Origin of the sequence: Paramagnetospirillum caucaseum (assembly GCF_000342045.1) — a bacterium.
In the GTDB taxonomy this organism is placed as follows: Bacteria; Pseudomonadota; Alphaproteobacteria; order Rhodospirillales; family Magnetospirillaceae; genus Phaeospirillum; species Phaeospirillum caucaseum.
The window spans coordinates 1-46,314 of sequence record NZ_AONQ01000036.1; the positions used below are offsets into that span (position 1 = coordinate 1).

At 68.2% G+C, this 46,314-nt stretch carries 32 protein-coding genes and 1 tRNA gene; 10 read left to right on the forward strand and 23 right to left on the reverse strand.

Features of this window, described 5'->3' with window-relative positions:
• Both H261_RS13555 and H261_RS13560 read left to right on the forward strand, forming a co-directional pair.
• A partial coding sequence (locus H261_RS13555; RefSeq protein WP_008618482.1) for an ABC transporter permease occupies positions 1-954 on the forward strand: 954 nt, incomplete at its 5' end.
• Complete coding sequence (locus tag H261_RS13560) at positions 951-1,784, forward strand: ABC transporter permease (protein WP_008618483.1); 834 nt, start codon at positions 951-953, stop codon at positions 1,782-1,784. The genes H261_RS13555 and H261_RS13560, both read left to right, overlap by 4 nt.
• On the opposite strand, the gene H261_RS13565 is transcribed toward H261_RS13560, so the two are convergent.
• Positions 1,774-2,598, reverse strand: coding sequence for a universal stress protein (locus H261_RS13565; RefSeq protein ID WP_008618486.1), 825 nt, complete (start codon positions 2,596-2,598; stop codon positions 1,774-1,776). The genes H261_RS13560 and H261_RS13565 overlap by 11 nt on opposite strands.
• An 88-nt stretch (positions 2,599-2,686) precedes the next feature.
• Positions 2,687-4,051 (reverse strand): SPOR domain-containing protein, encoded by a 1,365-nt coding sequence (locus H261_RS13570; RefSeq protein WP_152426870.1) that lies wholly within the window; start codon positions 4,049-4,051, stop codon positions 2,687-2,689.
• A gap of 181 nt (positions 4,052-4,232) precedes the next feature.
• On the opposite strand from H261_RS13570, the gene H261_RS13575 reads away from it, so the two are divergent.
• A complete protein-coding gene (locus H261_RS13575) occupies positions 4,233-5,768 on the forward strand; it encodes a CYTH and CHAD domain-containing protein (RefSeq protein ID WP_008618492.1) in 1,536 nt (511 codons plus the stop codon).
• A gap of 64 nt (positions 5,769-5,832) precedes the next feature.
• Here H261_RS13575 and H261_RS13580 read toward each other — a convergent pair whose 3' ends face one another.
• Both H261_RS13580 and H261_RS23930 read right to left on the reverse strand, forming a co-directional pair.
• On the reverse strand, positions 5,833-8,253 hold the full coding sequence (locus tag H261_RS13580; protein ID WP_081608947.1) for a sensor domain-containing protein: 2,421 nt from the start codon (positions 8,251-8,253) through the stop codon (positions 5,833-5,835).
• A gap of 151 nt (positions 8,254-8,404) precedes the next feature.
• Positions 8,405-8,581, reverse strand: a complete 177-nt coding sequence (locus tag H261_RS23930) for a DUF4169 family protein (protein ID WP_008618496.1) — start codon at positions 8,579-8,581, stop codon at positions 8,405-8,407.
• A gap of 122 nt (positions 8,582-8,703) precedes the next feature.
• Here H261_RS23930 and H261_RS13585 point away from each other — a divergent pair.
• Positions 8,704-8,780: transfer RNA gene (locus H261_RS13585), tRNA-Asp, on the forward strand.
• A 347-nt stretch (positions 8,781-9,127) separates the two neighbouring features.
• Positions 9,128-10,405 (forward strand): ammonium transporter, encoded by a 1,278-nt coding sequence (locus H261_RS13590; RefSeq protein ID WP_008618498.1) that lies wholly within the window; start codon positions 9,128-9,130, stop codon positions 10,403-10,405.
• A 51-nt stretch (positions 10,406-10,456) separates the two neighbouring features.
• Here H261_RS13590 and H261_RS13595 read toward each other — a convergent pair whose 3' ends face one another.
• From H261_RS13595 to H261_RS13650, 12 genes are all read right to left on the reverse strand, one after another.
• Positions 10,457-12,064: a hybrid sensor histidine kinase/response regulator gene (locus H261_RS13595; RefSeq protein ID WP_040476487.1), complete on the reverse strand. Its 1,608-nt coding sequence runs from the start codon at positions 12,062-12,064 to the stop codon at positions 10,457-10,459.
• Positions 12,065-12,068: 4 nt separating this feature from the next.
• Positions 12,069-13,769 (reverse strand): response regulator, encoded by a 1,701-nt coding sequence (locus H261_RS13600; protein ID WP_008618502.1) that lies wholly within the window; start codon positions 13,767-13,769, stop codon positions 12,069-12,071.
• Complete coding sequence (locus H261_RS13605) at positions 13,766-14,824, reverse strand: chemotaxis protein CheB (RefSeq protein WP_008618504.1); 1,059 nt, start codon at positions 14,822-14,824, stop codon at positions 13,766-13,768. The genes H261_RS13600 and H261_RS13605 overlap by 4 nt, the downstream gene beginning before the upstream one ends.
• Positions 14,821-17,109: a hybrid sensor histidine kinase/response regulator gene (locus H261_RS13610; RefSeq protein WP_008618506.1), complete on the reverse strand. Its 2,289-nt coding sequence runs from the start codon at positions 17,107-17,109 to the stop codon at positions 14,821-14,823. Before H261_RS13610 ends, H261_RS13605 begins: the two co-directional genes overlap by 4 nt.
• On the reverse strand, positions 17,106-18,743 hold the full coding sequence (locus tag H261_RS13615) for a methyl-accepting chemotaxis protein (protein ID WP_040476489.1): 1,638 nt from the start codon (positions 18,741-18,743) through the stop codon (positions 17,106-17,108). The genes H261_RS13610 and H261_RS13615 overlap by 4 nt, the downstream gene beginning before the upstream one ends.
• Entirely contained in the window at positions 18,740-19,342 is a 603-nt protein-coding gene (locus H261_RS13620) for a chemotaxis protein CheW (RefSeq protein ID WP_008618511.1), read from the reverse strand. The genes H261_RS13615 and H261_RS13620 overlap by 4 nt, the downstream gene beginning before the upstream one ends.
• Positions 19,342-20,817: a CheR family methyltransferase gene (locus H261_RS13625; RefSeq protein ID WP_008618514.1), complete on the reverse strand. Its 1,476-nt coding sequence runs from the start codon at positions 20,815-20,817 to the stop codon at positions 19,342-19,344. The genes H261_RS13620 and H261_RS13625 overlap by 1 nt, the downstream gene beginning before the upstream one ends.
• A gap of 13 nt (positions 20,818-20,830) precedes the next feature.
• The gene (locus H261_RS13630; RefSeq protein WP_008618515.1) at positions 20,831-21,346 is read right to left on the reverse strand and encodes a chemotaxis protein CheW; all 516 of its coding nucleotides are present in this window, start codon (positions 21,344-21,346) and stop codon (positions 20,831-20,833) included.
• Positions 21,347-21,360: 14 nt separating this feature from the next.
• Positions 21,361-22,452 carry a ParA family protein gene (locus tag H261_RS13635; protein WP_008618517.1) on the reverse strand — a complete coding sequence of 364 codons (1,092 nt, stop codon included), beginning with the start codon at positions 22,450-22,452 and terminating at the stop codon, positions 21,361-21,363.
• A 377-nt stretch (positions 22,453-22,829) separates the two neighbouring features.
• Positions 22,830-23,300 (reverse strand): cache domain-containing protein, encoded by a 471-nt coding sequence (locus tag H261_RS13640; protein ID WP_008618519.1) that lies wholly within the window; start codon positions 23,298-23,300, stop codon positions 22,830-22,832.
• A gap of 21 nt (positions 23,301-23,321) precedes the next feature.
• Complete coding sequence (locus H261_RS13645) at positions 23,322-25,022, reverse strand: methyl-accepting chemotaxis protein (RefSeq protein ID WP_235062930.1); 1,701 nt, start codon at positions 25,020-25,022, stop codon at positions 23,322-23,324.
• A gap of 193 nt (positions 25,023-25,215) precedes the next feature.
• Positions 25,216-26,337, reverse strand: coding sequence for a patatin-like phospholipase family protein (locus tag H261_RS13650; RefSeq protein ID WP_008618523.1), 1,122 nt, complete (start codon positions 26,335-26,337; stop codon positions 25,216-25,218).
• A gap of 139 nt (positions 26,338-26,476) precedes the next feature.
• Here H261_RS13650 and H261_RS13655 point away from each other — a divergent pair, with 139 nt between their 5' ends.
• Entirely contained in the window at positions 26,477-28,060 is a 1,584-nt protein-coding gene (locus tag H261_RS13655; protein ID WP_235062931.1) for a PAS-domain containing protein, read from the forward strand.
• Here the strand turns inward: H261_RS13655 and H261_RS13660 are convergent.
• Positions 28,050-28,829, reverse strand: a complete 780-nt coding sequence (locus tag H261_RS13660; RefSeq protein ID WP_008618526.1) for a GNAT family N-acetyltransferase — start codon at positions 28,827-28,829, stop codon at positions 28,050-28,052. The genes H261_RS13655 and H261_RS13660 overlap by 11 nt on opposite strands.
• Before the next feature lie 227 nt (positions 28,830-29,056).
• Here H261_RS13660 and H261_RS13665 point away from each other — a divergent pair, with 227 nt between their 5' ends.
• The 3 genes from H261_RS13665 to H261_RS13675 all read left to right on the forward strand — a co-directional run bounded on the left by H261_RS13665 (position 29,057) and on the right by H261_RS13675 (position 30,562).
• Positions 29,057-29,422, forward strand: a complete 366-nt coding sequence (locus H261_RS13665) for a hypothetical protein (RefSeq protein WP_008618528.1) — start codon at positions 29,057-29,059, stop codon at positions 29,420-29,422.
• A gap of 49 nt (positions 29,423-29,471) precedes the next feature.
• The gene (gene msrA / locus H261_RS13670; protein ID WP_040476500.1) at positions 29,472-30,107 is read left to right on the forward strand and encodes a peptide-methionine (S)-S-oxide reductase MsrA; all 636 of its coding nucleotides are present in this window, start codon (positions 29,472-29,474) and stop codon (positions 30,105-30,107) included.
• Between the two features lie 71 nt (positions 30,108-30,178).
• The gene (locus H261_RS13675) at positions 30,179-30,562 is read left to right on the forward strand and encodes a hemerythrin family protein (protein ID WP_008618532.1); all 384 of its coding nucleotides are present in this window, start codon (positions 30,179-30,181) and stop codon (positions 30,560-30,562) included.
• Positions 30,563-30,596: 34 nt separating this feature from the next.
• Here H261_RS13675 and H261_RS13680 read toward each other — a convergent pair whose 3' ends face one another.
• The 6 genes from H261_RS13680 to H261_RS13705 form a co-directional block, all read right to left on the reverse strand.
• Positions 30,597-31,184 (reverse strand): chemotaxis protein CheX, encoded by a 588-nt coding sequence (locus tag H261_RS13680; protein WP_235062932.1) that lies wholly within the window; start codon positions 31,182-31,184, stop codon positions 30,597-30,599.
• 96 nt (positions 31,185-31,280) lie between these two features.
• A complete protein-coding gene (locus H261_RS13685; protein ID WP_008618535.1) occupies positions 31,281-31,523 on the reverse strand; it encodes a biotin/lipoyl-containing protein in 243 nt (80 codons plus the stop codon).
• Positions 31,523-33,505, reverse strand: a complete 1,983-nt coding sequence (locus H261_RS13690) for an alpha-ketoacid dehydrogenase subunit alpha/beta (protein ID WP_008618537.1) — start codon at positions 33,503-33,505, stop codon at positions 31,523-31,525. Before H261_RS13690 ends, H261_RS13685 begins: the two co-directional genes overlap by 1 nt.
• A gap of 12 nt (positions 33,506-33,517) precedes the next feature.
• A complete protein-coding gene (locus tag H261_RS13695) occupies positions 33,518-34,555 on the reverse strand; it encodes a patatin-like phospholipase family protein (protein WP_040476502.1) in 1,038 nt (345 codons plus the stop codon).
• A gap of 29 nt (positions 34,556-34,584) precedes the next feature.
• Positions 34,585-40,755, reverse strand: coding sequence for a type I polyketide synthase (locus tag H261_RS13700; protein WP_008618542.1), 6,171 nt, complete (start codon positions 40,753-40,755; stop codon positions 34,585-34,587).
• 30 nt (positions 40,756-40,785) lie between these two features.
• Positions 40,786-41,016: a hypothetical protein gene (locus tag H261_RS13705; protein ID WP_152426872.1), complete on the reverse strand. Its 231-nt coding sequence runs from the start codon at positions 41,014-41,016 to the stop codon at positions 40,786-40,788.
• A 503-nt stretch (positions 41,017-41,519) separates the two neighbouring features.
• Between H261_RS13705 and H261_RS13710 the strand changes: the two genes are divergently transcribed.
• Positions 41,520-46,314, forward strand: a 4,795-nt coding sequence (locus H261_RS13710; RefSeq protein WP_008618547.1) for an AAA family ATPase, incomplete at its 3' end; no start/stop codon positions are given.

A 46,314-nucleotide genomic window follows, 5' to 3' on the forward strand; every position in this document is an offset into this window, starting at 1 on the left:
GCCCTTTCCTTGACCACCCGCCTGCTCCATTCGCTGCTGGTGCTGCTGGTCATGTCCTTCGTGGTCTACGGCCTGATGGGCCTGATGCCCGGCGATCCCATCGACCTGATGATCGCCGGCGATCCCCGCCTGACGCCCGAGGACGCGGCGCGGCTCAAGGCGCTGTACGGCCTCGACCAGCCGTGGGTGGAGCGCTGGCTGCGCTGGCTGGGGCAGTTCGCCCGGGGCGAACTGGGTTATTCCCGCCTCTACGCCCGGCCGGTGGCCGAGGCCATGGCCCCCGCCCTGCTCAACAGCGCCGTGCTGATGCTGTCGGCCATGACGCTGTCGCTGTCCATCGCCATTCCCCTGGGCATCGCCGCCTCGCTCCGGCCCGGCAGCCCGCTCGACCGGCTGGTCAACCTGCTGGCCTTCGCCTCGGTGTCGGTGCCGGTGTTCTGGCTGGGCCTGATGCTGATCGTGGTGTTCGCCGTGTCGCTGGGCTGGCTGCCGGCCGGCGGCGTCGAGACGGTGGGCGGCGGCGGCGGCCTGGCCGACCGCCTGCGCCACATGGCGTTGCCGGTCTCCGCCCTGGCCCTGGCCGGCATCGGCCAGGCGGCGCGGCACATGCGGGCCGCCATGATCAACGAGGCCGGTTCCGACTACATCCGCACGGCGCGGGCCAAGGGCTGCGGCCCGGCCCGCGTAGTGCTGGGCCACCAGCTGCGCAACGCCCTGCTGCCCATCACCACCATCGTGGCGCTGGAATTCGGCGGATTGTTCTCGGGCGCGCTGATCACCGAGACGGTGTTCGCCTGGCCGGGCATGGGCCGCCTGATCTACGAGGCGGTGATGGGCAACGACTTCAATCTCGCCTTGTCGGGGCTGCTGCTGGCCACTGCCATGACCCTGGCCGGCTCGATCCTGGCCGACATCGCCTATCAGCGCCTCGATCCGCGGATCGGCCGGCCATGAGAAGCGGCGCCATCATCCTCGCCCTGCTGCTCGCCGCCGTGCTGGCCGCCCCCTGGCTGCTTCCCGCCCCCGATTCCATGGACCTCGCCATCCGCTTCGATCCGCCGTCCCTGGAGCATCCGCTGGGTACCGACGACCTGGGCCGCGACATCGGGGCGCGGCTGGCCCAGGGCGGGCTGGTCTCGCTCAGCGTGGCGGCCATCACCGCCCTGATGGCGGCGCTGATCGGCACCCTGATCGGCCTGCTGGCCGGCTATCACGGCGGCAGGGCCGACGCCCTGCTGATGCGCCTCACCGACGGCGTGATGGCCCTGCCGCTGCTGCCGCTGCTGATCGTGCTGGCCGCCGCCGATCCGGCCAAGCTGGGGATGCCCCCCGGCATGACCGGGTCCGAGGCCTTCGCCGTGCTGCGCCCCGCCTTGATCATCGCCTGCGTCGCCTGGACCGGGGTAGCGCGGCTGGTGCGCGCCGCCGCCCTGTCGGTGCGCTCGCGCGATTACGTTCGGGCCGCCGAGGCCCTGGGCGCCAGCCCCGGGCGGATCATGCTCCGCCACATCCTGCCCAACGTCGCCTCGCCCATCGTGGTGGCCACCACGCTGTCGGTGGGCAACATCATCCTCATCGAAAGCGCCCTGTCGTTCCTCGGCCTGGGCATCCGCCCGCCGCTGGCATCGTGGGGCAACATGCTGACCGGGGCCATGGACGTGGTGTGGAGCGCGCCCCTACTGGCCTTCTGGCCCGGCGCGGCCATCTTCGCCACCGTGCTGGGCTTCAACCTGCTGGGCGACGGGCTGCAGCGGGCGCTTGACCCGAAACGCCTCAGTGGCTGAACAGCACCGGCACGGTCATGGACTCCAGCATGTGCCGGGTCGCCCCGCCCAGCACCATCTCGCGCAGGCGGGAACGGCCGTAGCCGCCCATGACCATCAGGTCCACATCCTCGTCGGCGGCGCGCGACAGCAGCATCTCGCCGACGTTGAGATCGTCCGAGGCCACATGCTCGCACACCGCGTTGACGCCATGGCGCGACAGGTGCAGGCAGATGTCGGCGCCGGGAATGTCGCCGTGGCCGGCCATGCCGTGGCCGGGATTGATGGCGATGACGTGGACGGTCTGGGCGCCCACCAGCAGCGGCATGGCGTCGTGCACGGCGCGGGTGGCCTCGCGCCCGCCGTTCCAGGCGACCATCACCCGGCGTCCCGGGGTGGGGAAGCGGCCGGCGAACGGCACCACCAGCACCGGACGGCCCACCGCCAGGATCAGCTCGTCGGCCAGACGGCGGGAGTCGGAATCCGGCTCGGCCTGGCCGATCACCGCCAGGTCGGCATAGCGGGCATGCAGCGCCACCACCTCGGCGATGGGGCCGCTGACGTCGCGCCATTCCCGCGTCACGCCCGGCCCGGCATCGAAGCCATCGGCCAGGGTCTTGACCCGCCGGGCCGCCTCGGCGTCGCCGGCGGCGCGGATCTGGTCGAGGTCGCCGCCGAACTGGGCGGTGAGATGAGACGGCAGCGGCACCTGATCGCGCACGTTGAGTGCGATCAGGTGGGCCTGGAAGCGGGCGGCGAGGCCGGCGGCGAGGTCGAGACGCACCCGGGCGCGCGGGTCGTCATCCACATGGACCAGGATATCCTTGTACGTCATGGCGCATCCCCCGGAAGCTTGGGCCAGAGGGTATTCTAGCCCCAACCGGGGGCGACAGCCAAATCACTCCGGGAAATACAGCCCCGAGCTAATAGCTGGTCGCCTCGCAGGACTGGCGGTGCAGCTTCAGCACCTTGCACAGCTTGGTGGCGTCGGCGCGGCTCTTCATGGGGCCGGCGACGATGCGCCAGCGGGTTCCCCGCTCGCCCTGCTCGATCCTGGGGAAGGTCGCCTCGATACCGCCCAGTTCCTCGGGGAACTTGGCCTTGATCCTGGCCCAGGTATCGCGGGCCTCGGCCTCGGTCTTGGCGCTGCCGAGGCCGGCGCCGGGGGTTCCGCCGCCCGAAGCCTTGGCGGCGGCGCCGTTGGCGGTTCCCTGGCGCAGGCCGGTGGCGGTGCCGGAAACCGGCTGCTTGGCCAGCTGGGTGTCGAGGACCTTTTCGACGGCGGCCTTTTCGCGCTTGGCCTCGTCGGCCGAGACCAGGTTGGCGGCGCGCAGGCGCTCGACCCGGCCGACGGCGGAGGCCGCCTCCATGACGTCCCTGGGCGGCAGCACCGGCAGGTCGACCTTGCGCGGCTCGGCCGGCAGCAGGGCGTCGAGGATGGCCAGACGTTCGGCACCGTGTTCGGCCGGCGACAGGGCGCGGCTTTCCAGCGCCACGCCCAGGGCCCGCAGGCGGTCCACTACCTGCTCCTCGGTCGGGCCGGGGCGTTCCAGCCCCTGGGCCGGCGGCAGCTTGGAGGAATAGGGCAGCAGGGCGCCGAGATTGGTGTTGCGGCGCCGGGAATGTTCGTCGGGGGTGACCAGCCCTTCGTCCAGCAGGCGGCGCAGGGCGCGGAAACGGGTGGCGACGTTGGTTTCCGCCTGGGTGGCGCCGCGGGTCGCCATCATGGAGGCGGGCGAGCCCTGGCCCGGCTCGCCCAGCGGTTCGGCGGCGACCATGCCGCGCGAGGCCCCCTGCGGCGTCATGGGCTCGTATTGCTGCGGCGTGGCGTCGGGGCCGCGCCCCGAGCGCAGCGCCGAACCGGCGACGGGACGGCCCAGCATCTTGTCCACCACCAGCAGGTTGGCCTGGGCCACGTCGACCAGCGAGCGCACCTGCGGCCCGCCCTGGGACGGAGTGGTGAGGGTGACCTGCGGCCGGTTGGCGATGATCACCTCGTAATACTGGCGCGCCAGATCGTAGCGGCCGGTGGCCTGATAGACCATGCCGGCGGTGTAGAGGGCATAGGGGTCCTTGGGGTTACGCCGCAGCGCCCCGATGGCCAGCCGCTCGGCGGTGCTGTACTCGCCCCGGGTCAGGGCGGTCATGGCCCGTTCGCTGGAATCGTCCTCGAGCAGGGGGGACTTCATCACGGCGTCGGTGAAGCCGCGCGGATCGTTGAGCACGCCGCATCCCGCCAGCGCTGCCGCCAGCGACACGGCCAGGACGCCCCTCAGCAACCCGTTCATCCTCATAGACCTCGTCCCCCAAGATGGCACGATCATCCGCCCCTTCCGGACTCTCACATCGGGACGGACGGGACAAGACCTTTTCAGCCTTCCCGGCATAATGCGTCAATGAACCTTCACACTTTGCTAATGGCTGAGAACGCGGCGGCTGGTATAGTTGGCGGATCGACCGGGGGACGTTATGGACGGCCGGGAAATCGAGTTGAAGCTGGCGCTGGCGCCCGAGGAAATGGGCCGTATCGCCGCACGTCCCTGCCTGACCGCCGGAAGACTGGCCGAGCCGGTCTCTAAACGCCTGTCCTCCATCTATTACGACACGCCGGATTTCGCCCTGGCGGCCCAGGGCATCGCCGTCCGGGTCCGGCGCACCGGCTCGGGCCTCGTCCAGACGGTGAAGACCGCCGGCACCACCGTCTCGGGACTGTTCGACCGCGACGAGTGGGAGACACCGCTTTCCTCCCCCGACCTGGATGCCGGGCAATTGCGCCTGACCGGGCTGGCCGCCTTCGCCGAGGAAAATCCGGCCGCGTCCCTGTCCCCGGTCTTCGCCACCGAGGTGGAGCGCACCGTACTGCGCCTGGGCGGCGATGGCTGGGAGGTGGAGGTGGCGCTGGATCGCGGCGCGGTACTCGCCGGCGACCGGCGGGAGGACATCTGCGAGGTGGAGCTCGAGCTGGTCAGCGGCACCCCCGCCCACCTGTTCCAGCTGGCCGCCCGCATCCTGGACGAGGCGGCGGCCCGCCCGCTCTGCCTGTCCAAGTCCGAGCGGGGCTACCGGCTGGCGGCAGGCAAGGATTCTCCCGCGGTGAAGGCCAAGGCGCCGGTCCTCACTCCGGCCATGACGGTGGCCGAGACCTTCCGCGCCATCGCCCATTCCTGCCTCGAGCACCTGATGCTCAACGAACGCTGCCTGCTGGCCACCGAGGCGGGCGAGGCGGTCCACCAGATGCGGGTGGCCATGCGCCGCCTGCGTTCGGCCATCAAGGTGTTCAAGGGGATCACCGCCGGCCCGGACCTGAACCGGGTCAAGGACGACCTGCGCTGGCTGCTGGCCCATCTGGGGCCGGCCCGCGACGCCGAGGTGTTCCTGTCCGAGATCGTCGAGCCGGTGCTGGCCGCCCATCCCGGCGATGCCGGCCTGCTGGCGCTGCGCACCCATTGGCGCAGGGACCGCGAGGCCAAGCTGGCCGCCGCCATCGCCGCCGTGCGCTCGCGGCGCTACGCCGCCATGATCCTCGGCCTGGGGCGCTGGGTGGAGACTGGCGACTGGCTGGGCCCGCCCGGTCAGCCGCCGCGCCGGCGACTGGCCGAGCCGGTGGCCGCCTTCGCCACCCGCCGGGTGGACAAGGCGGTGCGCCGCCTGCTGAAGGAGGGTGGCGAGACCCTGTCGCGGCTGTCGCCCGAGCATCGCCACGCGGTGCGCATCCGCTGCAAGCAGGTGCGTTACGCCGGCGAGTTCTTCGCCTCGTTGGCGCCGCGCAAAACCACCAAGGTCTTTCTGGCGGAATTGTCGGAGCTGCAGGACGTGCTGGGCCAGCTCAACGACATCGCGGTGGCCGGACCGAAGCTGTCGGGGCGCGGCGCCGAGGCGGGCTCGTCCAGGGCCGCCGGGCTGGTCTCCGGCTGGCACCAGAGCCGCCGCGCCGCCCTGCTGGCCGAGGCGGACAAGGCATGGAAGCGCTGGCGGTCCCTGCCGGTGCCATGGAAAGGGGAATAGGGGATGCGGGCGTCCCGCCCGCAAGCCCGCCTAAGGCGACGTGCGCCATTTGGCGTACGGTGATCTAGCGGAACACCCGGCCCAGCAACGGCGGAATCTCGGCGGCGGGTACCGGGCGGCTGAACAGGTAGCCCTGGGCGATATCGCAGTTGATGGCGGCCAGATGGGCCAATTGCTCGGCGGTCTCCACCCCTTCGGCGATGACCTTGAGGCCCAGGCCGGAGGCCATGGCGACGATGGTTTCCACCAGCACCTTGCGCTCCTGGCGCTCCAGCATACCGATCATGAACGAGCGGTCGATCTTCAGGGTGTCGAAGGGAAAGCGCTCGAGGTAGCTGAGCGACGAATAACCGGTGCCGAAATCGTCGATGGACAGCAAGATGCCCATGTCGGTCAAGGTGCGCAGCAGGACGTCCACGTCGCCACGCTCGGTCAGCAGCAGCCCTTCGGTGATTTCCAGCTCCAGATTGCCCGGCGGCAGGCCCGAATTGCCGAGGGCGGCGCGCACGTCGTCGAGGAAGCCGGCATCCTGGAACTGGCGCGGCGAGACGTTGATGCACAGCCGGAGATCGGTATGCCCGGCCTCCACCCACCGGCGGGCGTCGCGGCAGGCGGTATGGAGCACCATCCGCCCGATGGGAACGATCACCCCGCTGGTCTCCGCCTGGGGGATGAAGCGGTCGGGGGGCACGTGGCCCAGCTCGGGATTGCTCCAGCGCAGCAGCACCTCCACCCCCATGGCGCGGCCGGTGCTGACCTCGACCAGGGGCTGGTAGGCCAGATGGAACTGGTCGGTGCCCACGGCGCGGCGCAGTTCGCCCTCCATGCGCAGCCGGGCCTCGGCCTCCTCGTTCATGCGGCTGGTGAAGAAGCAGAAGCGGTTCCGCCCGGCCAGCTTGGCCTGGTACATGGCGATGTCGGCGTTGCGCAGCAGGGTCTGCTGGGTGCGGCCGTCCTCGGGATAGATGGCCAATCCGATGCTGGCGGTGGCGATCAGCTCGCGGCGGCTGATGGTGAAGGGCTGGGCGAAGCTTTCGACGATGCCGGAAGCCACGGTGCGCGCCGCGTCCGCATCCTCCATGTCGCCCATGATCACCAGGAACTCGTCGCCGCCGAAGCGGGCCACGACCCCCGCCGAGCCGGCGGCCTGCCGCAGCCGTTCCGAGGCCAGCACCAGCAATTCGTCGCCGTATTCATGCCCCAGGGAATCGTTGATGGCCTTGAACTCGTCCAGATCAACGAACAGCAGGGCCACCTTGCGCCCCCGGTCGCGGGCCTGGTCGATCTGCTGGCCGAGCCGGTCCAGGGCCTGCACCCGGTTGGGCAGGTCGGTCAGGCCGTCGAACAGCGCCTGATGCTGCAGCTTGCGCTCCTGGTCCTTGCGGATGGAGATGTCCTCGATCTGCAGCAGGTAGTGGGTGGTATCCTCGCCCGGGGTGGCCACCTTGGAACCGTAGACCTGCTGCCATTGCCGCGCCCCGTCCTGGCGTTTGACCTGAACCTCGCCCCGCCACTCCCCCTGGGCGAGCAGGGCCTGCCAGAACTCCTCCAGCGCCGCCTTGGCCTTGCCGGGATACAGCAGGGCCAGGTTTCGCCCCACCACCTCGGCGGAAGGATGGCCGGTGATGCCGGCATGGGCGGAATTGACGTACTGAACCACCCCGTCGCAGCCCACCACCGCCACCGCCACCGGGCTCTGCTCCACCGCCTGGGAGAGCAGGCGCACGCTGGCCTCCGCCTTCTTGCTCTGGGTCAGGTCGCGGATGGAGGTGACGCGGACCGAGTTCGCCCCCATCCAGCTGTGCTTGGAATAGATCTCCATGGGAAAGACCGAGCCGTCCTTGCGGACACCGCGCACCTCGTAGGGCGCCTCGTATTGCTGGGCCACCATGCTCTTGGCCAGGGGGATGTCGCGCGGGTCGATGACGTCCCACGCCCACATGGTGAGCAATTCCTCGCGCGGGTAGGCGAACAAGGTCTCGAACGCCTTGTTCATGTCGATGATCTTGCCCTGGAAATGGATGCAGATGGCCTCGGTCGCCACGTCCGACAGGCGGCGGAAGCGGTCCTCGCTGTCCTGGAGGGTCTTGCGGGTCTGCCATACCTCGGTGATGTCGCGGATGGCGCCGTTGATGCCGGCGAAACGGCCATCCGAGTTATAGTGGGCGCAGGCATAGATGGCGACCCAGATGGCGGCGCCGTCCTTGCGGCGCATCTCGATCTCGGCCCGCGCCGCGCGGCCGCGCGCATGGCGGATGCGCTCCACCACCTCGAGACGTTCGTCGGGCCGTATATAAAGACGCGCCGCGTCGGTGCCGATCAGCTCGGCCACCGAATAGCCGAAGACAGCGGCCGCGTTGGGGGAGATCCAGGCGATGCGTCCCTGCGCATCGATGCTGTAGAGCACATCCGGCAGATCATTGAGCAGCGCGGCGTGCAACTCCGCCGGAATCCGCTCCCCGGCGGTTTCTGGTGCCTGTCCCATTCTGCCTCCCGGTGGCCCGGCGCGTTGAACCGCGCACTGGTTGCCGCAAACTCTATTTATTGGAGAAAAACCAGCAACATCCTCATGGTTACTCTACAATATAAGATGTAGCTTTTGAACACCTTTCAAACGGCAAGTTACCCCGGAAGCATCACTCGTCCAGCTTCTTGCCGTCCAGGTCCCGGGACTGCTGCTCGGCTTCGCGGCGCGCCGCCTCCTTTTCCTGGCGGTTGCGGCCGAAGCGCACGCGGTTGCTCCTGGCCGTCTCCTCGGCCTCGGCCTTGGCGCGCGCCTTCCGCGCCTTGTTGAGATTGACGATTTCCGCCATGGCCACCTCCCACGAAAGACCTCGACCCACTGTAGGAGCCGGCCGTCACGCTGTCGATTCGCATCCCACGAAGAAAGAGGCTTGCGCACCCCGGATTCGACTGCTATATCACCGGCCCTCGCGCGGGTGTAGCTCAGTTGGTCAGAGCGCCGGCCTGTCACGCCGGAGGTCGCGGGTTCGAGCCCCGTCACTCGCGCCATTCCTCTCTTCGAGGAATGGCATCGCAAACGCCGGCCCCCAGGGGCCGGCGTTTTGCGTTTCAACCCCGGCCCAATCATCGCACAAATATTAATCAACAAAAAATTTATGCCCATAAATAAGGCCATCGTCGCCATCCGGGCGACTGCCCCGCCGAAACATGCCGTGATTTTAGGCTCATGCCCGAGATGCCTGCCTATTTTGCACACACCACCCAGCTGCCCGCAAAACGCGCCGACAGTAAGTTACTGTTATTAAACGACTCTTCTCCAACCACCCATCTGGCATGCATCTTGAAGCCGCGCCGCCATCCCGCGGCGGCGGCAGCATTTTGGGCAGAGGAAGCAAATGGAGACCACGAAAACAGGCGCCGATGTATTGTTCATCCTCTTGGGGGCGATCATGGTTCTGGCCATGCATTCCGGCTTCGCTTTCCTGGAGGTCGGCACGGTCAGGAAAAAGAATCAGGTCAACGCCCTGGTCAAGATTCTCTCAGACTTCGCGGTCTCGACCATCGTCTATTTCTTCGTGGGCTACTCGGTGGCCTACGGCACCAGCTTCCTGGTGGGGGCCGACGTGCTGGTCGGCAAGACCGGCAACGCCTTCGCGGCGTCGGGCTACGATCTGGTCAAGTTCTTCTTCCTGGCCACCTTCGCGGCGGCCATTCCGGCCATCGTGTCGGGCGGCATCGCCGAACGCGCCAAGTTCAACACCCAGCTGATGGCCACCGCCCTGCTGGTCGGGCTGGTCTATCCCCTGTTCGAGGGTATGGTGTGGGGTACCCGCTTCGGCTTCCAGGACCTGATGAAGGGCTGGTTCGGCGTGGCCTTCCACGACTTCGCCGGTTCGGTGGTGGTGCATGCGGTGGGCGGCTGGATCGGGCTGGCCGCCGTGCTGATGCTGGGCATCCGCCTGGGCCGCTACCGCAAGGACGGCCGTCTGGTGGCCTTCCCGCCGTCGAACATCCCTTTCCTGGCGCTGGGCGCCTGGATCCTGTCGGTGGGCTGGTTCGGCTTCAATGTCATGAGCGCCCAGCTGATCGCCGACATTTCCGGCCTGGTGGCCATGAACTCGCTGATGGCCATGGTCGGCGGCATCGTCACCAGCCTGCTGGTGGGCCGCAACGACCCCGGCTTCGTCCATAACGGCGCCCTGGCCGGCCTGGTGGCGGTGTGCGCCGGTTCCGACGTCATGCATCCCATCGGCGCCCTGGCCACCGGCGGCATCGCGGGGGGCATGTTCGTCTGGCTGTTCAACCTGTGCCAGATCAAGTGGAGGATCGACGACGTGCTGGGCGTCTGGGCGCTGCACGGCATGTGCGGCTTCATGGGCGGCATCGCCTGCGGCGTGTTCGGCCAGGAGGCCCTGGGCGGCCTGGGCGGAATCAGCCTGGGGGCGCAGATCGCCGGCACGGTGACCGGCGCCGCCTTCGGCCTGGCCGGCGGACTGGCCGTCTATGGCGGTCTCAAGGCGGCCTTCGGCATCCGCCTGTCGGACGAGGAGGAATTCGCCGGCGCGGACCTCTCCATCCACCAGATCGGCGCCTATCCCGAGGACGCCACCACCGTCCACGACGACGGGCTGGCCATGTCGGCGCATTCGGCCAACAAGCGCCGGGCGGGCTGATCCCGATGGTATGAAACGTCGAGGGCCGCTCCCCACGGAGCGGCCCTTTTCCTATTGCGCCACCACCGAGGAGGCGGGGAAGGTCAGCACCACGCGGGTTCCCTCGCCCACCTTACTTTCCAGGCTGAGATTGCCGCCGTGCAGTTCCATGAACCCCTTGGCCAGCGGCAGGCCGAGGCCGGTGCCTTCGTGCTTGGGGCTGATGGCGTTCTCCGCCTGGCCGAAGGGCTGCAGCACCATGGGGATGTCCTCGGCGGCGATGCCGACGCCGTCATCCTCCACCGCCACGGTGACGCAGCCGTCCACCATGCCGGCCTCGACCCGGATATTGCCGGATTCGGGGGTGAACTTGGCGGCGTTGGACAGCAGGTTCAGCACGATTTGCTTCATCAGCCGCTCATCGGCGCGAATCCGGGGCAGGCCGTCCTGGGGCGTGAAGCTCAGGGACTGGCGCTTGCTGGAGACCACGTGGCTGACCAGACGCATGGCGGCCCGCACCGCCTCGGCCACGTCGACCTCGCTTTCGCGCAGGACCACCTTGCCCACCTCGACGCGCGATACGTCCAGGATGTCGCTGATCACCCTGAGCAGATGGTGGGCGGATTCCGAGATGTTGTCGAGGAAGCCGCCGTAACGCTCCATGTCGGCCTCGCCCATGATGGAATGGGCCAGCTCGGAAAAGCCGATGATGGCGTTCAAGGGCGTGCGCAGCTCGTGGCTCATGTTGGCCAGAAAGATGGTCTTGGCCCGGGACGCGGCCTCGGCGGCCTCGCGCGCCGCCTGGGCCTGCTCCTCGGCCTTGGCGCGGCGGCCGATCTCCTTCTGCAGCCAGAGGGTCCGCTCCTCCACCGCCTGCTGCAATTCGTCGTGGGCGCGGCGCAGGTAGTCCTCGGCCTGCTTGCGGGCGGTGACGTCGCGGGCGATGCCGGCCAGCCCCACCACCTCGCCGTTCTGGCGGATGGGAACCTTGGTGACCGAGTACCACTGGGCGTTGCCGGCGGCATCGGCCACCGCCTCCACCTTGTCCAGTTGCGAGGCTCCCTGCTCGATGATGGCGCGCTCTTCCGCCTCGACGGCCGCCGCCTGCTCGGATTCCAGCAGTTCCGACAGGCGCTGGCCGACCAGGTCGCTGGTCTCGGCCAGTCCGATCAGCCGGGCCTGGGGCTGGTTGACGCGCGAGAACTTGAGCTGCAGGTCCTTGATGAAGATGGCGTCGGGAATGTTGTTCATCAAAGCGAGCAACAGGGTGCGTTCCTGCTGCAGGGTGCGGTCGAGGCGCCAGCGGTCGGCGGCGGTGCGCACCACCACCTTCAGTTCCAGCGGATTCCACGGCTTGGACAGGTAGGCGTGGATCTGGCCGAGATTGACGGCGCTGACCAGGGCGTCCAGGTCGGAATAGCCGGTGACCAGCACGCGGGTGGCGTCGGACAGCACGCGGGCCTGGCCCAGGAACTCGGCGCCGCTCATGCCCGGCATGCGCTGGTCCGAAAGGATCACCGCCACCTCGTGATCCCTGAGGATCTCCAGCGCCGAGGGACCGTCATGGGCGGTCCACACCTGAAACTCGTCTTCCAGCAAATCGGTAATGGCCGTCAGGATCTGCGGTTCGTCATCGACGACCAGCACATGTTCCTTCGGGCCGGTCCGGGACGTGCTCATGGGCTCAGGCCCCTTCGAGGTTGACGGGGATCAGGATGCGGATTTCGGTTCCCTCGCCCGGATGGCTCGACACCTCGATGCGGCCATCATGGCTCTTGATGATGCCGTAGGAGATGGAAAGCCCCAGGCCGGTCCCCTGCCCCACCGGCTTGGTGGTGAAGAAGGGATCGAAGATGCGTTCCTGGATTTCCGGCGGGATGCCGCTGCCGGTATCGGCCACGGCGATGACGAACATGCCGTCGTGGCGATAGGTGCGCACCGTGATGGCGCCCTTGCCGTCGATGGCGTCGACGGCGTTGGCGACCACGTTCATGATCACCTGGTTCAGCTGGCCGGCATAGCAGGCCAGCATGCTGTCGGCGGTGTAGTTGCGGCGGACCTCGATGCGGTCGCTCATCTTGTGGCGCAGGAACAGGAGGACAGATTCCACCGCCTCCCGGATGTCGACGGTCTTGAACTCGCCCTCGTCGAGGCGCGAGAAGGTGCGCAGCTTGACCACCAGCTCGCGCACCCGCTCCAGCCCCTGGCCGGTGTCGGCGATACGCTTCCTGGCCTTGTCCAGCTTGGCCACATGGTCCTCGGCCAGACAGGGCGCCGCCTCGGCCATCACGGCGGCCAGCCAGTTCTCGATGGAAAAGACGTTGGACAGCGCGAAGGACAGCGGGTTGTTGATCTCGTGGGCGATGCCGGCCACCAGTTGGCCCAGCGACGCCATCTTTTCCGACTGGATCAGATGCACCTGGGTCTCGCGCAGCTTGGTGTTGGCCTCCTCCAACTCGGCATTGGCCTTGGCCAGTCCCTCGGCCAGGGCGGCGCGGGCCTCGGCCGCCTCCTTCTCCGCCTTGGCGCGCAACGTCTCCATCTCGCGCAGGCGGATTTCCTCGACGATGCGCTGGTTCTGCTCCAGCAGGAACTTGCGGCGCAGCAGGGCGCGCAGGCGGGCGCGCAGCAGGCTCATCTCGGTGGACTTGCCGACGAAGTCGTCGGCCCCGGCCTCCAGGGCGCGGGCGACGTTCTCCTTGTGCTCGTAGGCCGACAGCATGAGGACCACCAGCGGCGCGTCGCTATCGGAGCGCAGCTTGGAGAGTTCCTTGCATACGGCGATGCCGTCCATGCCGGGCATCACCATGTCGACCATGACGCAGTCGAAATCGCTCTCGGACAGCAGGCGCAGCCCCTCGGTGCCGCTGGTCACCTGGGTGACGTCGCAGCCTTCGTCGGTCAGCTCCTGAGCCAGGCTTTCGCGGTAGGTGGCACTGTCGTCGATGATCAGCACCCGGGCCCGGCGGAACAGCGAGCGCCCGACCTCGACGTTGACCGCCTGGCGCCGCGCCTTGCGCAGCAGGTTGTGGACGCGCAGCAGCAGGATTTCCGGGTCCTCGGACTTGGCGACGAAATCGTCGGCGCCGCTTTCCAGGCCGTGCAGCTCGGCCGCCGAGGTCTCGTCGGCGGTCAGCATCATCAGCGGAATGCTCCGCGTGGTGATGTCCATATGGATCTGCCGGCACAGCTCGTCACCCTGGATGCCCGGCAGGTGGTAATCGACGATGATCAGGCTGGGGCGGCGGCGGTTGATCTCTTCCAGGGCGGCCTCGCCGGAATGGGCGCAGACGGTCTGGAAGCCCTCCTGCTCCATCACCAGCTGGAGCTTGAGGGCCTGGGTCACCGAATCCTCGACGATGAGGATGAGATGGTCGTCGGTCAACGCGTCCCTCCCAGGGCAAGTTCACGCAATCTGGCGGCGATGGCCGGCAGCGGCAGGGTCTCGCGCGCGCCGCCCAGCTTGGCGGCGGCGGCGGGCATGCCGTTGACCACGCAGGTGGAGGCATCCTCGACGATGGTGTAGGCCCCCTTGTCGGCCATCTGCCGCAGGCCGTCGGCCCCGTCGGAGCCCATGCCGGTCAGCACCACGCCGATGCCATGCTGGCCCAGCTCGCGGGCCATGGCGGCGAACAGCACGGTGCCCGACGGCTTTTGGCTGCACACGGCGGGCGAGTCGAGAATGGCCAGATGGCCGCTGACCAGCCCCAGATGCCGGTCGGCGGGGGCGACGTAGACCCGTCCCGGCACCGGCTTCTCGTCATCCTCGGCGATACGCACCTCGAAGGGAGTCGCCCCCGACAGCCAGGTCACGAAGCCCTCGAGGAAGCTCGCCGTGATATGCTGGACCAGCAGGATGGGCAGGGGGAAGTCGGCCCCCAGGCCGCCCAGCAGTTGCACCAGGGCCTGCGGCCCGCCGGTCGAGGCGACGATGCCCGCCATGGAATAGCTCACCGGCCCGCTGCGGGGCGGCAGGGCCGGCGTCTCGTCGCTGCCGAAGGACAGGCCCCGGCTGATCCCCTGGCGCACCACCTGGACCTGGCTCATGATCGCCAGCTGGGTACAGATCTTGGCGGCCATGGTCTCGTAGCCGGCATTGGTGACGCCCACCGGCTTTTCCACCACCGACAGCGCCCCGGCGCGGAGCGCATTCATGGCGATGTTGAGTTCGACGTCGTCCACCTGGGCGGCGACCACCACGATGGGGGTGGGGCGGCGCGCCATGATCTTCAGCGTGGCGTCCAGGCCGTTCATGCCCGGCAGGCGGATATCGAGCGAGATGACGTCGGGCCGCAGCGTGTCGAGCTGCTCCAGGCATTCCTCGGCGCTGGCCACCGCCGCCAGCACATCGAACCGCTCGTCCGAGCCGATGATGTGCTTCAGCAGTTCCCGGACCACCAGGGAATCCTCGACGATGAGAACCTTGATCTTCTTTCTCATAGGAACTGCCCTATAGTTTCGAGGAGTTCCTTCTGGTCGAACTTGCGCTTGACCACATAGGCGTCGGCGCCCAGCTCCAGCCCGCGCTCCTTGTCTTCCCGCGCCTCCAGCGAGCTGACCAGGATCAGGGGGATGGATTTCAGCGCCGGGTCGGACTTCACCGCCTGCAGCAGGCCGAAGCCGTCGAGGCGCGGCATCTGGATGTCCGAGATGATCAGATCGATCTGCTCGGCCCGCAGGCGCCCCAACCCCTCCAGCCCGTCATGGGCCAGGCGGACCTGATAGCCGTGGGCCTCGAGGATGCTTTTTTCCAGGGTGCGGGTGGTTAGCGAATCGTCCACCACCAGGATCACCGGCACCCGGGTCTCGGCCGGCTTCTCCACCGTGGTCAGCACCCGGATGCTGCCCGACTTCCGGAAGGTCTCGACGATCTCGAAGGGATTGAGGACCAGGGCGATGTCGCCGTCCTCCAGCAGTACGCCGCCCGCCACCATGGTGCCGCGCGCCCCCGGCACGCCGATATCCTTGACCAGGCCCTCGCGGATGGACAGGAAGCCGTCGATGGCCACCGCCACCCGGCGTTCGCCGTTCTTCAGCACCACCAGCGGCACCACGTTGCGCGTCACCTTGACCGAACTTTCGCCCAGCGCCAGCAGATGGGCCAGGGACAGCAGCGGAATCTGCCGGTCGCCCAGGAACACCACCGACTTGCCCTCGACGGTGCCCACGTCCTCGGCCCGCACACGGTAGAGGCGGTCGACGCCCTCGGTCGGCAGGGCATAGACATGGCCCTGGCATTCCACCATGAAGAGGCGCTGGGTCGAGACGGTGAGCGGCAGCGACAGGCGGAAGCGGGTCCCCGCCGGCTGGCGGTCCTGGACCTCCACCGTGCCGTTCATCATGGCCATGGCTTCCCGCACCACCGACAGGCCCATGCCGCGCCCCGACAGGTCGTCCACCACCCTTGCGGTGGAGAAGCCGGGATCGAAGATCACGTCGATCAGCGACTGGCGGTCCACCTGGAAGGATTCGGCCTCGGAGAACATGTTGCGCTCCACCGCCTTGCGGCGGATGGCCTCGAAATTGACGCCGCGGCCGTCGTCGTCGATCAGCACCACCAGACGGCCCTCGGAGACGTCGAAGGACAGCCCCACATGGGCCGCCGCCGACTTGCCCTCCGCCTTGCGCTCGTCGGGCGGCTCGACCCCGTGGGACAGCGCGTTGCGCAGCAGGTGCATCACCGGGTCCTTCAGTCCCTGCAGCACCATGCGGTCGGCCTCGACGTCCAGGCCGGAGACCTTCACCACCACCTGCTTGCCGGCGGCGCGGGCCAGATCGCGCACCATCTTGCGGAATCCGCCGAAAATGGAATCGGCCGGCACCATGCGGACCTGGCGGACCTCCTGCTGCAGGTCGTTGCCCAACTGGCGCAGCGCCCAGCCGGTGCGCTGCTGCCGGCGCCGCACGGCGCGCAGCTCGCGGCTGATGCCGGTCAGGGTCTGCTCCAGGGCCTCGTACTGGCGCTCGAGCGCGATGGCCCGGTCGTAATCGCCCAGGTCGCGCAGCGCGGCGGCGGCGTTCTTGCGGGCGCGCCGCCACGAGCGGTCGAAATCGGCCAGGGTGCGATCGAGACCGAGCAGCGACTGGGTCACCTGCCGCTGGTTCATGGTCTCGGTCAGTAATTCGTTGGACGAGCGCAGCAGGCGGTCGAGGTGAAGGGCCCGGACCCGCACCGTTTCCTCGGGGCGCACCGGGGCGGCGGCGGAGCGGTCGGCGGCGGTTTCGTCGTCGTCCTCTTCCGCGGGCTCGACGATGGCGATGGACGGGGCGGGGGGCGGAGCAGGCGCCAGAACCGGCGGCGGCGGCGGGGCGGCCAGCGGATGGATCTCCACCGCCTGCCCGTCGATCATCGCCTCGAGGGCGGCGACGGTGGCGGCGGTGTCGGGCAGCGGCTCGTTGGCCAGATTGGCCGCCACCCAATCCTCGATGACGTCGAGCACATGGCCCAATCCTACCGCCATGTCGCGGTCGAGCCGCGACTGGCCGGAGCGGACCTTGGCGAACAGGGTCTCCATGCGGTGGGAGATTTCCTCGATGGCCGGCAGATCCACCGCCCGCGACGCCCCCTTCAGCGAGTGGGCGCGGCGGAAGATTTCGTCCAGCTGCGCAAGCCCGCTGCCTTCCGCCTTGTGCCCGAGGTCGTCGAGCAGCAGGCGGATGGCGTCAACATGTTCCCGGTATTCGATCTGAAAGGCTTGCAGCAGCCTTTCGCGGATACTGATCAAAGCCGGTATTTCTCCAAGGTGCGCGACAGCTTCTGGCCCAGCTGGCTCAGGTCGAGGGAGGCCTTCTCGAGCTGGGCGGTGGTCTGCGCCGTCTGCTGGCTGGCCTGGCGGATTTCATGCAGTGCCTGGGTCACCTGCTCCAGCCCGATCTGCTGCTGGTTGGTGGCGCCGACGATCTGCTGGAAGGCGTGGACGCTCTCCTGGATGTTGTCGGCCATCTGGCGGATGACGTGTTCGGACATGGTGGACTTCTCGCGGCCCAGCTCGACGCGCTTCAGGGCCTCCTCGGTCAGCATCACCGAGGTGTTGATGCCCTTCTGGGTCTGCTCCAGGATGCCGCGCACCTGGGCGGTGGCCTCCTTGGCCTGATCGGCGAGGTTCTTGATCTCGCCGGCCACCACCGAGAAACGGCGCCCCTGCTCGCGGGCGTCGGCCGCCTCGATGGCGGCGTTGAGCGCCACCAGATTGGACTGCTCGGCAATCTCGTTGACCGTGGCGATGATCTCGCCCACCGCCTGGGTGCGCTCGGACAGGGTGATGATATTCTCGGCCACCGTCTCGGTCTGCTCGCGGATGGCTTCCATGCCCTGGGAGGCGTCGCGTACCGCGTGCAGGCCGGCATTGCCCGAAGTGGCCACCGCCTCGGCGGTGCCGGCCACCTGGCGCGAGCGCTCGGCCACCTGCTTGCCCGACAGGCTGATTTCCTCGACGGTGGTGGTGATCTCCTGCACGGCGGCGGCCTGCTGCTTGGTGCCGGCGGCCTGTTCCTGGGCCGAGGACAGGATGGCGGCGGCGGCCGCGGTGAGCGCGTCGCAGGCCGAACGGGTCTGCAGCGCGATGTCGCGCTGACTCTTCAGCATCTCGTCGAAGGCTTCCTGCAGCATGCCGATCTCGTCCGAGGAACTGATCTCCAGCGGCTCGATGCGCAGGTCGCCCTCGGCGATCTTGCGGGCTGCCTCGGCGCAGGCGGCCAGCGGGTCGGCGATCTGGCGGCCGATCAGGCTGCTGACCACCAGCCCCGACAGGGCGCAGATCAGGCCGACGATGATTTCCAGCCCGATCATCGCCCGGATGGAGCTGTCGGCGTGGAAGCTGAGCATCTTGACCGCCGCCTCGGCGGTGTCGCTCAGCTGGGCCTGCAGCACCAGCATTTCCTTCAGCTTCTCCGCCCGGCGGACGTCGCCGGCGCCCAGCGCCAGCAGGCCGGTGGCCGAGGCGTCGTACTGGCGCAGCAGCGTCGCCTGCTCGGCCAGCTTGGCCCGGATTTCCTGGGAGGGGGCCGGCGGCAGATCGGCCCGGGCTCCGGTGTCCAGGTTGATCACCACCTCGCCGCCCTCCATGAGGGCCGCCAGGGAATCGCGCATCAGCCGCAGGGTGGCCTGATGGTCCACCGCCACGCCGTTGCCCAGCAACAGCACCTCCTTGGCGAATTTCTGCGACAGCATGCGCTGACGCCCGGCCATGTCGGTGACCACCGAGTTCTGGCTCTGGCTGCGCAGCACCATGACGTTGAAGGCGATCAACCCGGCCAGGACCAGGGTGAAGCCCAGGGACACCGTCGAGAACTTGCGGCGAAGCTTCAGATTTTTCCACCAGGAGCGGTGCGCGGTCTTGACCATCGGGACTTCCTTCATGACTCATCCGGGTCCTCGACGCGCGTATCCTTCAGCGCGTCCAGGGCCAGAAGCTGTGCGGTATCGAGAAGAATCAGGGCATCGGGGGCGATGCCGGAGATGAAACGCTGCGGCAGGCCGTTGCCGGCCTCGTGCGGGCGGGTCAGCCCGGCGGGGTCGAGGCGGACCACCCGGTCCAGGGCATCGACCCGAACCCCCACCTCGGCGCCGCCGGCCTTGAGGAAGATCACCCAGGTCCGCGCCTCTGGGGCGGGCGGGGTCAGCCCCAGCAGGGAATGCAGGTCGAGCACCGGACGGATCTCGCCCCGCAGATTGGTGACGCCCAACAGGTATTGCGGCTGGCCGGGGACCGGGGTCCAGCGGGCCAGCACCATCACCTCGGACAGGCTGTCGAGCGACAGGGCGTAGCGCTCGTTGGCAATGCGGGCCCCCAGGACGTCGAAGCCGGCGGCGACGCGATCGGCCAGCCCGCGCGGAGCGGCCAGGCGCCGGGCCCGGACCTTCAGCAGTTCCTCGGCGAATTCCGCCTCGCTCCACCCGGCGGGCTGTTCGCCCAGGGCGTGGAGACGGTCGAGGATCGTCGCGGCCTGCCGGGACATCAGGCCCCTCCGACCAGTTTGAGATGCATCGCCACCGCCTCACGCATCTGTCCCACGGTGATCTTCTCGCCGGGATTGACCGGCTGCTCGTCGGCAAGGCCGGCCAGCAGGGCCTGCGCGTTGCGGAACGAACGCACGGCCCCGGCGGCATCGTCTTTCCGCGCCAGGAACAACCCCAGGTGATAATGGGGCAGAACCAGTCGCCGGTCGAGATAAATGGCGCGGCGCAAGGCCTTTTCACAGGGCTCGTCCTCGCCCAGTTGCTCGTGGACCATGGCGCGGTAGAAATGGGCCCAGGCGTCGAGGGGAACGGCGGCGATGATGGCGTCGCAGGCGGCGGCGGCCTTCTCCCACTGACCGCTGTCCGCCAGATCGCGGGCCACCTTCAGGCGGTCGCCCCCCTCGGACGGACCCGCCGCCGGCACGGCCGGGGCCGGCGGCGGACGGGACGGAACCGGCGGGCGGACCCGGCGCAGCGGCGCGGCCTTGGACGGCTCGCCCCGGCCCGCCGGCAGCGGAGCCGGCTTGGGAAGGGGAGGAGGCAGGGATGATGGCGGCGGTGATGGCGGCGCCTTCTCCACGACCGCCTCGTCCGGCCGGTCCACCCGCTGGTAGAGGACGGCGCCGGGGGTATTGACCGTGCGGAAGCGGCTGAACAGCCGCTGATTGGGCTCTGCATGCCCCATGATCAGCCAGCCGCCGTCGTTCAGGCTTTCGTGGAAGCAGGGCACCAGGGATTCCACTGTGGCCTGGCTGAAATAGATGATGACGTTGCGGCAGATGATGATGTCGAAGCCGGCGATGTTGTCGGCCAGCGAGGGAAACGGGCTCTTGATCAGGTTGTGGTACTGGAAGCTGACGTTGCGCTTGAATTCCGGGCGGATCTGCCACTGGCTGCCGGCCCGCTCGAAACAGGCGGCGCGCAAGCTGTCGGGCATGGTCCGGAACGCCCATTCGTCGTAGCGCCCTTCCCGCGCCCGGGTCAGGAATTTCTGGTTGATGTCGGTGCCCAGCACGGTGACGTGCCAGCCGGCAATGCGGTCGCCGAACTCGCGCTCCAGCATGATGGCGACCGAATAGGGCTCGGGGCCGGTGGCGCAGCCGGCGCTCCAGATGCGCAGGCGGCGGACCGGGCGGTTGCGCTCGATCACCTCGGGCAGGATCAGGTCGCGCAACGCGTCGAACTGCTCCTTGTGCCGGAAGAAATAGGTCTCGCCGATGGTCAGTTCGGCGATCAGCGCATCCATCTCCGCCTTGCCCTGCCCCTGGGATTGCAGCAGGCCGAGATAGGCGGCGCAATCGCCGCACCCGATCTCCGCCATGCGCTCGGCCAGGATGCGGGCCAGATCGCCGTCCTTGTCGCGGTAGAACGCCATGCCGGTGGTGTCGATGACCAGGGCCTTGAGACGAGGAAAGGCAAGGTCATCCAGGATGGCGGCGACGGCCGGGGACGGATTGGCGGTGAACAGACTCACGACCCTGATTCCGTCATGGCCCGGAATCCGTCAGTTCGGCCAGACGGGCCTGGGCGCGGACCTGGAACTCGGCCAGCCTTTCACGCTCCTGCTCCAGCAGGATGCGGTCCCAGTCCAGCAGGTTGAGCGCCCGCCCGTCCCGCTCCAGCACCTCGGCCAGGCAGTCGTTGAAGGACTGGCCGGCCGGCAGGCCCATGACGGTGAAGTCGCCGATCTCGCGCACCCCGTCCACGTGCTCGACCAGCAGGCCGAGCCCTCCCTCGGCGGCGCGGGGCCGCATGACCAGGATCGAGGCGTCCAGCCCGTACGGCGCCCCCGCCGGCAGCCCGAGCAGCCGGGCGAGCCGCAGGACCGGCACCGCCTGGCCGCCCAGGTTGAGGATGCCCTCGACCATGGCGGACAGATTCGGCGGACGGTCGAGCCAGGCCACCGGCACCACCTCGCGCACCTCCTCGACCGGCAGGCCGAAGCCCTGGCCGGCCAGATGGAACATCACGACACCGGAGATATTGGCGGGAACGAAGGCCATGGCGGCGGCGTCCGTCAGACGAAACCGAGGAGCCCGGCCAAGCGCCGCGCCCCCTCGATTCCCATGCCCAGCAGGGCCAGCCCGCCCAGCAGCACCACCACCAGGAACGCCGCCAGCACCAGACGGTTCCCGATGAAGAAATGCACCACCTCCAGATGCCAGCGCTCCATGCGCGTCCGGTCGCCGTACAGCATGCGGTCCAGCTGGTCGGTCTTCTGGCGCATGCGGGCGTCGTCGGCGGGAACGGTATTCTCGGCACAGACCGCCTGCCAGCGGGACAACCGGGCGATGGCCTCGTCGCGCGACGAATGGGGGCTGACCGTCTCGTTGTTCTTGGCGGCGATGGCGATGTGGCGGCCGATGAATTCCTCGGTGAAGTCCAGATGGGCCTGGGCCGCCGGCGATTTGGGGGCGAAGGCGCAGACCGGCAGCCGCGAGGTCGCCGCCTCGATCACCGTGTTATCGCGCGGAATCTCGGTGCGGTAGACCGTGCCGCCCAGGCGCGCCCGGATCAGCTCGTTGATCTTGCGGGTGGTCTTATTCTTGTCGTTGATGGTGAACAGTACGCCCTGCAGCAGCAGATTCTTGTTCAGCCCCTCCTGCACGTACTTGATGGAGGGCAGGGTGCGCAGCAGGCCGTCATTGGCGTAGGGCGTGGCGGTGACCGGAATGATCACCGCATGGGCCGAAGCCAGGGCGTTGATGGGCAGGATACCCAGCGCCGGCGGGCAGTCGATCACCACATAGTCGCAGTCCAGCGCCGTATGGGAGAGGATGTTGCAGAGCGTCCGCTGGGAATTCTGCATCTCCGACAGCTTGATCTCGATGCCGGCCAGGCTGTAGGTGGAGGGCAGGACCCTGACCCCGTCGAACATGGTCTCGACCATGACGTCCTCGACGGCGGCGCCGTTGGTGAAAAGATCGTAGATGCCCTGCTTGGTCTTGGGATCAATCCCCAGGCTCTTGGTGGAATCACCCTGCGAGTCCAGATCGATGACCACCACCGATTTTCCGAATGCCGCCAAGCATACCGCCAGGTTGGTGCTGGTGGTGGTCTTGGATATCCCCCCCTTCTGATTGAAGATGGCGACAATATACGGTCTCATGGGAATCCAACACCCATGCCGACCGGCCGATCAACACTTAAACAATTCAGGGTGATTTCCAAAACTCTCCCCCTCGCCGGCATAATTCGGAGCGTATCGTCCAGTCCCGCATACGATCATGCTCCAGGTTCTCCCTCGCCCGGCGCGTATAGCTTAAGCATAGAGACAAGGACGTTGCAACGAAAGACACCATGGAATTCTTTCCCCGGCGGGCGTTGATCGCCCCGGAGGAGGATTCCATTGAGTCGAGTCGAAGCGGGAAAGACCCGGAAAGCCGACTCGACAGTGGCTTCGAACCAAAACCCGCCTTATTTCGCTACAAATAAAAACGCCGCCCGCATTTTCGGCGGGCGGCGCGGAAAACGAAGCCCCCCCGATCAGGCCGGCGGGTAGCAGCCGGCCATGAACAGCAGGTCGCCGTTGGCCTTCACCCAGGTCTGCTTGGGCGCCAGCTTCTTGGTCTCGGGGTGGGTCCAGGTGTACTTGGCCCAGGCGCCGGCCGGGCCGGACTTGCCGGCCTTGATCATCTCCTGGATGATCATCACGCCGTTGACGTCCTTGAGGCCCGGCAAATCCTTGTTGTCGATCAGCTTGGGATTGATGGCGTGGGCCTTGAAGATGCCGTCCATGCTCGAGACGATGACGTAGAGCTCGCCGTTGACCCACTCCTTGTTGCCCTTGTCCATGAAGTCGGCATAGGACTTTTCCAGGCCCGCCGACTTGTAGTGGGCGATGGCCTTGTCCACCAGCCCCTGGGCGGCGGCGCACTCGTCGGCGGCCCTGGCGGCACCCGACACCCCCACCACGGCAAAAGCGGCCAGCGCAACCATTTTGACGAAATTCTTCACGGGCTTTCCTCCTGGTTGTTGTTACGCGGACTTCAGACGGGCGACCAGCCCGTCCACCTGGGATTGCAGGCGGTCGAACTCGCCCACCAGGGTCTCGGTGGTCACCTGGACCGTGGCGGCGGCGTTGCCGACCTGATCGGCGACGCGACGGACCTCGCCGATGCCCGACGACACGGTACGGGTTCCGTCGGCGGCCTGGCTGACCGATTCGGAAATCTCGGAGGTGGCGCGGCCCTGCTCGGACACCGCGCCGGTAATGGCGGCCAGCGCCTCGTTGACCCGGCCGATGGTGGCGACGATGCCGTCGATGGCCCGCACCGCCTCTTCGGTGGCCGCCTTCATGGCGGTGATCTCGCCGGTGATCTCCTCGGTGGCGCGCGCCGTCTGGTTGGCCAGGTTCTTCACCTCGTTGGCCACCACGGCAAAGCCCTTGCCCGCATCGCCGGCCCTGGCCGCCTCGATGGTGGCGTTGAGCGCCAGCAGGTTGGTCTGCGACGCGATGTCGTTGATCAGGTTGACCACCTCGCCGATCTTGCCCGAGGCCACGGTGAGGGTCTTGACGGTCTCGTCGGTGCGGGCGGCCTCGGCCACCGCTTCCGAGGCGACGCGCGACGATTCCTCCACCTGCCGGTTGATCTCGCTGATGGAGCCCACCAGACGCTCGGCCGCCTGGGCCACGGTCTCCACGTTGCCGTTGGCCAGTTCCGAGGATTCCGCCACCTGGGCGGTCTGGGAGATGGCGGTTTCGGCATTGGCGGCCAGCACCTCGGCCTCGCCCCGGATGGAATCGGCGGCGCGCGACGCGTTCTCGACGGCGCCGCGCACCGTGGTCTCGATCTCGCCGGCCAGTTCGGCCATGGCCTGGCGCTTGGCGGCCTCGGCCTGGCGCTGCAGCGCCTCCTGCTCGTCGGTCAGGGCCTTGACCCGCTGGGCGTTCTCCTTGAACACCTGGACGGTGGCGGCCATGGCGCCGATCTCGTCCTTGCGGCCGATGGCCGGCACCACCACCGCCAGATCGCCCTGGGCCAGACGCTCCATGGCGCCGGTCATGCCGCCCACCGCGCTGGCGATGGCGCGGACCAGCAGGAAGGAAATCAGCGCCAGCAGCCCCAGCACCCCCAGGGTGATGCCGATGAACAGGGCGCGGGTGGTGCCGGCGCCCTTGCTGGCCGACAGGCGCTCGCTCTCGACCATGCGGGCCTCCAGCGCCACCATGCTCTGGGTCTCGGCCATCAGCGCCTGGAAACTGTCCTGGGCGGTCCACATGAAGGAGACGGCGGCGGTGAAGTCCATCTTCTGCATGGAGATCACCTGATCGGTGGCGTTCTTGTACGACACCAGCCCGGCCTCGATCTTCCTGAGCAGGGCGTCCTCCTCGCCGGTGACGGGGAAGGCGGCGCGGAAGGCGCCCAACTGCTTCCCGGCCTTCTTCATGCCCTCGGCGAACGAGGCCTCGATCCTGTCGACCTTGGCCGCCTCGACGCCGGCGGCGTTCCAGGTCAGCAGCCGGTAGAGATCGGAATGGGAATCCTGCAGCACGTCGGACAAGTCGCCGATCTTCACCGATTTGGCGAAGGAGACGCCGGCGATCTCGTCCAGCGTCCGGCTCTGCCCCGCCAGTCCCTGCATGCCCACCCAGGCGATGATGACCAGCCCGATGGTGGCGACCACCGGGACGATGGCGATCTTGGCCCAAATCCTCATGTCGTCGAGAAAGCTCATTTCACCCTCCGCGGCCGGCGCCGGCCGGAGGCTACGCTCCACCACCCCGCCGAAGCCATACATCTCAGCCATCCGAAAGCACGTCACAATGGATGACGCACCTATTAAACAGTCATGCCGTAGACATTCAAAGATTCAATTGTAATGAATCCTTTCATTATGACTTATGTTTAATAAGGTATTTACTGTATCATTACTTATTTTTTGATACAGCTTTAGCCGATGGCGGCGGCGTTCCCGTGCGATAAGCCTTGAGAACCGCATCGGCGGCGATCCGGCCGTCAGCGATAGAGCGGTCCAGGTTCGACCAGCTCCAGTCGTAATTGATGTTATGGGCGACGGGGATCTCGACCACCCTCACCGTCGAGCCGCTCTCCAGCAGGTGGTACTTGAACAGCTTGACGTCGTCCTCGCTGGTGGTGGCGGCGAACAGCATCACCAGGTTGTTGAGCGCGTCGTAGAGGTTTTCAGGCCGGCGGATCTGCTTGCGGTCGAGGATACGGCTGACCCACACCTCGTCCAGGTCGGGATGGTTGGTCAGCAGGTCCTCGAAATTGACGGTGTCGATGGTGGCGCCCTCGCAATAGACCTTGCCGTTCATGGTCACCGGCTCCTCGATATAGGGCAGGGCGGAACAGGCGCACAGGGTCTCGGCCGAGATGGGCTGGTACTTGGAATCCTTGTTGCTGAACAGCTCGAGGCGCTGGTCGCTCAGGTTGTAGGAATTGTGGTAGAGCACCGGACGGCCCGGCTGGTACAGGGCCTTGAAATCGATCTGCTCCAGGAAGGCGCTGTCGGGATAGAACACCCGCGACAGCCCCTTGGTGGCGCTCTTGTACATCAGGCTGGTCATGAACCGCGACACCGGGTTGACCGCCAGGACCTGGTTGAGGATCAGGGCGTTGAGATTGGCCTGCGACCACTTGCCGGGGTCCCTGGAGAAGGCGACGATCTCCTCGGACGCCGCCTTGATGGCCTCGGGGATCACCAGGTTGCGATAACTGTTGGAATCCAGCACGAAGTTCAGCGCGTTCTCCGCCGCCGCCTCGAAATCGGGCGCGAAGGCCGCCGCCACCGGGAATTTCTCGTAGACGTCGTCGGGGCGGAAGATGCCGCGGAAGAAATCCACCGACGTCTCCACCTCCTTGCCCGGCGCGGCCTGGTTCCAGACGATGCCCAGCCAAGCGCCGATGCAGGCCAGACTCCACACCTCGAAGCGGATATCCGGTTCACGGTGGAGGCGCTCCAGCGCCCCGATGGACAGGCCGACGGCCGGGCCGCCGCCCGCCAGACAGATCGCGCGCTTGATCGCCATACTCATCCCCCTCTGGCCAACCCACCGCAACGGCACGGGAAGAACGGTATCTTGCGATGCGGTATCTCGCAATAGTTACAAGGTATACCCCGGAAAGCTGCACTGACGATGACACTTTCGCCTCGCTGGGAATTCCCCTATGCTGCCATTGCGTGATCGAGGGGATCTGGGGATGCATCACGGGGCGGGGTCTGCGGAGTTCAAGTGGCGCCACCTGATCGAGGCGGTGGAGGAATTCGGCCAGGGTTTCACCGTGTTCGACCGCGACCTGAACCTGATCCTGTGCAACAACCGTTTCCTCGAGATGCTGGACTTTCCGCCCGGCTTGGTCCATCCGGGCACGGTGTTCGCCGACTTCATGCGCTACAACGCCCTGCGCGGCGAGTACGGGCCCGGCGACGTGGAGGAACTGGTGGCCGAACGGGTGAAGAAGGCCCGCAACTTCACCGCCCATTGCTTCGAGCGCGAACGCCCCGACGGCACGGTGATCGAGGTGCGCGGCACCCCGCTGCCCGGCGGCGGCTTCGTCACCACCTATACCGAGATCACCGACCGCAAGCGCGCCGAGCGCATGCTGATCCACGCCAAGGACAAGGCGGAGGAGATGGCGCGGGTCAAGGCCAACTTCCTCGCCACCATGAGCCACGAGATCCGCACCCCCATGAACGGGGTGCTGGGCATGCTGCACCTGCTGACCGGCTCGCCGCTGACGCCCGAGCAGCGCGACCACCTGGAAACCGCCCAGTCCTCGGCCCGCGCCCTGCTGGCCATCATCAACGACATCCTGGATTTCTCCAAGCTGGAGGCTGGGCAGATGAAGCTGGAGGCCACCCGCTTCGACCTGCACCGGCTGGTCGACGAGATGCTGGCCCTGATGAAGGGGGCCGCCGCCGACAAGGGGCTCACGCTCCAGGCGCGCCTGGGAGACGGAGTGCCGCACCACATCGCCGGCGACCCCACCCGCCTGCGCCAGGTGCTGACCAACCTGATGGGCAACGCCGTCAAGTTCACCGAGAAGGGCGGCGTGGTGGTCTCGGTGAAGGCGGAGCCCGACGGCCCCGCCCCCGCCCGCCTGCGCTTCGAGGTGGCAGATACCGGCATCGGCATCGAACCCGCCGCCGCCCCGGCCCTGTTCGCCGAGTTCGTCCAGGCGGATTCCTCCATCACCCGGCGCTTCGGCGGCACCGGCCTCGGCCTGTCCATCTGCAAGAGGCTGGTGGAGATGATGGGCGGCGAGATCGGCTTCGACAGCGTTCCGGGCGAGGGGACCACCTTCCACTTCACCCTGCCGCTGGTTGCCGCGGCGGAGGATCGCGACACGGGCGCCATGGTCAACGAAACCGGCGATCTGCCGTCCCTGTCGGTGCTGCTGGCCGAGGACAATCCCGTCAACCAGAAGCTGACCACCACCCTGCTCCGCCGCTGGGGCCAGCGGGTCACCCTGGCCCACAACGGGGCCGAGGCCATCGCCGCCGTGGCCCGCGAGCCCTTCGATCTGGTGCTGATGGACGTCCACATGCCGGGCATGGACGGGCTGGAGGCGACGCGGCGCATCCGCGCCATGGCCGGCCCGCTGGCCGCCATTCCCATCATCGCCATGACCGCCGACGTTCTGGACGGCGATGCCGCCCTGTGCCTGGCGGCCGGCATGGACGACTACGTCGCCAAGCCGGTGGAGCCCGCCCGCCTGCTGGCAGCAATCAAGCAAGCCATCAGGCGCTGAAGCGCTTCACGTACCGGCCCGCGATGTCGGCGGCGTTGACCACCACCAGCACGTCGGTGGTGTTGAACGGCCGATCGATCACCGCCCCGTCGCCGATCACGCCGCCCAGCCGCAGGTAGCCCTTGAGCAGCGGCGGCAGCGAGGCCAGCACGCGGCGCGCTTCCCACGGCGAGTCGATGGCGGCGAAGTCGACCTTGTCGGCGCTGTCCAGCGCCCGGCCGCGCAAGGCGGGCGGCGCCAGATGGTTGTCGCGCAAGTAAGCCAGTTGCGGCGCCAGCACCCGCGGATCGGTGCCCGGCAGGCTGCCGCAACCGAACAGCAGGCGGATGCGGTTGTCCACCATGTAGGCGGCCAGCCCCTGCCACAGGGCCTGCAAGGTGCCGCGATGGCGCCAGCGGGCATCGACGCAGGAGCGGCCCAGTTCGAGGATCTCGCCGTCGGCCGCCAGGAACGGCCCGATGTCGAACTCGCCGGCCGAATAGAACCGCCCCACCGCCTCGGCCGCCCGGCGGCGGATCAGGCGGTAGGTGCCCACCACCTCGCCCTCGGCCAGCACCAGCAGGTGGTCGCAATGGCGGTCGTAATCGTCGAAATCCAGTTCCAGGGCGCGCATGGCGGCGCTGGGCCTTGCCCCCATTTCCTCGTAGAACACCCGGTAGCGGATGCGCTGGGCGGCGGCCACCTCTGCCCGGCTTTCGGCGAGGCGCACCTCCAGCCCGTCGGGGAGGGCCGGATTAAGGGCGTGGACGGCCGTCATCTGGTGGGTCATGACTCACCTCGTCTGTTTGCGGACAATGGAACTTGGACGGAAGCCGGATCAAGCGCATCGCTTTCCGGCTGCTCCGGCACAACATGCCGGCCTTCGACAGGAGAGGTTTTATCGCCGTCCATGGCTATCCTATAACGCAAGGGCTTGTGCCGCCGGGGTGAAACAATTATTACATCATGTGGTTCATCCGTTATTTCCGGTATGGACCCATTCACTGAGGAGCAGACATGGCCGAGTCCCGTATCGCCTCCGTCGAGGGCTTCCAGTTCTCGTTCCACACCCAGGACCCCGAGACGCCCATCCGCAAGGTCCAGGACCGCTGGGTGAAGCAGGACTGGGCCTGCCAGGTGGAATACGAGGGCGAGTGGTGCCTGTTCACCATCCACGAGTTCAACGACGGGGTGTTCGAGCCCTCGGCGGTACAGGGCGTATTCAGCGATTTCGCCGGAGCGGCGGCGGTGGAGGTCACCACCCGCTGGCTGCAGCGCCGCCTTGATGAAAAGGACCGCGCCAAGCGCCGCCAGCGCGACATCTTCCTGGGCGCCCTGGCGGTGGTCGCCGCCCTGGCCCTGGCCGCCATCTCGCTAAGATGAGCCGGGCTCCCCATATGGGGAGATGACCACGACGGACGGAGGCGGCTTCATGTCGCTTTGGGGACCCAGCAAGACGGTGATGGTGACGGCCGAACAGGCCCTGCCCGGCCGAGCCAGCGCAATCCACCTGCCCGAGCGCCATTACGTGCTCGACACCCATCTGAAGCCCCCCTTCCCGGTGGGCATGGAGGTGGCGGTGTTCGCCATGGGCTGCTTCTGGGGGGCCGAACGGCTGTTCTGGAAGACCGCCGGCGTGTACTCCACCTCGGTGGGCTATACCGGCGGTTTCACCGAAAACCCCACCTACGAGGAAGTGTGCACGGCCCGCACCGGCCACACCGAAGCGGTGATGGTGGCCTTCGACCCGGCGAAAGCGCCCTATTCCGCCCTGCTGCGTCTGTTCTGGGAAGGCCACAACCCCACCCAGGGCATGCGCCAGGGCAACGACATCGGCACCCAGTACCGCTCGGCCCTCTACTGGACCACCCCGGAGCAGGAAGAGGCGACCAACACCTCGCGCAAGACCTATAGCGAGGCGCTGCGGCATGCCGGCTTCGGCGCCGTCACCACCGAAATCGCCCCGGCCGGACCGTTCTATTGGGCCGAGGATTACCACCAGCAATACCTGGCGAAGAATCCCGGCGGCTATTGCGGCCTGGGCGGCACCGGCGTGCGCTGCGCCTGACTTTTATCCTGGAATTGTTCCAGTCCGCTCCCCACCTGAAAATCAGGCTTGGGAGGAAGGGGGGTTCGGCCATGGCGACCTGGCTCGAAGACCAGTGGAAAAGCGGCGACCCGATCATCGACGCCGAACACCAGAAGCTTCACCAGATGATCCGCTCCATGGCGGCGGTGGTGCGCAACGACCCCGGCCTCGGCCTGGCCATCGAGGCGGTGGACGTCCTGGCCGAACGGATGCGCATCCACTTCCGCATGGAGGAGACCCTAGCCTCCAGGGCTCATTCCGACGCCGTCGCCACGCTCAAGCAGGATCATCAGCGCCTGCTGCGTCTGCTGGCCCCGGTGCGCGACGCCCTGCAGGGCGGCGACCAGGACGGAGCCAAGACGCTGATGGAGGATTTCCACGCCCAGTTGGACCAGCACGACCGCGAGGTTGATATTCCGCTGTTCCGACGGTAGGACGGCTGTTCCAAAGACAGGGCGGCGCCGGGGATCAATGGCGGTAGTTCAGCCGGTCGTCGAACAGGTGGCGGGGTCCGAACAGGTTGACGCTGACCGCGCCCTTGTCGGTGTGGATGTCCATGGAGGCGAAGACGGCGTCGCCCCGCCGCTGGATGCTGCGCACCCCTTCCATCACCACCGGCGGCGACAGGCTGACGGTGGCTTCCTTCAACTGGAAGTCGGCGGTACACAGGCCCAGCACGGTATTGACCACCTCGGCGGCGGTCTCGCGCAGGTAGAGTTCGCGCTCCTCCTCCGGCACCGGCAAGGCGGCGGTGGCCTTGTCGAGGATATCGCCCAGCAGGCTCTGGTCGAAGCTGAAGGCGATCAGCAGGCCTACCGGCAGCCCGAATCCGGCCACGGCGGTGATGTCGTGCAGCCTGACGGTATCGATCCCCAGGTCGTGGACGTCGAAGCCGTCGATGCGCGCCACCCCTTCCCCGGCCAGCACGGCGCTGGTCTGGTGCAGGATGGCGGACAGGGTATGGGCCATCATCTCGCGCCCGGCCGCGGCGGTTCCGCCCCTCCGCCCGGAGAGGCGCCCGTCACCATGACCATAGAGTGCCGAGGTCTTACGCATACCCTTAACGATACACGTTCCGCAGCCACCTGAAAACAACGTAAAATTACCACCACCCGACAGCCATACAACCTTTCAGCCTTATCGCCGAGGCGGTCAGGCCTCGACCTCGACGTCGGCGACCGGAGCCCCGACCGGTACCACGTCGCCCTCGGCCACCCACCAGCGCACCAGCCGCGCAGCGAACGGGGCCTCCACCTCCTGGGCCACCTTGTCGGTCTCCAGTTCGTAGAGGGGTTCGTCCAGGGCGAAGACCTCCCCCGGCTCCTTCAGCAACCGGGTGATCGCCACCTTTTCCACATTGTAGCCGTAGGACGGAACGGCCAGCACCTTGATCATCACGCGGCTCCTGTCATGTCGCGGATGGTCTCCGCGACGGTTTGCGGCTGGGGCAGATAGGCGTCGCCATAAGCCCCGCTGAATCCGATATGCACGTCCGGGCGGCCCAGAATCCGGGGCGGGCAGGCCAGGCGACTCCAGGCCGTCGCATCGGCGCAGACCTCGCTGACGATCATCTGGCCGACGCCGCCGCTGACATTGTCTTCCTGCACCACCAGGAGCCGGCCGGTCTTGCCGACCGAATTCAGGACGGCCGCCTTGTCCCAGGGCGCCAGGCTGCGCAGGTCGAACACCTCGACGGAAGCGTCCGGCTCCAGCAGGCTCACCGCCTCGAGAACCACCCGGACGGTGTTGCCCCAGCAGATCACGGTGATCCCCTCGCCGTCGCGCAGCAGCTTCGCCTTGCCGAAGGGAATGGCCGGAAGCTCCTGGGGCACCGCCTCGGACACCGGGAAAAGCCGCTTGGGCACCAGGATGACGGCGGGGTCGCCGGCATGGGCGGCGGTCCAGAACAGGCCGACGGCGTCGGCGGGGGTGCTGGGCACCGCCACCCGCAGGCCGGGAACCTGGAAGAACGCCGCCTCGCAGGCCTGGCTGTGCCACATTCCCGCCCCGGCCACATAGCCGCCATAGGGGGCGTAGATCACCGCCGGGCAGGTCCAGGCGCCGGCCGACCGCCAGCGCAGGGTGGCCAGGTCGTTGACGATCTGGCTGAGGGCGGGGCCGCAGAAATCGACGAACTGCATCTCCAGGAACGGGCGGATGCCGGCGCCGGCCAGCCCGGCCGCCACCCCGGCGATGGTGGCCTCGGCCAGGGGCGAGTTGTGCACCCGGCCGGGGAACCGGGTCGATTGGCCCCGCGTCAGGCCGAACACCCCGCCCTTGGGGTCCTCCACGTCCTCGCCGAACAGCAGGCAGCTGGAATCCCGCTCGAAAATACCCTGCAGCGCCACCCCGACCGCCCGCGCCATGGTCCACCGGCGGTCCGAGAAGTCCTGGGGCAGGCGAAAGGCCGGCAGGTCGGCGGCCGACGGCGCCAGGCGGTCGCCGAGCGCCGCCACGGGCTCGGGATCGGGCTCGGCCATGACCTCCTGGAAGATGGCGTAGACCTCGTCGGCCATGGTCCGGCGCCGCTCGGCCATCCCGTCGCCGGACACCAGGCCGGAGGCGACGGCCCGTTCCATGGCGGCGGCGACCGGGTCGCGCTCCCACTTGGCGCGGATCGCCTCCTCCGGCAGGTAGCCGCGCTGGTCGTCGAAGCTGGAATGGCCCTCCAGCCGGTCCAGTTCGCACCACAGGATGGCCGGGCCGCCGCCGCCGCGCAGCCCAGCCATTACCGGCCGGGCCGCCTCGAACAGCCCCCCGGGGTCCCGCCCATCCACCCGGGTCACCGGCACGCCGTCCAGCATGCCGAGCGCCAGGGGATTGAGATCGGCGGTCGGCGTGCTGATGCCGAATCCGTTATCCTCGACCACGAACAGCACCGGCAGGCGGCGCTCCACCGCAAAGGCCACCGCCTCGAAGAACTCGCCCTGGCGGCAGGAGGCCTCCCCCGTCAGGGCCATGGCCACATGCGGCAGCCCCCGGCTTTTCATGGCCCAGGCGAAACCGCAGGCCGGCAGCAGGTGATGGGCGACCGGCGACAGGGCGCTCCACACCCCCCGCTCCCGGTCGCCGAAATGCCCCGGCATCTGCCGTCCGTTGGCCAGGGAATCCGCCTTGCCCAGCAGCAGGCGCGCCAGTTCGCGCACCGGCGTGCCCAGCGCCAGCAACAGCGCCTTGTCGCGGTAATGGGGAAAGACCAGATCGCCCGGCCGGATCAGCTGGGCCAGGGCCGCCAGGGATTCGTGGCCCACCGACGAGACGTGGAACGGCGCCTTGCCCTGGCGGACGGCAATGGCCTCGCGCCGGTCGCATTCGCGGCTGAGCATCATGGCGCCGAGCGCCGCCAACGGCTCGAACGCCACTTCGCACCCATCCATGCGGTTATCCCCCTACGAAATGGTTCGGCCGAGATCGACGCCGAACTCGGCGATATGCTTTTTGGCGGTGTCGTAGCCCAGCTCGAACATCCGCTCCATGTTGGAGGTCGACCAGTCGAGCGCCGCCGGCAGCCAGTCCGGCGGAATGTCGAAGCGGATCTTGACCAGTTCGACTTCCTTCTTGGGATGGGCGGCGTTCCATTCCTTCAGGTAGTAGTGCTCGAACAGCATCAGGTCCTTCCGGCACACCTCGACCAGCGGCAGGATCATGGACTGGGAATAGGCCTGGAACAGGTTCTTGGGACGCTGGATGTAGTTCTGGTTGCCGAAGGCGTCGAGGACGACCAGGGTGCGGATATCCTCGTCGGTTTCCAGCAGGCCGCTGAAATTGTAGGTGTCGACCGCCCCGCCCTCCATGAAGTAGATGCCGTTGACATCCACCGCCTCGTAGATGAAGGGATAGCCGAGCGAGGCGCCGAACGTCTCGAAGTTGATCTCGCTCTTGTCGTAGACCACCACCTTCTGGTCGGCGATGGAATAGGCGTTGAGATAGACCTCTTCCGGGAAGTCCTTGATCTTGGAGAAATCGATGAACTGCTCGAGCAACGGCGCGTGGGAGCACAGGCCGCTGCTGAAGAAACTGGTGGTCGACGGCGTGGTGATCGCCCAGATCAGCTGGATCAGGTCGCTCATGAGCTTCTTGCCCTTGCTCATGCCGTACTGGTTCACGACCTTTTCATAGAAGGGCAGCTTGGTCAGCAGGCCGCGATACATCTCGGCGATGCGGCTGCCCTTCACGAATACCCGGTAGTTGATGGGAAGGACGTTGAAGATCGCGTCGGAGACGCTGAGATTGATCGAGTTGCGCAGGTTCTCCTGGCGGCTCAGGCCGTCGGCGGGCGAGGCGTACATCAGGGCCATGGCGCCGCCGCCCCCGGCCCCCGAGATCACGTCGAACTTCACGCCGGCTTCGTCGAAGGCCAGCATGGCCCCCGTCATCAAGGTACAGTTGGGAGCACCGCCACCCAGCACCAACGCCATTTTCGTCATGGTTTCCTCCTTGCGTTCACGACCCTTCGTCACGAAGCCGGCCGAGACAATTCCCGTGAAATAACTCTCTGGATAAACGCCTCGTCCTCAATGATAGAATAGTGCGTTCCCTCGCGCATGAGGATTTGCAACTGTCTGTTGGTGAACCGCCCCCAGCCCAGGATATCCTCGCGCGAGACGAAGATGTCGCCGATGGCCACGAAGCAGGTGATGGGAACGTCCAGCGGCGTCCTGCGCCGGTAGCGATAGGTGCTGGCCATCTCGAAATCGGCGCGGACCGCCGGCAGCATCAGGCGCCGCAATTCCGGATCGGCCAGCAGGTGCTCGCTGGCGGCGATATCGAAGTGGCGGACGATTTCCGCGAAGATCGGCCCCGGCTGGCGATAGGGCGGCCGGTCGGGCCGATAGCCGGGCATCCGCGCCAGACGGCGCATCAGGCTGGTCTCGAACGGACCGACGGCCTTGAGCCGGTCCGGCGCGCGCGCGCCGGAACAGAACAGGTGGCTGGGCTTGACCCCCGCCCGTTCCATCAGCCGGCAGGTGGCCTCGTAGAGGGTCAGGCTGCCCAGGCAATGGCCGAAAAAGGCGAAGGGCAGATCCAGCTTGCCGTCCATGGCCGCCATCAGGCGGTCCACCCACCGCTCGAGGTCGCGTTCCGGCTCCTCGGCGATGCGGGTCAGGCGGCCGGGCGGCTCCACCGCGATCACCTCGATGGCCGGGTCCATGGCCGGCCCCCAGCTCCGGAAGGTGGCCGAACCGCCGCCGGCGAAGGGGAAGCAGAACAGGCGGGCCCGCGGCTTTTCCGGCCCGACGATGGTCACCAGCCAGCCGTCCCGCTCCACCGCCCCGGCCGCGCCTTCGGCTTCGGCTTCGGGGATGGAAGCCGGCTCGCCGGCCGTATCCGGCCACAGCTCGTCGATCAACTGGTCGATGCTGGGGCCGCGGATCAGGTTAAAGGTGGGAATCAGCAGGCCGGCGGCGGCCTCGATGCGGTTGGTCAGGGTGACCGCCATCAGCGAGTCGAGGCCGACCTCGCGCAGCGGCCGGCCGGGCTCGATGGGCTCGGACAGGCCCAGCGCTGCCGTCACCTGCTGGCGCAGGAACGCGGTCAGCGCCGCCCGCCGCCGGGCAGGGGAGCCGGAAGCGAGGCTGGCCCGCAATTCCACCAGACCGGCGGCCGGCCCGGCTCCGACCTTGCCCTGGAGATGGGCCAGCAGGGGCGGCGTCTCGGCGAACTGGCCGATGAAGGCGGTCCAGTCCACCTGCGCCACCGCCACCTGCCCCAGGCCGCCGCCGAACAGCAGGTCGAAGGCCCGGCCGCCCGTCTCCGACGAGATGAAGCTGAGACCACGGGCCTGCCACACGGCCTGCGCCCTCTCGTCCAGTCCGCCGGCCATGCCGGCCTCGGCCCAGGGGCCCCAATTGACCGCCAGCGCCGGCAGGCCGAGGCTGCGGCGATGGGCCGCCAGGGCGTCGAGACAGGCGTTGGCGGCGGTGTAATTGGCCTGGCCCGCCGACCCCAGCAGGCTGAGCACCGAGGAGAACAGCACGAAGTCGCAGGGGCCGGCGTCGCGGCTCGCCTCGTGCAGCCACCAGGCGCCATCCAGCTTGGGCGCCAGGACACGCCGGAATTGCGCCCAGTCCATTCCCTCGACCATGCCGTCATCGACCAGCCCGGCGCTGTGGTAGATGCCGCGCAGCGGCGGACCCAGAGCGCCCACCCGGCGCATCAGGCGCCGCACGTCGGCCCGGTCGCCCATGTCGGCCTTGACGATCACCACCCTGGCGCCGATCGCCTCGATGGCGCGGGTCACCGCGGCGGCATCAGCGGCCTTGCCGCCCTGGCGGCCGACCAGCACCAGCACCTCGGCCTTGCGGCTGCGGGCCAGCCATTCGGCCACCCGGCGGCCGATGGCTCCCAGGCCGCCGGTGACGACATACGTTCCTCCCGACTCCGGCGGGGCCGGGGGCTCGGGCGGGGCGATGGCGGCCAGCCGCGCCACCAGATGCCGCCCCCGGCGGAAGGCCGACTGGGTCTCGCGGTCCGGCCGCGCCAGTCGGGCGGCCAGCGGCGCCACCCCGTCGTCCCCCGCCTCCAGATCGATCAGTCCACCCCACAGGGCCGGCATCTCCACGGCGAGCGAGCGCCCGAAGCCCCAGAGCCCGGCCTGCAGGATCTCGGCCGGCGGGTCGTCCGCCGAGGCGGCAACCGCGTTGCGGGTGACCAGCCACAGACGCGCCCCGGCCTGGAACAGCCCCCGTTCCCCGGCCAGGATTCCGGCCAGGGCCAGGGCGGTGCCCAGCACCCGCCGCTGCGCCGTTTCGTCGGTCTGGGCCTGGCCGGCGGCGTCCAGTCCGCAAAGATGCACGATGCCGGCGGGACGCCGTCCCGCCGGGGCGGCGAAGGAGCGCAGCAATTCCCCCATGACCTCGGGCGTTGCGGGAACGTCGGCGGAGACGACCCGCCGGACGACGGCCCCTTCCGCCCCCAGCGCCGCCGCCAGGGCCGGGCCGGTCCCGTCGCCATCGCCGCCCAGCAGCAGCCAGGCGGCGGGACCGCCGCCCGCCGCCGCCGGGGCGGCCTCCTCCTCCCAGCGCAGCTGATAGAGCCCGCTTTCGTCCGGCCGATGGCCGGCCGGCCGGAACATGGCGGGCGGCAACGGCTTCAGGGTGACGCCCTCGAACCCGGCGACCAGCGTGCCGTCCAGGTCGCGGGCCTCCACGTCGACGACGGTGTGGCCGCCATGGCCGGCGGCGGCGCGGCGCTTGACGTGACACCACAGGTCGCGCGCCGCCGACGGGACCATGCGGAAGCGTTCCATGGCCACCGGCAGCGGCAGCGCCGCGCCGGCCGGTGGAGGGCGGCTGAAATCGCCCAGGGCGTCGATCACCGCCGGATAGAGGTGAAGACAGGCGTCCAACAGGGCCGGCGGCGGATAACCGCCGGTTGCGGGTGGATCGACGCAATCGGGCAGGCGCACCCGCGCCAGGGCCTCGCCCTCGCCGCGCCACAGGCTTTCGATGCCCCGGAAGGCCGGCCCGTAGCCCAGGCCCAGCCCCTTCAGCCCGGCGTAATAGGCCGAGGCCTTCAGCGAGGTGGCGCAGCGCCGCTGTATCCGCTTGGCGTCGAAGCCGTTGCCGCCGCCCCGCCCCCGCTCCCGCTCCGGGGCGATTTTTTGCACCACGCCCCGCAGATGGGTCCGCCACGCCCCCTCCCCGGCGCCCAGGCTGGTCAGGGTGAAGCCGGCCCGTTCCCCGTCCCCGGGCTCGACCAGCAGGCAGACGGGGCGCTCCTCGTCGTCGGCCAGGGCCAGGATGTCATCCTGGGCGACATCCACCACTTCGAGCGCCGCCGCTCCCAGGCTGTGGCGTGCCGCCCCCAGCGCCGCCGTCAGGCCGGCGGCGACGGGCAGGACCATGGACTCATGCACCCGGTGATCGCCCAGCCACGGCAGCCGGGCGCGACCATAGGTGGCGTCGAACTGCTGCACGGCAAGGGGCGACGGCCGGCGATGGCCGGCCAGTTCCCCGTCCGGGGAAACGGCCGGACGCCGGGGCGAGGCCTCGGCCTCCAGCCAGAACCGCTCGTGCTGGAAGGCATAGGTGGGCAGGGACAGCCGGCGGGAGCGGAACGGGGCGTCGAAGCACCGCCAGTCCACTGCCACCCCGCGGCGATGCAGGCCGGCGAGACTGTCCAACAGCGTGCGGCCCTCGTCGCCTGCCTTGCCCAGCGTCGGCAGCCAGGCGAGGTCGCCGCCCGCCACGCCATCTTGCGCCAGGGCCAGCAGGCCGCTTCCCGGACCGATCTCCAGATATTCGGTGATGCCCATGCCGGCCAGGGTCGCGGCGGCGTCGGCGAAGCGCACCGCCTCGCGGGCCTGCCGATACCAGTACTCGGCGTCGGGGGCCGTCGCCATGGTCTGACCGGTCAGGGTCGAGACCCAGGGAACGGAGGACGGCCGGGCCCCGGCCCCGGCGGCGGCCTGGGCCAGCCCGTCCAGGGCGGGAGCCATCAGGGCGGAATGGAAGGCATGGGACACCGTCAGCCGCCTCGCCGCGACGCCCTGCCCGTCAAGGGCGGCCAACACCGCCCCGACCGTCTCGGCCTGCCCGGAAATCACCGTGTTGCGCGGTCCGTTGACGGCGGCCACGTCGATGGTTCCGGCGGGATATCCGGCCAGGGCGGCGCGGACCGTACCCTCGTCGGCAAACACCGCCGCCATGGCCCCGCCCTCGGGCAGCGCCCCCATCAGGCGTCCGCGTTCGGCGACCAGACGGGCGGCCTGATCCAGGGACAGCGCGCCGGCCAGACAGGCGGCGGCGAACTCGCCGATGCTGTGGCCGGCCACCGCCATGGGCCGGATGCCCCAGGCCCCCAGGCAATCGGCCAGGGCGACCTGCACGGCGAACAGCGCCGGCTGGGTATGCTCGGTCCGGTGGATGGACGCGCCGCCTTCACCCTCGGAAAAGAGAACGTCGAGGATGGAGCCGCCGAGATGGGGGGCCAGGGCCGCCGCCACCCGGTCCAGCGACTCGCGGAAGACCGGTTCCGACCGGTAGAGCGACCGGCCCATGCCGGCGAATTGCGAGCCCTGGCCGCTGTAGAGAAAGGCGACCCGCCGGGGCGTGTCCGGCACCCGCCCGGCCTGCTCCGGGCGGTAGGCCGCCAGCCTGTCGCGCAGTTCCGCCCAGGATTCCACGGTGACGGCGAAGCGGTGGGCGAAGTGGGCGCGACCGGCGGCCAGGGTGTGGCAGACGTCTCCCAGATCCATGGCGGGATCGCCCGCCGCCACCTCCCGGTAGCGGCCGACCAGGGCGTCGAGCGCCGGCACGGTCCTGGCCGACAGCAGGAAAAGATGGCGCGGCCGCCGGGGGCGCCCCGAGGCCGGCGGGGCGGCGGGCGCCTCCTCGACGGCGACGGCGGCATTGGTGCCGCCCATGCCCAGGGCGTTGATCAGGGCCCGGCGCGGCTGGGTTTCTGGCCGCCAGGGCAGCTTTTCCGTATTGATGAGGAAGGAAGTGGTCTCAAGCTTCAACAGCAGATTGAGGGTGCTGAAGTTCACGTTGGGCGGCACCACGCCGTCGCGCAGCATCAGCGCCGTCTTGACCAGCGACACCAGCCCCGAGGCGTTCTCGGCGTGCCCGACATTGGGCTTGGCCGAGCCGATGGGACAGGGCGGACCGCCGGCGCAGCCCGGAAAGGCGCGCTTGAGCGCCGCCAGTTCCTTGGGATCGCCCACCGAAGTGCCGGTGCCGTGGCATTCCACATAGCCGATTGTGGCCGGCGGGAAACCGGCCTGGGCCAGGGCTTTGCCCAGCACCTCGCCCTGGGCTTCGGTGCTGGTCACCGTGTAGCTTGGCTTGCGCCCGCCGTCGTTGTTGACGGCGCTGCCCCGGATGACGGCGTAGATATTGTCGCCGTCGTCGAGCGCCTGGCGCACGTCCTTCAGCAGCACCGCCACCACGCCGCTGCTGAACGCCGTCCCGCCGGCATTGGCGTCGAAGGTGCGGATATGGCCGTCGGGGGAAAAGATCGATCCCTTGACCGCCACATAGCCGGCCCGCTGGGGCACCCTGACCGTCGCCGCCGCCGCCAGGGCCATGGAACAGTCGCCGTCGCGGATCGCCTTGCAGGCCAGATCGATCATCACCAGCGAGGTGGAGCAGGCCGCCTGCACGTTCAGGCTGGGGCCGCTGAGGTCGAGCTTGAAGGAAATGCGGGTCGACGCGTAATCCTTGTCGTTGCCGAAATGCAGCTGGCTGGCCGTCCCGCCGTAGCGCGCGTCCGGATGGCCGGACAGCGCGTTCATCATGTAATTGGTCACCACCGTGCCGGTGGTGGCGTAGACCGCCACCGGCCCGTGCCCCCGGCCGGGAGGATAGCCGGCATCCTCGAAGGTTTCCCAGGCCACCTCCAGCAGGTGGCGCTGCTGCGGATCGATCAACCGGGCCTCGTGGGGGGAATAGCCGAAGAAGCCGGCGTCGAAGCGGTCGTGCCCGTCAAGGACATAGCCGGCCTTGACGTAATGCGGGTCCCTGATCTGCTCGGCGGGCACCCCGGCGGCCAGCAGTTCCGCATCGGAAAAGCGGGTGAGCGATTCCGTGCCGTCGCATAGATTGGTCCAGAACTGCCGCCAGTCGGACGCGCCGGCCAGCCGGCACGCGATTCCGATGATGGCGATCCCCCCCGGCTGCGCCACGCCGCCGCCTCCCCGTTGCCAGATGGAACGCTACCAGTCCTCGCCGTCGTCGGGCTCGTCGCCGAACAACGAGCCGCCATCGGCCAGATCGGCCAGGCGCTCCAGGGTGCGCTCCATGAAGTCCTGCATGGAGGCCAGGTAATCGATCCAGATCTCGATCATCAGCATGGCGAGGCGGAGCTGGAAACCGGCGACCCGCTGTCCGGGATTGCTGCCCCCCATGGCCATCAGCAACGGCAGCATCTGCATGAACGTTCCCATCTGGAACGGCATCTCGCGGTCATGACCGCCGCCCCGCCGCTCGCGGCGCGGGCCACGGCCACGACCTTTGCGGGATTTAATATCGTCAGAATCTCGCTCAGAGTTACTTTCATTCGACCGGTCATCATCTCGCATATCGATGCCCACCCATCTTGCCTTCGATTAAGGAGCCATTTGCACCGATTACGCCTTATTACGAGACATGGCAAACGATTTTCCGGCAGAATGCCGGGGCCTCCGCCCGGCCGGTCCCGGGGCTTCCGAATATGGCAAGGAGGCAAATTATGGAAATAGGCAGTTGAAAGCGTACCTCGGCTCAGTAAGATTGCAATTGGCGGGCTTTCCAGCAGTCAGCACGGCCAGAACACAGCAAAGGCGCCCATAGGTTGAGCCAGTCCAGCGTAAAACCTCTATTGGCCACAGTGGGAAAGGCGCAGGAGCTGAGCCGTGACCGCGAGCGCGTCCTTTGGCGGGGAGAGACCGCACCCGGGGAATCGGCGCTGGTGCTGGTTCCGGCCGGGGACGAGCCTTCGGCGCGGATGCTGTCGCGCTTCCGCCATGAATTCGCCCTGAAGGACAGGCTCGATCCGGACTGGGCCGTGCGGCCGATCACCCTGGTCGAGCGGAGCGGTTCCGCCGAGATGCTCCTCGAGGACCCCGGCGGGGTCATCCTGGACAGCCTGTTGCGCGACCACGCGCGGGTGGACGGCGGGCTGGATATCGGGGAATTCCTGTCCCTGGCCCTGCGGATCGCCCAGTCCCTGGCCCGGATGCACAGCCGCGGCGTCATCCACAAGGACATCAAGCCGGCGAACATCCTGGTTCCGCCGGACGGACAGCCGGTCCGCTTCACCGGGTTCGGAATCGCGTCGCAATTGCCGCGCCACCACATCGCGCTCGACCCCATCGAGACCATCGAGGGAACCCTGACCTACATGGCGCCCGAGCAGACCGGGCGCATGAACCGGTCGGTGGACTGCCGCAGCGACCTGTATTCCCTGGGCATCGTGTTCTTCGAGATGCTGGCTGGCCGGCCTCCCTTCGCCTCGGATGATCCGGTCGAGCTGGTGCATTTCCATGTGGCGCGCAAGCCGCCGCCGCTTTCCCAGCTCCGCCGGGATGTTCCCGGGCAGATCTCCGACATCGTCGCCAAACTGCTGGCCAAGCCGGCCGAGGAGCGCTACCAGACCGCCAGCGGCCTCGCTTCCGACCTCGGGCGCTGCCTGGAATCCTGGCGGCAGCACCGCTCGGTGCAGCCCTTCCGGCTGGCCGCCAAGGACATGCCCGACCGCCTGGTCGTTCCCGAGAAGCTTTACGGCCGCGCCGAGGAATTGCGCCGGCTGCAGGCCGCCGCCGAGCAGGTGACGGCCCGGGGCACCCTGGACGTCGTCATCGTCACCGGCTATTCGGGCATCGGCAAATCGGCCCTGGTCGGCGAATTGCACAAGGCCCTGATCGAGCCGCGGGCGCTGTTCGCCTCGGGCAAGTTCGACCAGTACAAGCGCCACATCCCTTACGCCACATGGGCCCAGGCGTTCCAGGGAAGCATCCGCCAGGTCCTCGGCCAGGGCGACCAGCAACTGGCGGAATGGCGCCGGGCCATCCTGGACGCCCTCGGCCAGAACGGGCGGCTGATCACCGACCTGATCCCCGAGCTTTCCCTGCTGATCGGCGAACAGCCGCCGGTCCCCGACCTGCCGCCCAACGAGGCGCAGGTCCGCTTCTTCGCCACCTTCCGCCGCTTCCTCAGCGTCTGGGCGACGGCCGAGCATCCGCTGGTCCTGTTCCTCGACGACCTGCAATGGATCGATCCCGGCAGCCTGAAGCTGTTCGAATACCTGGCGACCCACAGCGAATTGCGGCATCTGCTGCTGATCTGCTCGTACCGCGACAACGAGGTGGGGCCGGCCCATCCGCTGGCCCTGTCGCTGGATTCCATCCGCTCGCGGATCGCCATCGAGGAAATCCTGCTCCAGCCGCTGTCCATCGGGCACCTCAACCAGATGGTCGCCGAGACGCTGTCCTGCCCGCAGGACAAGGCGGAGCCCCTGGCCGGGATCATCGGCAGCAAGACGGCGGGAAACCCGTTCTTCGCCATCCAGTTCATGCAGGGACTGTTCGAGGACGGCCTGCTCGCTCCCGGCCCCGAGGGATGGCTGTGGAATATCGAGCAGATCGCCCGGAAGAACTTCACCGACAACGTCGTCGACCTGATGGTCGGCAAGCTGCGCCGCCTGCCGCAAGGCACCCAGAACGCCATGCGGATTCTGGCCTGCCTGGGTAACACCGTGGCGGTCAGGACGCTGCAGATCGTCCATGGCGCCGCCGCCGCCCTGGACGACGACCTGGACGAGGCGCTGCGCGCCTCCTATCTGGTCCGGCGCAAGGACGTCATCCGCTTCACCCACGACCGCATCCAGGAAGCGGCCTATTTCCTCCTCCCCGCCGAGGACCGGCCGGCCGAGCATCTGCGCATCGGCCGCGAACTGGCCGCCAACCTGGACGAGGACGGGATCGACGATGAGATCTTCGACCTGGTCAACCATTTCAACATCGGCGTGGACCTGATCGCCGATTCCGGGGAAAGACAGCGGGTCCGCCTGATGAACGTGCGGGCCGGCGAGAAGGCGAAGGCCTCCGCCGCCTACGCCACGGCCCGCACCTTCTTCGTGCAGGCCATGGACATGCTGCCGCCCTCGGCCTGGGAAGACGATTACGAGGGAACCTTCCGGCTGTTTCTCGAACGCACCACCTGCGAATTGCTGCTCGGCAATTTCCAGCAGGTGGACGACCTGTTCCCGCTCATCGTCGGCCGGGCGAAAAGCAACGCCGACCGCGCCCGCGCCTATCGGCTGCTCATTCTCCGCAACCAGGTGGCCGGCCGTTACGGCGAGGCGGTCGAGGTCGCCCTGACCGCGCTGCGCATGTTCGGGCTGACCTGCCCCACCACCCCGGCCGACATCGAGGCGGCGGTGGAAAGCGCCCGGCTGGAATCCAGGGGCAATCTGCGGGGCCGGGAGATCGGCGCGCTGATCGACGCCCCGGCCATGACCGACCCGGACGCCCTGGGCATGCTGGGCATCCTGGCCGACGCCATGCCCTGCGCCTGGATCGCCCGGCCCGACCTTTACGCTTGGCTGGCCCTCAACGCCCTGAACGTCACCCTGGTGCTCGGCAATGACGGCGATTCCTGCGCCGTCTACATGGGCTACGCCATCGTCCTGGTCAGCAAGTACGACGCCATCGACGAATCCCTGCAATACGCCAATGTGGCGCTGAAGCTGCAGGAAGCGCTGAACCGGCCCGACCTGCGGGGGCGCATCCTGGTCCGCGCCGGCGTGTTCATCAACAGCCGCCGCAACCATATCCGGTCGAGCATCGACATCCTGAAGGAAGGCTTCGTCGAGTGCCAGGCGGCGGGGGATTATTCCTACGCGGTCTACGGCGCCCTGGAAATCTCGTGGCTGACCTTCGAGAGCGGCGCGCCGCTCGACGATTCCGCCGCCACGGCCATGACCTATGCCGCCTTCGCCCAGCAAAGCCGCAACAACGGACTGCTGCACACCCTGCGCTCCCAGGAGGCGTTCGCCGCCTGCCTCGCCGGGCAGACCGAGCTTCCGGCCTTCATGGAGCGCGGGGCGGAATCCCTGGCGGCCTTGACCACGGCCAAGTTCGGGACCGGCATCGCCTATTTCCACCTGATGGGCCAACTGGCTTGCATGCTCCATGGCGATTACCGCCAGGCGCTGGAGCAAAGCCGCCAGATCGATCCGTACCTGAAAAGCATCACCGGATGGGTGGCGGAAACCACCTATCACCTGCTGGCGGTGCTCACCCTGGCGGCCCTCGCCGAGGGAGAGCAGACGCCCGAGTGGCGCGCCGAGATGATGGCGCATGTGGACCTGCTGGCCAGAAGGACGGCGAGCAGTCCGGAGAATTACGGCTGCCGGCTGAGTCTGGCCATGGCCGAGGTCGCCCGCGTCGACGGCGACCTGTCCGAGGCGGAGCGGCTGTACGAGGACGCCATCGCCCTGGCGCAGGAGCACGACTTCCTTCACATCGAGGCCATGGCCTTCGAACTGGCCTCGCGCTTCTACCGGGAGCGGAAGCGGGTCCTGATCGCCGACACCTACCTCCGCAAGGCGCGCGATTGCTACGCCCGTTGGGGGGCTCTGGGGAAGGTCCGGCAGATGGAGGCCGCCCATCCCCAGCTCATGGACAAGCACGACCGCTCGGGGGCGGCGGGCGAGGCCCACGGCCACCAGTTCCAGAACCTGGACGTCCTCAGCGTGGTCAAGGCCTCGCAGGCGGTTTCCGGCGAGATCGCCCTGGACCGGCTGGTCGAGACGCTGCTCCGGATCGCCGTGGAAAACGCCGGCGCCGGGCGCGGCGTCCTGGTGGTCGACCTGGGCGGAACGCCGACCGTCGTCGCCGACGCCCGGATCGACGACGGGGCCATCGTCGTCCAGTCGCTGCGCCAGGCCCCCGGCGTCAGCGCCCTGCCCGCCAAGATCCTCAACTATGTCCACCGGGCCTGGAAGCGCGTCCTGCTCGACGACGCCACCCTGGACAGCGATTTCGGCGCCGACGACTACATCAGGAAGCACAAGGTCCGCTCGATCATGTGCCTGCCCATGGTCAAGCAGTCGCGGCTGATCGGCCTGCTGTATCTGGAGAACAGCCAAGTCTCGCACGTTTTCACCGCCGCCCGCGTCGCGGTGCTGGAATTGTTGGCCTCCCAGGCGGCCATCTCGCTGGAAAACTCCCTGCTCTACGAGGACCTCGAGCGCCACAGGGACGACCTGGAGCGCACCGTCGCCGAGCGTACGGCGGAACTGTCCGAAAAGAAGGAGCAGCTGGACAAGATTCTCGCCGAGCAGGAAATCATCCTGGAGAACGCCTCGCTCGGCATCGTGGTGATTCAGCCGGCCCCCGACGGGCGGCGCGTGATCACCCGCGCCAATCGCGCCATCGGCCGCCTGTTCGGGTACGGCATGGACGAACTGCTGGGCAAGGACACCCGGGAGATCTGGAACAACGACGAGGAATACCGAAACGTCGGCGAGGCCTACAAGCTCCTGGCCACCGGCCAGACCTACAGCGGCGAACACGTCATCGGGCGGCGGAACGGAGAACTGGGGTTCTGCAAGCTGGTCGGCACCGCCATCGATCCCTCCGACCTTTCCACCGGCTCCATCTGGCTGATCGAGGACATCACCGACCGCCACAAGGCCGAGATCGCGCTCAAGGCCGCCAAGCAGATGGCGGAAGAGATGGCCGACGCCTTCCGCCACAAGA

Coding starts and splice junctions, on each gene's coding strand:
- H261_RS13675 (WP_008618532.1), top strand. CDS start 30,179: ATGGCGACCTGGCTCGAAGACCAGTGGAAAAGCGGCGACCCGATCATC.
- H261_RS13630 (WP_008618515.1), bottom strand. CDS start 21,346: ATGGCCTTCGTTCCCGCCAATATCTCCGGTGTCGTGATGTTCCATCTG.
- H261_RS13695 (WP_040476502.1), bottom strand. CDS start 34,555: ATGACGAAAATGGCGTTGGTGCTGGGTGGCGGTGCTCCCAACTGTACC.
- H261_RS13650 (WP_008618523.1), bottom strand. CDS start 26,337: ATGGCGATCAAGCGCGCGATCTGTCTGGCGGGCGGCGGCCCGGCCGTC.
- H261_RS13570 (WP_152426870.1), bottom strand. CDS start 4,051: ATGAACGGGTTGCTGAGGGGCGTCCTGGCCGTGTCGCTGGCGGCAGCG.
- H261_RS13705 (WP_152426872.1), bottom strand. CDS start 41,016: ATGGGAACGTTCATGCAGATGCTGCCGTTGCTGATGGCCATGGGGGGC.
- H261_RS13560 (WP_008618483.1), top strand. CDS start 951: ATGAGAAGCGGCGCCATCATCCTCGCCCTGCTGCTCGCCGCCGTGCTG.
- H261_RS13595 (WP_040476487.1), bottom strand. CDS start 12,064: ATGAGCACGTCCCGGACCGGCCCGAAGGAACATGTGCTGGTCGTCGAT.
- H261_RS13645 (WP_235062930.1), bottom strand. CDS start 25,022: ATGAGCTTTCTCGACGACATGAGGATTTGGGCCAAGATCGCCATCGTC.
- H261_RS23930 (WP_008618496.1), bottom strand. CDS start 8,581: ATGGCGGAAATCGTCAATCTCAACAAGGCGCGGAAGGCGCGCGCCAAG.
- H261_RS13565 (WP_008618486.1), bottom strand. CDS start 2,598: ATGACGTACAAGGATATCCTGGTCCATGTGGATGACGACCCGCGCGCC.
- msrA (WP_040476500.1), top strand. CDS start 29,472: ATGTCGCTTTGGGGACCCAGCAAGACGGTGATGGTGACGGCCGAACAG.
- H261_RS13590 (WP_008618498.1), top strand. CDS start 9,128: ATGGAGACCACGAAAACAGGCGCCGATGTATTGTTCATCCTCTTGGGG.
- H261_RS13685 (WP_008618535.1), bottom strand. CDS start 31,523: ATGATCAAGGTGCTGGCCGTTCCGTCCTACGGCTACAATGTGGAAAAG.
- H261_RS13635 (WP_008618517.1), bottom strand. CDS start 22,452: ATGAGACCGTATATTGTCGCCATCTTCAATCAGAAGGGGGGGATATCC.
- H261_RS13690 (WP_008618537.1), bottom strand. CDS start 33,505: ATGGATGGGTGCGAAGTGGCGTTCGAGCCGTTGGCGGCGCTCGGCGCC.
- H261_RS13605 (WP_008618504.1), bottom strand. CDS start 14,824: ATGAGAAAGAAGATCAAGGTTCTCATCGTCGAGGATTCCCTGGTGGTC.
- H261_RS13665 (WP_008618528.1), top strand. CDS start 29,057: ATGGCCGAGTCCCGTATCGCCTCCGTCGAGGGCTTCCAGTTCTCGTTC.
- H261_RS13620 (WP_008618511.1), bottom strand. CDS start 19,342: ATGTCCCGGCAGGCCGCGACGATCCTCGACCGTCTCCACGCCCTGGGC.
- H261_RS13580 (WP_081608947.1), bottom strand. CDS start 8,253: ATGGGACAGGCACCAGAAACCGCCGGGGAGCGGATTCCGGCGGAGTTG.
- H261_RS13660 (WP_008618526.1), bottom strand. CDS start 28,829: ATGACCCACCAGATGACGGCCGTCCACGCCCTTAATCCGGCCCTCCCC.
- H261_RS13655 (WP_235062931.1), top strand. CDS start 26,477: ATGCTGCCATTGCGTGATCGAGGGGATCTGGGGATGCATCACGGGGCG.
- H261_RS13615 (WP_040476489.1), bottom strand. CDS start 18,743: ATGAAGGAAGTCCCGATGGTCAAGACCGCGCACCGCTCCTGGTGGAAA.
- H261_RS13575 (WP_008618492.1), top strand. CDS start 4,233: ATGGACGGCCGGGAAATCGAGTTGAAGCTGGCGCTGGCGCCCGAGGAA.
- H261_RS13680 (WP_235062932.1), bottom strand. CDS start 31,184: ATGCGTAAGACCTCGGCACTCTATGGTCATGGTGACGGGCGCCTCTCC.